The following is a 57340-nucleotide window of genomic DNA, read 5'->3' as shown; positions in this document are numbered from 1 at the left end:
ACCTTAAAAGTCTCGCGTCCATCTTGGGTGTTGCCTTCGTCTTACGCCCATTGGTTAGAGCGTTACTCCACCGTTAAAGCCGAATAATCCTTAACGGTTGATGCGAGTTTAGCGCCAACAAAAAGCCCCACGATGAAGTGGGGCTTTTGTTTATCACGCTTTTAAAAGAGAACTTTTACGGGCGGACTTTAGGAGCCTTGAACAAGAGATCCTCTTGATTAGTGATTATAGAGGCGACGGCCTTCTCGCATCACTTGGATAAGCTCCGGTGCACTCATCTTCTTGTGCAGCCTATGTTCAAAGTTTTCATCGTAAATGCGATATTTACCATGGCGGTCGATGACGGTGATTTCCGACTGTTGGTAAATGGCAAAAATGCGACTGTCACCGATGTAAATCCAGGTCTCTTGGCTCGGTTGCAACAGGCTACGGCCCGCGCTGTAGTCCGTGGTGTTATTGGTGCAACCTAAGATATGGGTCATCAAGGTAGGCACTACACCATAGTGGCTGGTGCGGTATTTAACCTTACTGCCGCCGACATTCGGCCAATGAATGACCATAGGCACTCTAACACTCTCGGGTGACAAATTGCGTTGGGCTTCATCGCTGTTGCTGGTAAATATCTTGCCGTTAACGCCGGTGATCACCACTAAGGTATCGCTGGGCAACTCACTCACTATCGTTTGGATTTGTTTATCAATAAAATTCAACGATTGGCGATATTGGTTAAATAACACCTTTTGTGCCGGTTTCAAATTCGCATCGGCCTTGACGGTTTCGATGCCGAGGAAGCCCACAGGGGTATCAAAATTCTCGGGTGCCTTCAGGTTGACGAGGGCAAACCATGGGCTCTGTTGCTCACTTTGCCATTGCTTAAAGTGGCCAACGCTGCGTAAATCTGCATCGGCACTGCCATTGGTTTCTCTGGCGATGACAGGGGGAAAGTCATTAAACATGGCCTGCGCTGAACGCAAATTCAGATTAGTTTCGGGGATAAACAAACCAAGTTGATAACCCGCCTGCTTAAAGCTTTGGGTCATCACTGGGCTAGTGCTATTGAAGATACGCGCATCGCCATAGCTACCTTGCAAGCCATAGAGCAGGGAAAACATGCCTGTTCTAAATTGATTGCCGCCGCTGTAGTGCTGAGTAAAGCTCTGATTCTGCTCGGTATACTGATGCAAGAACGGCATTGTCTTGGCGTCCACCATGTCGGCACGTAAGCTGTCGATGGTCAGTATTAACACATTAGGCTTGCTGTCTGCTTGGCACTGTAGTGGCTGTGTGGGGTAGCTGAGTGTGCTAGTCGCATGATTGGCTTCATCATCCGATTGCGAAGTCCCGTCAATGCCATGGCTTTCCATAAAAGAGCGAGCCGTCGCAGGGTATGATAGCGGGTAAGTATCATCGAAACGGGTAATTTCGGTGATATCGGCCGCATCTGCCCAAATGTGGATCAAATGGCTGCTAACAAAACACACCCCAATAAAGGTGATGACTTTATTGCCAAGATTCAGCTTTTGGATTTTCTCAATCCGTTTCCATAGGAAGTTGGCCGCCGTTAGCTCTATCACCAAAATGGCAATGGGCGTGACAATATAGGAGGTGCCGTGGAGCAGGGCACTTAAATCGGCCCAGGCCAAATCAAAGGCAAAGGGGCTTAAGTGCATACCATAATCGGCATACACTATGGTGTCATACAATAAGATACATAGGCTTAAGGTGGCGATAACCGCCGCTAAGCCCCTTAAGATCTTGGAGTAAGGCAAAATTAAGGTCAGCGGGAATAGGCAGATCAAGTAGGCGATAAAAGCAAGAAAACTGAACTGGCCAATGGTGCTGACGGCGAGGTAGCCCCAGCCAAACCAAGTTTCGGGATAACCCACACTGCTCAAATAGCGTGTGCCGACAATCATGGCCAATAGGCCATTAAAGAAGGCGAACCAATGTCCCCAGTTGATGAGTCGTGATACGCGATCGCGGCTCATTTGCTTTTTTCGCTCGACCATAGTGATCCGCTTATTCCTAAAAGACGTTGTATCTTATGTTGTTTTAACGATTGTTACTCGACTAACTTAATTGGATTTCACCGATTGTGCGAGTGCTTTCGCAAATTGTTCTGCCACCGCTTGGCGAGATTCGCTTGGCACTTTGCGCTCGAGCAGGTGAGTGACACAGTTGCCTAGCGCCATCAGGCTTAAGTCAGTGGGGGCTTTGTGCTTTTCGAGTACCGCTAAAATTTCGGCGATTAATGATTCAACTTGTGTGTTTGAGTATTTCGATTGGATTGCCATAATCAAAAAATGTTTCACTTTGGAATGGATTAGCGGCATATAATAGCGGATTTATTCCAGCATCACTATCAGGGCTTATGAGTATTAACATCGAACAAGCAATTATTCACGAGATTTCCCAGGACAGTCAGGGGCAATTACGCTGCCGTTTACGTCCTCAACCTCTGCTGAACAGTCAGGCTGTCGAGATGATGCTGGAAGAATTGCATCAGACCTATACCAGCAAATCCGGCAAAGGATTTGGCTATTTTGGTATCCATGGTGATGACGGTGAAGCCAATCCGGCATTTTCGAACGCATTGCAGGAATACCGTGCTGGGGATTTAGGTTTCGTAGAATTTACTGGCCAAGCCAGTAAGTTGTTGCAGGAAGAGTTGGCTAAATATGATTTTAGCCAAGGCGGATTCCTGCTGATGTCCTGCTATACCAGTATGGCGAGTGACTTTTTGTTTGTGGCGCTGCTGAGTGCAAAATCGTCGATGACAGTGCTCGATGATATGGAGCTGTCGCAGAACAACCACTTGGATTTAAACAATATTCAATTGGCGGCACGTATCGACCTCACCGAATGGCAGGCCGATAAAGATTCCCGCAAGTACATCTCCTTTATCCGTGGACGTGCTGGCCGTAAGGTGGCGGACTTTTTCCTCGACTTTATGGGCTGTGTCGAAGGTGTGAATACCAAGGCGCAAAATAAGACTCTAATGAATGTGGTGGAGGACTTTGTTGCCAGCAGCGATCTGACCAAAGAAGAGCGTCAGCAATGCCGTAATAAAGTATTTGAGTATTGCTCAGAGCGTTTCGATGAAGGCGCTGACATTGAGATCAAAGATTTAGCCGACGAACTCGCCGACCAAGGTATGGAGTCTTTCTATGACTTTGCCCGTGGTGGTAGCTATGAGCTGGATGAAGAATTCCCTGCCGACAAATCGACCTTAAGACAATTGAAGAAGTTTTCTGGCACAGGTGGTGGTGTCACCATTAGCTTCGATGGCGGACATTTAGGTCAACGGGTGATTTACGATCCAATTTCTGACACTCTCTTGATTAAAGGTGTGCCCGCTAACTTGAAAGATCAGTTAGATAGACGTCTTAAGGGCGAATAAGCCGCTAAGGATATTATCGCTTAAGCTTTAAGCGTCCGCTTTTTAAGCATCTAGCATTAAACAAAAAGACCGAGGATTAATCCTCGGCCTTTATCTTTTGCGCGAAAGCGACTTCTCTGAAGTGCCGTTTAGCTCGACCTACTTGGTAGCTGTCGCAAAAGGTACTGGGCGCGGCGTCTCTTTATTTGATGGCGGTAGGATAGGCAGCGTAATTTGTGGCTGTTCACCCGTTAGCGAATTCAGGAAAGCCACCATCTCTTGGGTTTCCTTATCAGTGAGTTTTTGTCCTAATTGGATATCCGCCATGGTATTTACCGCTTCTTCAAGCGTCCATACGCTGCCGTCGTGGAAGTAGGGATAGGTCAGCTCGATATTACGCAGTGTCGGTACTTTAAACACATATTTATCGGCTTCTTTGCCCGTCACGCCTTTACGCCCTTCGGCAGGATTATTGGTGTGGAACGGTTTGATTAAGCCCATCTTCATAAACATAGTGCCACCGACCGCTGGGCCATTATGGCAGCTGACGCAGCCTTTGTCCTTAAACAGTTGATAACCGGCTTTGGCTTCGCTGCTAATAGTATCCTGTTTACCCAATAGATATTGATCGAAAGGGCCATTAGGCGTGACTAAGGTTTTTTCGAAGGCGGCAATGGCATCGGTTAAACGGTCAATATCGACTTTCTCATCACCATAGACCTTGGCGAAACGAGCACGGTATGCGGGCATTGAGGCAATGGTCTCGGTGGCAAGTTCATGGGTAAAGCCCATTTCCTTCGGGTTGGCAATCGGGCCTGCAGCTTGTTCTTTTAAATCGCTGGCGCGGCCATCCCAAAATTGCGCCAGCATAAAGTCGGCGTTCAGCACGGTTGGGGAGTTAATTGGACCCTCTTGCCAATGGTGGCCAATCGATGTGGGTAGTGCATCCACGCCACCGGTGGAAAGATTGTGGCAAGAGTTACAAGAGATAAAGCCTGATTTCGACAGTCTTGGTTCGAAAAAGAGCATCTTACCCAGCTCGACTTTTTCTGGCTCAGTGATTTTAACTGGGGTAATGACTTCTATCGGTTCGGCGGCAACGGCGTAGTTTCCACCTAACATAGCCATGATACTAATCGTGATAGCGGTGAGTTTTATCATCTGGTCTCTCCCTTATTAACCTTGCTTTATGTATGGTTTATAGGGCGATAGTAACGGCTTAATCACCTTAGGGATAACGCCTTGTTTCGATTGGGTCTATCGCAGTTGTGGATTAGGTTTTTGTGAGCTAGTTCGCTGTATTTGTTTGATTATTTAGATAGGCTGGACAATGTTTCGTTTAGTCCTTTGTATGCTAATCGTTGCCATCAATCAGCCAGTGAGACCTTTACCTCGCTCAGTGATATTCTCCATCAATCTTTTGGTTGATGTCCTTTTATTGTGTATTCATTTCAAACTACTGTTCCCAGAGGCACCTAATTGGTTAACTCATGTCCGTTTATCGCGTCATCAAGATAAAAAGCGTTTAAGAGCGGATTCATTTGTCGCGGGGTGAGGCAGAATTGATTAGAATCCTTATTCAATATTTGGGTAAGCTTGGTGTATGTCCAAGTAAGCGTGCTAGGCCATCGCTAAGTGGCGCAATCCCTATTAAGGCGGACTGTTTTTCTGCCGAGGAGAGTCAATGCAACTGTTTGTAAAAGATTTAACCGTGATCGATTTTTCCTACCTTTGCCCAAAGCGTGGCATGGTGGGGGAAAGCTGGATTGTTGATGTGGTACTAGAAGGCGGCCTAGACGAGCAAAATATGGTGCTCGATTTCGCTAAAGTGAAACGAACCATTAAGCAGACAATTGATGCGGTGGCCGATCATCGTTTATTGGTGCCGACCGCCTACAGTGGCGTGCGTTGGCAGCAGCAAGGCGATCGGGTATGGATGGATTTCGATAGCGCGCTCGGTGAGATCCACTTAGCTTGTCCTTCCCAAGCCTTTGCACTCGTTCCATCGGAACAGATTGATATTCCAAGCGTTAACGCCTTTTTACAAAAAGCACTGCGGGAAACTCTGCCCGATAATGTTGAAGGTATTAGCCTCACCTTAAGACATGAGATCCTCAATTCGCCTTACTATCATTACAGCCATGGTTTACGTAAACACGATGGCAATTGCCAGCGGATTGCCCATGGTCATCGCAGCCCGGTACAAGTGTTTGAAAATGGCATTCCGGCACCGAAATGGGATGAATATTGGGCCAAGCGTTGGCACGATATCTACCTCGGTAGCGAGGAAGATTTAGTGTCAGTGAAGACCTTAAACCTATCGCCACAAACGCGGATCAGTGATGACAGCCATTATGGCTTTCACTATCAAGCGCCGCAGGGGGATTTCCAACTGGCCATGCCCAAGGAATGCTGTGATTTGATCCCGCACGATACCACGGTCGAATTGCTGGCCGACTATATGGCGACCACCTTAGTGGCAAAAGTGCCTTCAAGCCAATTTACTGTGATAGCCTTCGAAGGCGTGGGTAAAGGCGCCATCGTAAGCAAAGGCAATTAACCCCGTCGATTTTTTATAACGCCCTAATTTTGAGGGCGTTATCGTTTGAATAAGGATTTTGGAAAATATGCTAAACGCTTTACCTAATGTCCTACCTGAGTTGTTAAAAACCTTGCCGAACACACCATCGCGCAAATTTAAGGTGGGGCTTTTTTCACTCATAACCCTATTTAGCGTATCGATTCAGGCACAAGTAAGCTTTGAAGGACAATTTGAGCAAGGCGCATTAATTCGTGGTAAAGCGCCAGCTGGGACGCAGATAAGCCTGAATGGCGAGGCATTAAAAGTGACGCCAGACGGCCATTTTGCCTTTGGTTTTGATAGGGATGCGCAGCTGAGTCAAGAACTACGTTTGGTGTATCCCGATGGCTTAACCGAAGTCAAACCGCTCAGTGTCACTAAGCGCGAATACAATATTCAGAGCGTTAAGGGCATCAGCAATAAAATCATGAAGCCCGATCCCGTGGCGCAGGAGCGAGCGGCCAAAGATACGGCGCAGGTGAAAGCGGCCCGTGGCACTTTTAGCGAGCAAACGGCATTTCTACAGTCGTTTATTTGGCCATTAACCGGCAGGATCTCGGGCGTCTATGGCAGTCAGCGTATTTATAACGATGTGCCTGGCAACCCACATTTTGGTGTGGATGTCGCTGCGAAAACCGGTACTGTGGTAGTCGCGCCTGCCGATGGTGTGATTAGTCTGTCGGTTCCCGATATGTTTTATTCGGGCGGTACTATGATCATCGACCATGGTTATGGCGTGAGTTCAAGCTTTTTGCACTTAAGCAAACTCTATGTCAATGTTGGCGAAACCGTTAAGCAAGGGCAAGCCGTGGCGGAAGTCGGCGCGACAGGCCGAGCGAATGGCCCGCATTTAGATTGGCGATTGAATTGGTTTCAAATGCGCCTCGACCCTACGACTATCGTGCCCCCTATGGCCACTGCGGTGGCCGCGGAAAAAGCCCAAAAAGTCGCGAAGTAAATCTAGGTCAACATCTGGTTTCTACCAACAGGGCGCCTTTAAATAGGCGCCCTGTTTTATGCTTGAGCGCTTATTGCAATAACGGGTGATCAGTCGGCAGATGGCGGATGATCCACAGTACCAGCTTGTGCTTCATATTCGGGCCATCTTCTTTGTCTTTGGCTAAGGGTTGGATCAAATTATCGGTCACTAAAAGCCGATAAATACATTCCACTTTATCCTTGGGCGACACACCTTTGTCAAAGTCATCAAAACCGCGTTTTTTGGCGTAGCCGATACCAATCTCCAAGGCGAGTTTGAGTAGCTGTGCTTCATGCTTGTGGGGTTTCATGCGCTGCGTCCTTATAGATATCACGGGAAGTCTGCTGGCATTCTCGTGGTCGATAACACAAAACTCGATAAAACCTAATGGCGAATCAAAGCGTTAATAGTCACACACTAGACTATTTCCACCTTTATTGTTGCTGACTTTTTCTCAAACTGCCTGTTTTGTGCAAGCGATTGTCAGTAATTGGTATGGGGCTCACACTCTTCTCGAGAAGGAGCGCAAATGGATTGATGTTTCCTTTAGTCCTGTTCACTGGCGATAACCGCTTTTATGCTGTGCGGGTGAATTTTGATACAGACATCCGCTTGTTTAAAGGCGATGGTGGGGTTGGCTAAGCGTTCCTTGTCACCCTTGGGCGAGCTGAATTTCACTTTTATCGGCGCTTCGGTTAAGGATGCCGCTTGCCCTTGGAGTAATGGCACAAGTGATGGGCTCAACTGGGCTAGTTCTCGGCTTAGGTCATCGCAGTCATGGGCATTGGATGGCAGAACCAGTTCGATATGTTCCCAACCTTCTTGGGGATAAAGGGTATCGCCAGGATAGGGGAGTTCGACACAGTCGATGCTAAAATGCCCCAAGCTTAAGGGCTTATCCAGTTCGATGATCAGGATAGTACGGCCATTAATTTGATTATCCGAGATGATCCGCCCGCGTGCGCTAAAGGCCTGTTTGAGTGCATCGGCAGCTGCGATGCTGCTCACTCTCAGGGCGACATGATCGCAATGCAGCGCCTTATCCGCTAAGCCTAATCTGCCAAGGAACGTGAGGATCTTCGCCTCAAACTCTGGCCATGTCTGTTCTAATGTGGCGTAGCTGAATACTTCAGCCTCTGTTGTGATTGTTGACATAAAACATCCTTAAAGCGGGTAATACAAATAAAAACGCCCATTTGACTGGGCGTTGAGTCGCATAGGCTAATCAAGCTTAGCGCTTAGGGCCAAATCTCGATGGGCGTGCCTTCATCGACGGCTTTCCACACTTCATCCATCTCGGCGTTGGTAATGGCGATACAACCATCTGTCCAGTTGTATTGCTGTGCCTGCTCAGGGGGCAGAGGTGAACGTGGGTTCTGGCCGTGGATCATGATCATGCCACCCGGGCGGATCCCCAGCGCCTTGGCTCTTAACTTATCTTCTTCATTGGGATAAGAAATGTGGATCGACTTGTAATAGGCGCTATCGGATTTTTTATAGTCCAGAATATAACGGCCCTGCGGCGTACGTTGGTCGCCTTCAGTCAACTTGTGACCCGTCGGCAAGTCACCCATGGCAATACGGTATTGCTTGAGGATTTTGCCGTCCCTTAACAGCGCCATATTGGACTCAGACTTAGTGATCACCACTAAATCGACTTTACCTATACCCGATGAGGCGAGCACTTGGGGTGAAATCAGTGCGGCGAGAGTCATGGCCACAGTAATTGTTTTAGTGAGTAGGGGTACGCGCATGTCTTCCTCTAAAAATGACGCAGATATAGGTTTTTCGCGCATCATACCGCAATTTTATGTCTATGTGAGTAGATAATTTTGAGCTAGTGGCAATTGCATGGCAGACTTTGGGGATTTGGAAAAGATAACGCTTTTTATCGCAAGGAAGTTTTCCCCTATGTCAGATCTGTCGCCTGAAAAACCAGACACCGAAAGCCCATTAAAACATCAGCTACGCACTATTATTTTTGGCACTGATACGCCCGCAGGACGCTACTTCGATATCGGCTTAATGGTCTGTATTGTGCTCAGTGTTGCGTTGGTGTTCCTCGATACAGTCGAAGCGGTTCATCAAGATTATGGGCACATCATTCGCGTTTTAGAGTGGGTGTTTACGCTGATTTTTACCATCGAATACGGCTTAAGGCTGTATTGTGCAACCCATCCTGTGTTGTATGCCCGCAGCTTTTACGGTTTAGTGGATTTATTGTCGGTATTGCCGAGTTATCTGGCGCTGTTTATTCCAGGGGCGAATTTCACCTTAGTGATCAGGGTGCTGCGCCTCTTTAGGATCTTTCGGGTACTGAAATTACTGCGCTATTTAAGCGAAGGTAATCTACTGCTCAAGGCCATGTTGCAGTCGAGCCGCAAGGTGTTTTTGTTTTTCTTCTCGGTGAGTTTGATCATCATGGTGTTAAGTGCCGTGATGTATGTGGTCGAAGGCCCTGAGAATGGTTTTAGCTCTATCCCCAAATCCGTCTACTGGACCATTGTGACAATCACGACTGTGGGTTACGGCGATATCACGCCAAAAACCGAATTAGGCCAAGCGATTGCGGCTTTTACTATGTTGCTGGGTTATTCGATTATTGCGATCCCAACGGGGATTTTAACCGCGGAAATATCCCAAGAAGTGGGCCGTCACAGGGATCTGCGTTCCTGCAACCAATGCCATAAGATGGGCCACGATCTCGATGCTACCTACTGTAATCGTTGTGGTTGTGAGCTGGATAAGCTCGAAGCGCCCCAAGGGAAAGGGGATAAGTAGCATCAAATGTAGGTTTCTTCATCCCTTAGTACGTTAACGGCACTAAGGGATGAAGGGTTAAAAGGGATAAGAAAGGACGAAGAGATTAGCTCGCGACGGCGTTCAGCGTGTCGTCTTTTACCTTGAGATTTTTATCCTGATCCAGCCCAAGGCTAGAGACTAAACGCAGCTGCATTCCTAAAGCCGCCATCTGTTTCTGTTCACGCTGCAAATCCTTCATAAACAAGCTTATTTTACGTTTATGGCTGGGCAGCACTAGCATGAGTCCATCAGGAACCACTTGGATTTTCTCAAGCACTAGGGCTTTGGCGATACGGCCTAAATGCACTAACACCGCCAAGCGTAGCAGACAGGCGAGACGAATAAGGGTGAGCTTGTGGCTTGGCTCTAATTCGGCGAGTAGCAATTCATTGGGTTTCTTACGATGGTTGGCAATCAGTCTGGCTAAATCCTGTTGCAGCGCCTCGCTAAAACCCGGTAAGTCACTGTTACTGATGATATAAGCGCCGTGTTTATGCAATGCCTTTGAGTTGATGTGCAGTCCAATCTCATGCAAGGTGGCGGCGTAGGACAGCAAACGTGCATAGGGCCTTAATCCCCATTCATCGGCGACTTGCTCAAACAGCGCCATGGCGGTGTCCCGCACTTTGGCCGCATGGGGCATATCCACATGGTAAAGCTGGGCAATACTGTCGACCGTGCGGTGACGAATATCTTGATATTGGCCGATTTTCGCTAATTCATAGAGTACGCCTTCGCGCAGGGCGCCAGGACTAAATTCCAATTGCTCAATGGGTAAGCGTCTAAAAAAGCTGATTAAAATTGCAAGGCCTGCGGGCACGAGTGGCGTGCGTTTATCATCGACATTAGCAAAGTGCACTTGGCTGATGTGTCCGCACTTAATCAGTTTCAGCTTTAATTGTTTGAGACGGGCGAGGGTGACGATTTCATCGCCATGGTCTTCCTGAATCGCTTCGCAAATGGCTTTGACTGTGCCTGAGCTGCCAAGCACTAAGTCCCAATCGCCACTGAAATATTCTTTTGAGAGCGAGGCAAATTGTTTATCGGCGGCGCTTTGCGCTCCGCGAAATGAGGCCGGCGTGATTTGCCCATCGATAAAAAAGCGTTCGTTAAAACTCACACAGCCACAACGCAGGCTCGATAAATGGGTGGGGGTATTTTTTTGCCCGAGTACCACTTCGGTCGAGCCGCCACCAATGTCGATAACGATATTCCTTTTGCCAAGCACTTGGCTTTGGGCAATGCCGTTATAGATAAGGCGCGCTTCCTCGTGGCCAGAAATCACCTCCACCGGATAGGGCATAATGCTGAGCGCCGCTTCAATAAACTGCTCACGGTTTTTGGCCACCCTTAGGGTGTGGGTGGCGACTAAACGCACTTGGGCTTGGTCGAGGTTGGAAAAACGCTGATTAAAGTCCCGCAGGCAATTGAGGCCGCGCTCGATAGCATCCATGCTGAGGATGTTTTGCGCATTGAGGCCTGTCGCTAACTGAACTTGTTGTTTTTCCTTGTGCAATATTTGCAAGCTGCCGTCTTGCTCACGGGCGATAACCAGATGAAAACTGTTTGAACCCATGTCGATAGCGACAAAGTGTCGCGGTTGTGAATGTGTGGCAACCAATCGGATTATCCTTAGGCAATCAAGACGATGATAAAGCCAGCGTTAGCTGGCTTTGGCCTGTAATTCGAGATTGTGGGCAAGTTCCGCCGCGTGCTCCGCTTCAAGCTTTGCGGCTTCGCGCTGGGCGCTAAATTCTTGCTGCAATCGCTTCTCATAATTAATCAGATATTGATAAATGGCAATTTGAGAACGCACTTTACGTTTATTACCGCGGTTACGATAAGGATTACTCTGTTCCTTATTGATGATGCGCGCCTTAGTGTTGTCATTGAACTGTAACGATAAAATATCCATCACCATTTGTTTTAGACGCGGATCATAAATAGGCACACTCACTTCGACGCGGTTATCTATGTTGCGACTCATCCAATCGGCGGAGCTGATAAATAATTTATTTTCACCACCGGCGTGGAACAGCATCACTCGCGAATGTTCTAAAAATCTGTCGACAATACTGTAGATCTCGATGTTGTCGCTGATCCCCGGAATTTGTGGAATCAGCGAGCACATACCGCGGATCAACAGTTTGATTTTGACCCCCGCAGCCGAGGCCTCGTAAAGTTTTTGGACTAAGGACTCATCCAGCAAGTTATTCAATTTTAAGGTAATCGCTGCCTTAATATGGCTCTGGGCGTTGACGATTTCCTTATCAATCAAATGGGTCAGTTTTTGTCTCGCATCATAGGGCGACACAATCAAATGCTGGAAGTTATCACGGCGGTAAGGATGTTCAATAAGGTCGAACACTTGCTCCACTTCGCGGGCGATTTCCTGATTGGCGGTAAACAGCGATAAGTCGGTATAGACCCGCGCCGTGCCTTCGTTAAAGTTGCCAGAACCCACGTGGCAATAGAGTTTTATCTCGCCTTGCTCTTCGCGGCCAATCAAACACAACTTGGAGTGTACTTTTAAGCTGGTGATCCCATGGTGGACTTTCACACCCGCCTCGGCGAGCACCCGTGTCCATTCAATATTGGATTGCTCGTCAAAGCGTGCCCGCAACTCAATCACGGCGGTGACTTGTTTACCATTTTTCACCGCATCGATAAGCGATTGCATCACATGAGATTTTTTCGCAACACGGTAAAGGTTGATGCGAATAAAACGCACCGCAGGATCGTAGGCGGCCTGACGCACCATTTCGGTAAAGTGGGAGAATTTATGGTACGGGTAGTTGACCATAATATCGCCCATCTTGATCGCATCGAAACTGTTGGCGCTGCGGCCAAAGCCCGAACTATTGAGCGCGGGCAATTTCTCATTTTCGAGGTAATCACGGCTGGGGTTAGGGAAGCCGATAAAGTCCTTAAAGCTGTGGTAACGCCCACCGGGGATCAAACACTCAGTCGAGCTGATGTTTAAATTTTCTTTTAGCATTTCGAGCATGTGCTCGGGCATTTCTTTGTCATACACCAAACGCACGGGTTCGGCGGTCAGGCGTTTTTTCAAACCCTTGGTCATTTTTTCGAGCTGGGTTTGTTCAAGTTCGTCGGTAATATCGAACTCGGCGTCGCGGGTCAGCTTCATCGAATAGACTTCAATCGCATCGTATTCGAAGAAGGGACCAAAAAGGTCGTCCACACAGTGGCGAATAATGTTATCCAGCAGGATCAAGTATTTTTTCGCCTTCGATTTTTCGGCGGGTAACTCAATGAAACGCGGCACATTTTTGGTGGGCACTTCCACTAGGGCATATTGTCTGCGGGATTTAGTGAATAAACACACACACAGATAGGTGGCGTCGTCGTTGATATGCTTCACTAGGTCGCGATTGTTGTTGACGATAAGCGGCGCGATATGGCGTTTAAAGTGATCGCGAAAATGTTTTTTAAGCCAGTTACTGTGGAACTCGCTTAATTGTTTTTCGTTGATTAACAAAATATTGCGGCGGACTAGCTCACGCATCAGCTCGACGTAAATGCTGTCGAAACGTTCCTGCAATGCCATCACTTTGGTCTGAATTTTGGCCATTAGATGGCGGCTATTGCTGCGACCTTCCTGCAACGCGGAGAGTAGAATTGAGCGTCTGACCGCGGCCACCCGCACCCGGAAGAACTCATCCATGTTATTGGAGAATATGCCTAAAAAGCGCACCCGCTCCACGATAGGCACATTGGGATCACAGGCCTCCTGCAGCACCCGCTCGTTGAATGACAACCAAGAGATTTCTTTATCGATCGACAGTTTATCGGTATTCGGGGACACTGCACAGCTCCTTTAAGCAAGCGTCATGGCGCAATATACAATAGCATTCATCCATCGGAGTGCAATCAGATTTGCTACTGAAAAATGAAGGGATTTACTGATCATTTCCCCTTCAGGCGAAAGTGATATGCGCTCAAAGATACGAGCTGAATATGTCAGATTGATGACAAGTGTGACAGAAATGTGACTTTAAAATGAACTTGCATTTAGCCGCAAATTGACAAGGTAAAGCAGGGGAACTGTGCGGGGCTTCCTTTGGGATTGGGGCAAACTGTGTTACCTTGCTCGGCTTTTTGATTGTGGTTTGACTGTAGGGGTAAGCGGATGTTTGTCGGATTTGATTATGGCAGTGCCAACTGTGCCGTTGGGATCATGCAGGGAGATGAAGTTTCACTGTTACCCTTATCGAGCGATTCAGCTTATTTACCTTCCACTGTGTATGCAATGGATAGAGAGCTTATTGCCGAGGCCGTTTACCGTGGCTTGCCACAGGCATTGAAAGCGGATTATGCCAAGAAGCGTGCCGCGCAATTGAGCCGCGCCCGTATGGTGCGCCATGAATTAGATCTCGATGCCGAAACCCAAGCGGTGTTTGTGGGTGAGCAGGCCGTGGCCGCTTATCTTGAAATGCCGGAAGAAGGTTTTTATGTCCGTTCGCCAAAATCCTTTTTAGGGGCGACCGGTCTTAGGCCTGAGCAAGTCGCCCTGTTTGAAGACATAGTCACCTTAATGATGCAGCACATTAAAGTGCGCGCCGAAGCCGTACTTGCCGAAAAGGGCGTCGCATCTGAGGGACAGACTAGCATTACCCATGCGGTGATTGGCCGCCCAGTGAACTTTCAAGGCATTGGTGGTGAAGAGAGCAACCGTCAAGCCGAGGCCATTTTAACCTTAGCCGCGAAACGGGCGGGGTTTGTCGATGTGGCATTCCTATTCGAACCACTGGCAGCTGGGATGGATTATGAGGCGAGTCTCAGTGCCGACCAAACTGTGCTGGTGGTCGACGTGGGTGGCGGTACGACCGACTGCTCCGTGGTCAAAATGGGGCCTAAGCACCAGGCGAGTTTCGATCGCAGTGCCGATTGCCTTGGCCACAGCGGCCAGCGGATTGGCGGGAACGATTTGGATATCGCGCTGGCGATGAATGCCTTTATGCCGCACTTTGGCTTAGGCTCGCTGATGAGTAATGGTAAGCCTATGCCGAGCAATCCTTTTTGGAATGCGGTCGCCGTCAACGATATTAGCGCGCAGCGTGAGTTTGCCACCTTAAGCACTCGCAAGCTGATTGATGAACTCATTAAAGAGGCCGAGCAGCCGCAGCTGTTAAAAAGATTGCTCAAAGTGCAGCAACAACAGTTAAGCTATCAAATTGTACGTTTAGCCGAGCGCGCCAAAATTGCCCTGTCTGAGGCACAAACGACGGAGAGTGCGCTGGACTTTATTGAAGCATCACTTCAGGCAGAAGTGAGCTGCACGGGGTTTGAAATGGCGATTGAGCCTTCGCTCTCCAAGGTTGAGGCGCTGATGCACCAAGCGCTGACTCAGGCGGCAAAGAGTCTTGCGGGCAATGGCTTAGCGCCAGAGGAGCTGTCCGTGGATGCCGATAGCCTAGAATGTAAACCCGATGTGATTTATGTGACGGGCGGCACCGCGCGTAGCCCGGCGATTTACGCTAAAATCACTAGCCTTTATCCCGATACCCCAGTGGTCGTAGGGGACCACTTTGGCTCGGTGACTGCGGGGTTAACGCGCTGGGCACAAAAGTGTTTTGCTCAATAGGATGATGAATAAGGATAAACAGATGAAAAGAGTCAATAAGGCTGTAATGTCTTTGCTTGCCGTGACGCTGGCGGGGGCGGTACTCACTGGCTGTGGCGATGATGTCGGTAAAGTGAGCCTTGGGTTATTTACCACTAAGGATGTGATTATTGATGCCAAGCAGGATCCTAAAATCCCTGGGGTGACCTGCCATATTAGCCGTATCGAAGCGAACCTCGATTTTGCCGATCCTTCGGATATGGGCATAAGTTGTCGTCAAACGGGGCCGATTTCAGCCGCCGATATCGCTAACATCGATAAGAGCAAACACGGCGAAGTGGTATTTAGCGAATCCTTAAGCATCTTATTTAAGACCTTAAAAGTACGCCGGATTTACGATGCGCCTAATCAAACGCTATTGTATTTGTCCTATTCAACCAAAGAGACCAATGGCAGCCATAAACATGCCTTATCGACCGTGCCTTTGTACGGTTCACAGGCGTGGATTGACCCAGCAATAAGTGCGGCGCAGCCCAAATAGCAAAGGTGAATTGAAGGTTCACTAGCGACGAATGTAGAACAAATAGAAGGTGGGACAAAATGAAGGCGGGTGAGTTCCCGCCTTGGTTGTTTTACATAAATGGCTTACGCTTTATTTGGCCTTGGCGGTGAGTACGGCATTAAAGCGATCGAAGCCCGCACTGAGATCGGCAATTAAATCATCGGCATCTTCAAGGCCAATATGTAAACGGATCAACGGTTTGCTTGCATCCCACTGAGTAGCGCTGCGAATTTTTTCAATCCCGAAAATCCCTAGGATCAGACTCTCATAACCGCCCCAAGAAAACCCCATTTTAAAATGCTGCATATTTTCAACGAGAGCGGTGACCGCCTCCTGATCCCCTTGTTTTAACACAAAGGAGAACAGACCATTGGCGGCACTAAAGTCGCGTTTAAAGAACTCATGCCCAGGGCAGGTATCAAAGGCGGGGTGACGTAAATGGTCAACCTCGGGGCGAGTTTTCAACCAGTTAGCTACTTTAAGGGCATTTTTCTCATGCTGCGCCATGCGCACGCCTAGGGTGCGTAATCCGCGCGTGGCGAGATACACATCGTCGGGGGAGGTAGTTTGCCCCAATAAATAACTGCGTTCACGCAGTTGCGGCCAGTGCTTTTCGTTGGCGGTCGCGGTGCCTATCATCACATCAGAGTGACCGACGATATATTTAGTCGCGGCTTGAATCGACACATCGACACCCATCTCGAAGGGCTTGCTATTGATTGGCGAGGCCCAAGTGTTGTCGAGAATGGTCACTAATCCATGTTCATGGGCGATACGACATAGGGTCGGGACGTCCTGCACTTCCATGGTGATGGAGCCGGGAGACTCTAAAAACAGCACCTTAGTATTGGGGCGGATAAGCTCGCGTATGCCAGCACCAATCAGAGGATCGTAATAAGTGGTCTCAATATTAAAGCCCGCCAGAATATGGCTGCAAAGATCGCGCGTTGGCTCGTAAACACTATCGACCATCAGCAGGTGATCGCCCGCCTGTAAAAACGATAGCAAAGCTGCGCTAATCGCTGCCGCACCCGAGGGATACAGCGCCGTACCTGCGCCACCTTCGAGCTCACTGATCGCCGCCTGAAACGCAAAATGGGTTGGGGTGCCGCGGCGGCCATAAAACATTTCGCCATTGGTCTTGTTTTTGGCGGCGTGACGCATGTCTTCCATTGTGTCGAAGACGATAGTCGATGCGCGAAATACGGGCGGGTTAATCACGCCCTTGGTCCATTTTTTATCTCGACCGACGCTGACGATTTGGGTGGCTAGCTGATGTTTATCTGTCATAGGGCTTACCTTGGCGAGTCAGTTTTTATGTTGTTTTCCATTGTGATGGCCGTCATCTTAGCATCTGTCCGTGAAAATGGCAGGAGGCAAACAGATGAGTTTGCCTCAAGTTGCAAAGCTTTGTATTAGCTCAGTGGCAAGGTGACCAGAATATCGACCCCATCGTTTTCACTGCGGTTGCGGGCCAAAATTTTCCCCTGGTGGAACTCGGTCACAAGCCGCGCAATGTATAAACCTAACCCGAGGTGAGGTTTGTCTTGGGCTTGATTGATCCGCACCGAAACCATGGAATCGAAGATCTGCTCCGACATATCGACAGGCAATTGTGGCCCTAAGTTACTGATAAGCAAAGTGGCTTGTTTGCCAACTTGGGTGAGGGTGACCTCAATCGCACTGCCTTGATGGCAAAACTCGATGGCGTTGGCGATAAGCTTGTCCATCAATTGGGCAATGTATTCGGGCACGCCCTGCATCATCAGAGGTTGCTCGGGCACTTTGACGCTAAATTGCTGTTCTGGGTAGGTCATTTGATAGCCTTGCATACAGCCGCTCACCACTTGGGACAGTGGAAATTTAGCTACATCGGCCTGAGTTAGACTCTGCTCGAGGCGCGTGGCCTCACTCATATTGTTCAAAATCATGCTTAACCGACTCACTCCTTCTTGGGCGCGATCGACGTACTTTTGCGTGTCTTTATCTAAGGTTTGCAGATTTAAGTGTTCCAAGGATGAACGTACCACAGCCACTGGCGTGCGCAGCTCATGGGATAAGCGCGACGACATATTCTCTAAATAATGGGTGTATTGTCCCAAACGGCCGACAATACTGGCAAAACTGCGGGATAAGTCGCCAATCTCGTCACGCGCCTTGGAGGGTTTTAAATGGTTACGCACACGACCTTGGCTGTCGATGGCATTTTCGGCTTCATCGCGCAGTTTGCGGATACGATTAGAAATGCTCGAGGCGAAGAAAAACAGCGCTAAGGTCCCCATGCTCATAATGGTCAGGATCACGTTAAACAGTTTTTCTAGCGCACGGTTACGCAGGGTGCGAATACCGTGGGTGGTTTCTTCGGCCACCACGGCGCCCATCACATTGTTATCAATCCAAATGGGGCTGGCTGCAGCGAGGACTACGGCCTTATTGTCCGGAGTCAGTCGCCAGGTCGAGCTTTGTTGTCCTGCGAGCGCTTTTTGAATATGGCTGCCGTCGAGTTCTGTCGAGTCCTGCAGGGAATCGATAAAATCCTTAGGTGGTTTAGTAAGGATTTTATAGTAGAGCGGGTGCAGGTAGTCGCGCTGAAAACGTTGCCACATAGAGTTACTGCTTTCATCATCAAGGGTGCGTGCCCACACACTGTTGCTGTCACGGATATCACCAGACTTAGCGAGCACGCGCCCGTGTTTATCGACCACCCAAATCCGTGAGCTATAGTGACTCATCCCTTTGATAATATTCTCAATTTCTGGTGATGGCACTAAGACGGTGCCCAGTTTGTCGACGGTATCTAGGGCGGAGGTGCCAACAACAGCTGTCACATCGCGGTACTTGCTGTCGTTGACATCGGAAATTGCAAATCCCAGTTTGCTGCCCACCATGTCTAAGGGGATACGCAGTTCGATATTGTAGCCCACATCCGTAGTGGCCCATTGTCCTTGAATACGGACTTCGGGCGTCACTGGCACGGTTTGCTTAGGGTTGGCGGGCAGCTCGAAGGCACTGATCCAGCCGGGCTGGGTCGTGGCCACGATATAGCGTTTAAATTTATTGTCGGGGGCAAGGGTCGCAATCGACAGGTGATCGTTTCTATCGACGCTTAAGGCATTCTTGCCCCGAAACACCACACTGGGATCGACCACCTGAAAAAAGGCATACAGATAACCATCGTACTGACCCACCATATGGGTAAAACTCAAGGTGAGCGGCGTGCTGGGATCGGCGCGCATGATGAGATTCGCCTCGCCGTACTGGATAAATCTGTGCTGATATTCCTGCCATTCATTGAGTTTGCCATCAAGTAGAATCGCGCCCGCTAAGGGGTAAGCATAGAGATCGCGACTCTTTTCAACCTGCTTTAAAAAGCTCGCCTGACCATCAAAGAGTTTTGGCCGCTCGTGTAAGGCGGTCGCTAAGGCTTGGGTGGTACCCTCTAAGGTGCGTTCCTGACCGTGGCGCAGGTATTTTTCCATCTCCCACACATATTGGTACCCCAGCCAAGGTAGGCAGAGTAAAAACAGGCTGAGGCCAATAACTTTAGTGCGAAGACCGAAGGGAAAACGTGTCATAGAATGCTGGCTAATCTGCTACTTGGCATGGTTTAGGCTAGGCTGTCCCAGCGATAGCCCATGCCATAAACGGTATCAATACAATCAAATTCGGGCGCTGCGGCCATAAACTTCTTACGGATGCGCTTCACATGGGAAGTAATAGTGCTGTCATCGACAAAAATCTTTGCCTCTTGCATCAGCTCATGGCGACTACGGACATGCCCCGGGTGCTTGGCTAGGGCGTGCACCATCCAAAATTCGGTAACGGTTAACTCAATTGGGATCTGGTTCCAAGAAACCAGCATACGATTGGCGTCGATAGTAAGCGGTCCACGCTCCAGTAAATTTTCCTGCGGTGTTTGGCTGGTGGCCAGCTCCGAGCGGCGAAACAGCGCCGCTAAGCGTGCGGTCAAGTGGGGGAAACTCACTTCTTTACTCAGGTAATCATCTGCACCTAAACGAAGGCCACACACAGTATCAAAGTCGCTATCTCGCGCGGTTAAGAAGATAATCGGTAAGGTATTCGACATGGCGCGCAGGGACTGACACAGCATAAAACCGCCGTCAATTTCATTGCCAAGGCCGATATCGATAATAGCTAAATCCGGCAGACGGGTATTAAACGCCAACATGGCCGATGGCCTGTCGGCATAGGTTTGCACACTGTAACCGTGTTGCTGCAACACATCCTTGTAATTTTCGCGAATGGCCGCTTCATCTTCCACAATGGCGATACGTTTCATTAGCCATCTTCCTATTGACTGCTGGGACTAAGTGTCTGGGGATAAGTTTTCGTGACTATACAGGAATTTATTTCTGAGAAAAGCTCCCAAATGCAATTGCCATTTTGTTGCCACAATTGATAGTCGCATTGCCATTTTCCATCCCCGCTTATGCCATGGCGCTTGTGTTTAATAAGCTCATTCCGTTTTACCCGCCGCGCTAATGACTTAGGTGGGTAAACGCAGCACAAATCAAAAGGAATGAGATGATGAAAAAGACGCTGATTAATATCTTGGTACTGAGTGTATTCGCCGCGCCCATCGCTAGCGTATCGGCAAGGGTTTCCCTACAAAATCAACCTCTGCTTTCAGAGCCACAGACAGAGATGCTTGAGCAAGAGGAGGATAACGGTGAAGCTCTGGTAGGTCTTGGCGGCGGAGCGCTACTTGGCGCCCTAGTGGGCGGTCCCGTTGGCGCCATTATCGGCGGATTTACCGGCACCTTAATTGGCCAATCGGTATCCGATACCGACACGGTTAAAACCCAGCAACAGCATATTGCCCTGCAGCGCCAACAACTGGCGAGCTTATCGGCCAAACAACAAGCCAGCGAGCAACGCGCCGCCGAATACGCCTCAACCCAAAAGCAACTCGATGAACTGCTCGCCGAGCAACAACAACTGTTAAGTGAGTTGGCACTTGGGATGAATGTGCAGTTCCGCACTGGTTCATCGGAGCTTGAAAGCCATTTTTTGCCCCAATTAGACAATGTCGCCAAGGTGATGAAGCGCTCGAGCGAGTCCAATCTCGAGCTGAAAGGTTATGCCGATCGTCGCGGTGATCTGGCCTACAACCAAGCGCTCTCGGAGCAACGTTTGTTAGAAGTGCGGGGATACTTGATTAAGCAAGGCGTAGCCCCCGAGCGGATCACCACCCAAGCCTTCGGCGCCAGAATGCCCCTCAATGATCAGCAAGATAGTGAATCCGATGTATTTGATCGCCGAGTCACTCTGACCATGCAGCCTAACCAAGGGCTGATGGCGAGCCGCGTGACCGAATAGTTCAACAATATCAATCGTATTCAATCAAGAGCAGGAGCCTTTGTGATGATCACAGGGAAAAGGGTAAAAGAAGTTTGTCAAACACTGGCGATGCTAGTGATCGGCGCCTCCATTTGTTGGGGGCTACCATTTGCGGTGTTAGCCTCACCGAACAGTGTGGGCACCTTATCGGCGCCGCAAAATATTGCCGCGACCTTCGATGAACACACGGCGAGCGCATTGCCACCCTTCAGTTTCGACGATATCACCCAAGGGATGTTGGTGTATCAAACTGCCAGCGGCCGTTTAATGCCGTCCTTACCCGTGGACACGCAAGTGTCGATGCAGGTATCTGGGTTAACCAATAGGGTGAGCGTAAAGCAGGTTTTCAGTAATCAAACGGGATATGTCCTCAATGGCCGCTATTTGTTCCCTTTGCCCAATGAGGCTGCGGTGGACTTACTGCGTTTGCACATTGGTGAGCGGATCATCGAAGGTCAAATTCACCAAAAACAGCAAGCAAAACAGATCTTTGAGCAGGCAAAAGCCGAAGGGAAACGCGCCAGTTTAGTCAGTCAAGAACGGCCCAATATGTTCACGACCGAAGTCGCCAACCTCGCTCCCGATGAGCAGTTGGTGGTCGAAATCAGTTATCAAGAAACTGTTCATTATGAAGACGGTCTCTTTAGCCTACGTTTTCCGCTAGTGGTGGCTCCGCGCTATATCCCTGGCTTAACACTCGGTGGGAACAATAGCGAGCGCGTGACCAGCAGCCAAGTCTTCGATGCCGACCGGATTATCGCCCCGATCCGTGAAGCCAATAGTGAAGCGGACCCTGTGCTTAAGGCCGATATTAACGTCAAGCTCGGTGAAGGCGTAGATAAGTCAGCCGTCGTGAGTCCGTATCATCCCATTACGTTAGAAGAGAAGCAGGGGGAGCTGACGGCAGCCCTGGCGAACCGCGTGCCCGCCAATCGTGACTTTGTGCTGCAATGGCGTCTTAAGCAGGGCAATAGTCCCGTGGCTTGGGTATTCAACCAAGCGGGCAAAACCCATGTGTCACAGGACGATAATGCGAGTGCAGATAGTAATTCAACTGCCAGTGTCTATGGGAATAGCAATAGCAACAACACAGATAACTACAGCTTAGTGATGGTTCTGCCGCCCAAAGTCGAGGCGAGTGAACAACTGAACTTGCCCCGTGAGCTTATTTTAGTGATTGATACTTCGGGGTCGATGGCGGGGGATTCCATCATTCAGGCGAAAAATGCCCTGCGTTATGCGCTGCGCGGTTTAAGGCCACAGGACAGTTTTAACCTTATCGAATTTAACTCCGATGTGTCCTTATTATCGTCAACACCACTGCCCGCAACTGCGACTAATCTGGACAAGGCTCGTCAGTTTGTGAATCGTTTGCAGGCCGATGGCGGCACCGAAATGGCGCAGGCTTTAAATGCCGCACTGCCAAGGCAGGCGTTTAACACGGCTTCGAGTGAGGATAAGTCGCTAAGACAAGTGATCTTTATGACCGATGGTTCCGTCGGCAATGAGGCGGCGCTATTTGAGTTAATCCGCAATCAAATCGGCGACAACCGTCTTTTCACCGTTGGCATTGGCTCGGCGCCAAACTCACATTTTATGCAGCGTGCGGCTGAACTTGGGCGTGGCACTTTTACTTACATTGGTGATGTGGATGAGGTGGAGCAAAAGATCAGCCAGTTGTTAGCCAAAATCCAGTATCCAGTACTCACCGATTTGCAGGTGCGCTTTGACGATGGCTCTGTGCCTGACTACTGGCCATCGCCGATCCCCGATCTTTATCGTGGTGAGCCCGTATTGATTAGCTTAAAGCGTCACCCACGCGAGCCTCAGGATTTAGTCATCTCAGGTCGTCAGGGTCATAAAAACTGGCAACAGTCGTTATCTTTGCAAGCCAATGTTTCAAGCACTGCTGCAACAGATACTGTAAAGCCCGCTGCGGGACTCGATTTACTCTGGGCGCGAAAACAGATTGCCGCCTTAGAGCTGAGTAAAAATGGCGCCAACGATGACAAGGTCAAACAGCAGGTGACGGCACTGTCGCTGAATTATCACTTGGTCAGCCCCTACACCAGTTTAGTTGCCGTGGATTTAACCCCCATCACCAGCAATGCGATGAGCCGCGATGCTGTGGTGCGCCAACATTTACCTTTGGGTTGGCAGCCAATGGGAGTTTTGCCACAAACATCGACCTCTAGCCGTTTCGACATGCTCTTAGGAGGCAGCGTGTTACTGCTTGCCTTGATGTTAGCTCTGTCGATTCGTCGCCAGCAGCGGCAGCAACGCGCGCTGTCATTAGTGCTGAATACTTGAGTATGTTCATGAGTATGCGCATGACTCAACAGATACGAATAGGGTTGCTGGTGGGATTGGTATTACTCGGCATCACATTGTTTGGAAAAGGATTCTATATGCAAGCGAAAGCACACTTTGCCCAATATTTGATTGAACAAGCCTGGGCCAAAACCTTAATCGATGGTCAGTCCCATAAACCTTGGTCCTGGGCCGATACTTATCCTGTGGCTAAGCTGTCCATTGAACAGGCCAGCAGGCCAAGCCATTTCGATGGCCCTGCGTCCAACGACAGTTTGTATGTGCTGGCGGGTGCATCTGGCCGTAACTTAGCTTTTGGGCCTGCCTTAGTGCTGGCGAGTGCGCCCGCTGGCTCTCAGGGCAATACTGTGATCGCAGGACATAGGGATACGCATTTTGCGATGTTAAATGGCGTCAGCGTAGGGCGCCGGATTGCACTGCAAACCGCTGCTGGCAAAGAGATTGTTTACCAAGTGGTGGCGACCGAGGTGGTACACGAATCGCAAACCGAGCTGATGGCACCGAGTGAGGATAATCGTTTAACCCTGATCACTTGTTATCCCTTCGATGCCTTGCAAGGCGGCGCCGAACTACGCTTTGTGGTGCAAGCCATACCTATTGTTACTGAAGGTGAGACGGCTCCTCATGTGACTTCGATTCAAAAGGTGGCTTAGCAGTTAAGATTTGGTATTAGGAGTGGTTTGATGACATTAGGGTGAATAATAAGGCAGAGCCAATGGCTCTGCCTTCATTGTTGGGGCTAGTTGTTTATCGGCATCACCCGATTTCGACCTAAACGTTTTGCCTCGTAAAGTAACATATCGGCTTTTTCAATTAGTTGTATCGCCACTTGTTTTTCTTGCCATTGGGCGACGCCAAAGGAGGCGGTAATATTATCGATACGCTGATCTTTACGCCTATCCTTGAGGCTGAGTTTTTCAAGGCCGCGGCGCATGGCTTCGGCCAGTTGCCGTGCAATACGCAGTTGGCTCTTTGGCACGATAATAGCGAACTCTTCTCCACCGAATCGGTATAACTTACAACCGTCTCGACAGGCTTCCTGTAAGCGCTTCGCCACGGCTTTCAAAACTTGGTCACCCAGCTGGTGGCCATAGTTGTCATTGAAGGCCTTAAAGTGATCGATATCGACTAAAATCAAGCAAGTCCCTTCTGGCGCTTGCGCCAACATGCCGGCGAGATCTGAGTCGAAGGCGCGGCGGTTTAAGCAACCGGTCAGCGAGTCGTACAGTACATCTTTTTCTGTTTTTTCTAGCTTTTGCTTCAGCGCATCAATCTCTGTCTGCGCTTTTTGTAATTGGGCAGTAAAAAACTCGGTGCTCGAGCGAATGTTATCGGATTCTTTTACTAAATTACGAACTAAATCTAGCACTTGCTCAACACTGAGAGCGCCTTCTTCGATGCCATTGAGTTTAGCAAAGTTAGTGTTGATACAGGTTTGGAATTCAGTCGCATCGAGATTCGTATCCCGAATCGATTGCGATAATTCTGTAGCCATCGCCTCAAGATTAAGCCGCATATCACGTACATCCAGTTCAACTGGATCGGCAACATACTGACGGAACAACAGTTCACTAGTCACAGGCGGGCAGGTGTTGTAGTGGGCAATAACAGTATCAAGCTGGGCATTTAATGCAGGGTTCTGCTCGCCGACATAGGTGTACCAAAGGGCATAATTGACCGGCGTGGTGGGGATTTGGTGCTTGAGCATTAAGGGAACCGCTTTTTTAAGATTCAAGGCTGCGGTTTGTAATAAATCTCGTGACATGGATACATCCCAATAAAAATAACTCAATAAACACTGTATACCACATGTGGGTAAACAGTTTTGCTCGTCAAATCCCGTTACAACAAATGCCCTGATGCAGGTTTAATTACCTGCCAAAAGCGTAGGGGGATATGTTAGAGTTTATCGCTAAAATTAAATAATGATAATAACTTGGGAGAAAGTCTTGAAAAATTTCATCCTTGCCGGTGCCCTAGGTTCCTTACTGTCACTGCCTGCTATGGCCGCATCTTCCTTCAGTGACAGCCTTGATCTCGGCCAGTATCGCACCGACGTCAAAACCTTAGCCAGTGATGCCTTCGGCGGTCGCGCGCCATTATCCGAAGGTGAGCAGCTGACGATTGATTACCTTGAGAAAGCCTTTAAAGAGATGGGGCTTAAGCCGGGGTTTGGCGACAGCTATTTGCAGGCGGTACCGCTAGCGAAAATCACCGCCGATCAAAACATGCAACTCGATATCGGCGGACTCAAGTTTGCCAATGGCAGTGAATTTACCGCCAGAACCCAGAGAATTAGCGATAAAGTCAACCTCAATAATAGCGATGTGGTGTTTGTCGGTTATGGCATTAATGCGCCTGAATATGGTTGGAATGACTATCAGGGCCTCGATGTCAAAGGCAAAACCGTGATTGTACTAGTTAATGACCCAGGTTTTGCGACTCAAGATCCCAAGGTCTTTAAAGGTAATGCGATGACCTACTATGGTCGCTGGACCTACAAATACGAAGAAGCCGCGCGTCAAGGCGCCGAAGCCGTATTTATCGTCCATGAAACGGCGCCTGCTGCCTATGGCTGGGGAGTCGTGCAAAACTCCAATACTGGTACTAAATTCACCTTGATCGATGCCAATAATAACCAAGGGCAGGTTGGTGTGATGGGCTGGGTGCAACATGATGCCGCCAATAAGATTTTTGCCAAGGCCGGCATGGATTTTGACACCTTAAAGCAACAAGCGGCTAAGCCACACTTTAAGGCCATTCCCTTAAAGTTAAAGGCGAATGTCAGCTTAAATAATCAAATTGAACGCGCCGAATCCCACAATGTGGTGGCACTGTTGCCCGGTAAGAGTCGCCCCGATGAAGTGGTGATGATGCATGCCCATTGGGATCATCTAGGTACAGTGATTGAAGATGGCAAGCCAGAGATCATTAATGGTGCCGTGGATAACGCCAGTGGTGTGGCAGGTGTGTTAGCCCTCGCGCGTTATTTTGCCAAGCAAGCGCAAACTGCGCCGCTTGAGCGTTCGATCTTGTTTAGCGCTTTCACCGCAGAAGAAACAGGGCTTATCGGTGCCCAGCACTTTGCCCAGCATCCGAGTGTGCCAACGAAAAACATCGTGTCCTTTTTAAATATCGATGGCATGAATATGAACCAAGGTGTGGATTATATTCTGCGCTATGGCGAGGGTGTGTCTGAGTTAGAAGCTTACTTAGATGAGGCTGCCAAGGCGCAGGGACGCGTGGTGAAGGGCGATCCAAGACCGCAAAATGGTTTGATGTTTAGATCGGATCACTTTGCCTTAGCCCAGCAAGGCGTGCCCGGCTTGTTATTTATGAGTCTTGGGGATACGGATCCTGACTACATTGCCCACAAATACCACAAAGGCGCCGATGATTATGATCCTAACTGGACACTCGAAGGGGTGAAGCAGGATTTAGATCTGATGGCCAGCTTGTTAACCACCTTAGCCAATGGTACCGATTGGCCCCATTGGTTAGAGGCATCGGACTTTAAAACCAAGCGTGAACAGGACGGGCGTAAGAAGTAATCATATTAAAAGCAAAAAGGACGCCTAGGCGTCCTTTTTTATGCTTATCAATATCTTAGAAAGTGTAACTCACCGAAAGCATCGGGCCGATAAAACTGTAGTAAATATTGTAGTCGGCGATTTGGGTATCTTTATTCGGTGATTTTTGGGCGATATCCACATCGACTTTGTAATAGTTATAGGCCACGCTCATGCGCCAATTGTCGGTAATATTCGCATCTATGCCGAGTTTGACATCGACAAGCTCACCTTTTACATCATTGAGTTTGATGTAGAAATACTGGGCGTGAGTCGCCAGTTTCCAGCCTGGGATAAACTCATAGTTGGCATATATGCCAAAATCCGGTAAAGGTGCGGTGACATTTTCATCGACGATACGGGGGATGGCTTGGCTGCCGCAGACATTGTTGAGCAGTTCAGAGGCATGACAGACGCCGATAACGCCTTCAAACCCCGTTTTGATAAACATAGTGTGCAAACCAAGGGCAAAGCCGACATCGTAATTGCTACCTTGGAAGGCATCGTAACCGTAACCAGCACGCAGTATATCAATATTTAAGGTGGAGCTGAGTTTACCGCCCGCCTTGATATCGTAAATGGTATCGTTGATTTCGATTTGAAAGGGTTTACTTAAGGCTTGCGTTTCTGCACTACGGTGCAGTTGTTTCCAGTCGAGATAAATATTATGCCGTTCATTGAAGTGATAATTTAACTCAACAAAGGGTAAAAACTCGTTCTCGGCAAGTTGCAGATCCGATTCATAGTCTAAGGTGAAGTTATTCCCTGAGATAGGGTTAGTCACTTCCATATTGGTATCAGACTGTGAATAAAATCCCCCTAGTTCAAGGCTTAACTCACCCGCCAGCACTGGGCTGCTGCCAAGTAGGGCGATGACTAGGGGCGTTAGACGAGTGGAAATCAACGTTACTCCAGTATTCTTCTTATTATATCCAGCGATAACATCAGACTTAAGTGCCATAAGCTATGGACATTTGGAGTGTAACAGCAAATTTCAAAATGTGAATAAATTGTTTTTGAAATTGCTGCTTTCTGTGATTTAAGACAAAAGTAGTACGGCTATTTCGCTTGGTATGATGAGCTTGTGGGACGGATCACGGTAATTTGCATCTTGGTGATTTGTGAAGGGAACGCATCCTAGAGCTAAAAAAATGCGGCTCAGTGGAGACTGAGCCGCAGATAAGGTGTTAACGATCAAGCGTCAGCTGCAGCATTAGCTAGCGGCCGGTTTGACCTCAGGTGTGTTGATATTTGCTGTTGTGTTTACGTTGACGTCGGCAGCTAGCGTTTGCTGTGGCTCGCTGCTCTTTTCATCCTTGTTAAACATGCCTAAACGAATGCGGATAAAATGTAAAATCTGCGCAGCAATATCCACGTTTAAGCAAGACTCTAAGCCTTCGAAACCGGGGGATGAGTTGGCTTCACAGATCTTGTAGTGGCCGTTATCGAATAATAAATCGATACCAGCCACATCTAAATCGAGAATATTGGCGGTTTGTGTCGCCAGCCATTCGATTTCAGGAGTGATTTCAAAGGGGCGCGCCGAACCACCCGCGCTAACGTTGGCTTTAAAGCTGTCTTCTTGCCCACGACGCTCGTAGCAGCCCGCTACGCGCCCTCCAATGGTAAATACCCGTAAGTCTCTGCCATGACTGTTAGCGATAAATTCCTGCAAAATAATGTTCGCGTTTTTATTCGTCGCTTCGATTAATTGCATTAAGTCATCAAATTCACGGGCCTTGTGGGATAAAAATACGCCGCTACCCTGTGAACCCGAGAGGGTTTTAATCACCACCGGAAATCCTAAATGGCGTTCAACCAGTTCGATATCGACGGGGAATTTCACCAGCATCGTTTTAGGTGTGGGTAAGTTCTTCTCCGCCAGCAATTGCTGGGAAAAGAGTTTATCTTTAACAATTTCAATGGCTTTAGAGGGATTGAGGCAGTACACCCCTAAACGCTCTAAATGGCGAATAATAGCCAACGCAAAGTAGGTGGTGCCAGATCCCATTCTAGGAATGATAAAGTCTGGTAGTTCAACGGGTTGACCGTTTAACAAAATACTCTTGTTATCTTCTCTGGTCACGGTGAGATCAAACTCATCCGGAGCATATACTTCTAACTCAATATTGTCGGCCTTGGCTGCCGCCAATAGACGTTCAATTTCATACAATTCAGGTTTTAGCTGAGTCGCGGTCTCTTTATATAAAATCCACCCACGCATTTAATCGCAAACCTTCATTTTCATTCTTTATCCTCGGGTTCAGCTTCATCCTGAACATCATCTTCAATTTCGACATCCACATCAAATGCCGCTTCTGGCTCAACCTCAGGTTTAGTGGCAGGCAAATGTACTGTGCCAACCACGGCATAAAAGGGTTTACCCCGGGCGAGTTTGCGGTACTTTAACCAGATATGCTCTAACAAGCTACTGGGAGCGATGTTTCCTTTGATGACTTCGACAAATTGCGCCTCGTCTGCGGTGACAGGGAGTGCCTTACCTTCGTCTAGGTTTTTCATGGCATGGCCATGTAATTCAAGCAGTTCGGCTTCCTTACTGGTGAAGTCGCCACTGCGCTTAAATCCTTTAGGGAAATTGGTATCGTCATAAAAACGTTTATGGGACACAAAGCTGGCAGCTGAGCCGTTCACCGTCTCAGAACCCTTGTTAGCGTTTGAAAAAGACTGTTCAGACATGGCTGTTACCTTCTAGTTTTTGATATACAAAGATTTGCAACTGGAGTATTGGCTAGTATTATTGATTTATAAATCAAAAAAATTTGCCAATGTTGGTCAAGAATTTTTATGGATACCGATTTACTTAAGACCTTTTTGGAAGTCTCCCGCACCCGTCATTTTGGCAAGGCGGCGGAAAATCTTTACCTTACCCGCAGCGCAGTGAGCTTTAGGGTCAAACAACTCGAAAGCATTCTTGGTGTCGCCTTGTTTGAGCGCCAACGTAACAATATTCAGCCAACACCTGCGGGCGAACGTATGCTGGGGCATGCGGAAGCGGTGTTAACCGCGTGGGAGCGTGCCAAGCAGGATGTTTCCCTCAGTCAGTTACAATCTACTCAACTCGCCATTGGCGCAGGCCCCAATATTTGGGATGCCTATTTGCAGGGGCATTTACAGCATTTGCATGTGGGATTACCCGGCGTTGCCCTGCGGACCGAAGTGTTGCCATTAACTGTGATGACACGGCAATTAATGGACCGCACCCTCGATCTGGCGATTTCCTTCGACCCACCCAAACTGGACCAATTCGAACTGGTGCAATTAGGCCAAATCAATTTATTGCTGGTGTCCAAAACCATGGATGTGGCAGTGAACGCGGTGCAGGCCGGCCAATATGTCAAAGTGGATTGGGGCACGGCCTTTAATATCCTGCATGCCCAGGAATATGCTGCTTTACCCGTGCCGACCTTACACACCAGTTCGGCCCGTATCGCCTTGGACTTTATCTTGAATAACGGTGGCTGCGCGTTTTTACCCGAGCATTTGGTTCAGCCGTTGCTGAACCGTAAAGAGCTGCATTTAGTTGCGGGAGCGAGCGCCATTTCGCGCAGTGTGTATGTTGCCTATTGGGCCGAGAATGACCGTTTAGAGCAAATCAAACAGGCAATTGGCTTTTTAGCCGATAAGTCAGCTGACATACGCTAATCTGTAACAGCTGCATATAAAAAAACGCCTTTGGGAGATATCTCAAAGGCGTTTTTTAGAGCAGAACAATCAGTTAAGAAGTAACACTTCGCTTTGTTAGATAAAAGCGCTCGTTAAAGATTGCGCTAAATCACGGCATTTAATCGAGAGCGTATTAAATAAACAGCGGTAGCAGCACCACAAGCCAAGTGATACCGCAGAGCGCTAAACTCATGAACACTGCGGCAGAGGCTATATCTTTTGCTTGACCACTCAGGTGGTGGATTTCGCTGCCAACACGGTCAACCACGGCTTCAATCGCCGAGTTTAATAGTTCAACAATTAACACGATAAACAGAGTTAAGATCAGCATCAGGCGTTCCAAGATGCTGATATCGACTATCAGGGCGATAGGCAGCATCACCACGGCCAGCATCAATTCCTGTCTAAAAGCGGCTTCGTGGACCCAAGCGGCTTTTAAGCCCTTCATCGAAAATCCCGTAGCTCTAAAGATGCGTTTAATACCGTGGTTGTTGGCTGGTTTCATAATAATTCCATCGACTTGGGCGATTGTTCGCGAAGCATTTACCCGTTCAAACTGCGTATGACTAGACTGTTAACATTTGAATGAGCTTAAAAAAGAGGCCGCAGTATAGCCCGAGAACCTTTGCGTATAAATAGCTAAACCGACAAATTCGTAGCTCTGCTAGGGTGTTACCGGGCAGTGGCCTGATTAGCGGACGGCAAATCTTAAGACTAAGCTTGAAGCTTAAAAAGGTTATATTGGAGAGACAAAGGAATGGCTCTTACAACTCGCTCACAGTTTTTAACATCCGCACTTGGGCAGTGTTTAGTGTTCTTCGGTATTTACGGTTTATTGATGGCCGTCAGTTACGCCAATCCCCAAGCGCCTAAGATCCAATTAGCAACCGAATATTCAAGGGAAAATAGTGACCGCATCGCTGAGTTTTTCATTAGTGAGAAACTCGATGGTGTGCGCGGTTATTGGGATGGCAAACGTTTAGTAACTCGTCAAGGCAATCCAATCTTAGCGCCCATTTGGTTTACTGCGGACTTTCCAAAGAGTCCCATGGACGGTGAGTTATGGCTCGGGCGAGGGCAGTTTGAGGCGATATCGGGGCTTATCCGCCAAACGTCGCCTAATGAGAGTGACTGGCAGAACGTGCGCTTTATGGTGTTCGATTTACCCGAGGCGCGAGGCAGCTTTGAAGCGCGATACCAGAAGATGCAGCGTTTGCTTGTCGGTAAATCGATTTATCTTCAAGTGATTGAGCAAGTAAGCGTGGAGAATATCGACGCACTGTACCAGATGTTAGATACCTTAGTTGCCCAGGGCGCCGAAGGTTTAATTCTGCATCGGCGTTCTGCCTTATATACACCGAGGCGAAATCCGAATCTGATGAAGTTAAAGCCTTATTTCGATGCCGAAGCCAAAGTGATTGGCCATATCGCTGGTAAAGGGCAGTTTGCCGGGCAGATGGGGGCATTAAGAGTGCAAACGCCCGATGGCCGAATCTTTAGTATTGGCACTGGCTTTACCCTTGCTGAGCGTCAGCATCCGCCCGCCATTGGCACACTTATCACCTATAAGTATCTTGGATTAACCGTCAATGGCCTCCCGCGCTTTGCCAGTTATTTGCGGATAAGAGCAGATATGACACCTGAATACAAAGATAAAGAATAAGTTGCGAAATTGTTTAACTTTGATAAAAATCGAGCTCTTTAGTACAAGCGTTGCCATATATCGTATTGATTATTAATAGGCAACTCTATCAAGGAGTGAGTTTTGATCGAGAGTCAACATGAAGTAACGCCTTGGCAACAACGTCTTGCACAAGCGCTTGTTGTCCCTAAATGGATTAAGCACCCCATAGCCGCGACTCAGCAATTTTTGCAGAGTTTAAGTCTGGCTCAGCGCTGTTATTTATTAGCATTACTGGCTCTAATGGTATTTCAACCTGAAATTTGGGTTGCCGCCATTATCACCGCTATCGCTTTAATCATTGAATTTTGGCCAAAGTTCGCTATGGCCTGGCATACTCTGGCTGGCAAAGCCATTTTCCTATTGTTTTATGCGGTTATCGCTAACCTTGCCCTCGCTGCCAGCGGGAGCGTGGTGAACGAAATCACCGGCGTATCAGCCTCGCATCTATCCTACACCCATAACTTTGCTATTCTGCTGTACCTGCCCATTTGGTTTGTTTGTATCTCTATCCTTGCCTTACTTCTGCTGCAATTGGTGATCCCTTGTTATTTATTCTTCCATATCGGATTACGGATCTTGGGACTCGAAGCCAAGCCGCAAGGCAGTAAAAAACGATTTGTGGTGACAACCGCGTTGGTGCGTATGATTCTGTCTGTGGTGTTGTTATTAAACTTGGTTGCGATTACCGACGGTGAAAACTGGGTAGGGGATTTAGCCAAGAAAACCCAAGCGTTAAAACATGATTCGCTCGATAAACGGGTGGTTAATGAAGGTGAAACCATTATCAAAGCAGAGGATAGTATTGAACAAGCGGGAACTGAACTCACGCAGCAACCTAATCAAACCGACACCACCGAGACACTTAAGGCCTTTGGTCATAGCTATTACAAAGGGATCCGCGATTTAATTGCCTTATTCGCCTATAAATTTGAAGCCGATGGTCGCAGTCGTTGTGATAAATTGGCCGACTCAGTGGTGATTGAGCTAAATGACTATGAAATATTGGAAATTACCGAGTCTGCCCATGAACAGTATGGTTACCATTTTGAAGTCAAAAAATGTACTTCTCCCGCCTTTGGGCAGATGGCGTCAACACCTAAATAGCAATACGAGAGGATGCTAAATTGTTAGAGGATAAAGCGTTAGCAAAAGCACAGCATGTACGACGTATTTTAATGGTCTGTATGGGCAATATTTGTCGCTCGCCCACCGCCGAGGCCGTTTGCCGCGCTAAAATTCGCGAGCGTCTTCTCAATATTGAAGTCGACTCGGCGGGCACTATTGGCTATCACCAAGGCGATAAACCCGATAGTCGTGCCATGGCTGCGGGTAAAAGACGAGGCTTGAGTTTCGACGGCATGCGAGCAAGGCAAGTTATTGATGCCGATTTTGAATATTTTGATCTTATTTTAGCGGCTGATAATAGCAACCTTGCGGATTTACGCCGCCGTTGCCCACCCGAATATCAGTACAAATTAAAATTAATGTTGTCCTACGGTGACTGCGACACTGATGAAGTCCCCGATCCCTATTACGGTGGTGAGCAAGAATTTGAATTTGTAATCGATTTGCTAGAGGAAAGCATGGAAGCGCTGTTAGAACAATTATCTGGACAAGTGAATAAATAATCTCGATATTGTTTACAGTGTAATCGATTTTTATCGCTCATTCTGGCCAGATTCAATCAATATCGCGAGTCAGTCGACTCGATAATTATCTATCAAGCCTAAACCTCATTTAAGCGGGATAAATCGCCTTGTTGTGTAACTATGCTTTTTGGCGATTCAGTATCTTGGATTATATAGATGATGTTTTTGAAAGAAAAATGGCCCTAAAAGGGCCATTTTTTGCAGCTATTTACTTATAGCGTTAAATCATTGCTAGTAAATTAATAGTGATCGTTTAAGTGTGCACAGCGACCAAACTCGGCACCGGCTTCCACTGCGGCGACAACCTGTTTCGGGAAGGACAGTTCTTGGTCTACGCCATTATTACAAACAAAGGCTTTGTTGGCGTTGATGTCGATAGTCAGCGGCGTTGGAAGACCAACAATGCCTGCCATCATTTCAGAACCGTTACCACTGACACCCATGATACCATTGGTCATTGCACTCTTAGCTTCAACTACACCTTGTTTAGCAAAGAAGGTTTCACCCGTCATCCAGCCAAGGCCTTTAAGATAAATGCTTGAGCCTGCTGGTGAACCATTGATCAGAATGCGACCTGTGATCAATGACAGATCATCATTTGCATCCAATACCATGTTTAATGGCAGACCAGAGGTTTCGGCAATTTCTTCGTGGGTCAAGTAATAAGGTGAATAACAGTAAGTGTTAGGTACATCATCGCACCAGCGCAGTCCCCCAAGTTTGGTGATCTCATTGGTGTCAGCGTTCCACATTTTAACACCTTCACCAAAGGCGCGGCGACCAAAGCCCTGCTGTGCACCAAAGGCGACATATTTACCATCACTTGAAATCACTGAGGAGTTTAGCGCGCCAAACTCCGCGAACAAGTCATGCAATTTACCATCGACCCAAGCTAGCTGAGAAAGGTTGTTGTTACCCGATCCTGTAACTGTTTTGCCGTTACCCGAAATTTTGTCAGCGCGAACCCAAGCTTCTTTGCGATTACCTTGAATGAGCACTTCTACAACGTTGCTACCGGTCCGTGGAATAAATTCTAGGCCGTCAGTTAACAGAGTTGCCTTACCCGTTTTAGTGTTCCAGATTGTCGGCGCACCATAGGAGGCACCCGCAGCACCAGACGCACACTCATCACCGCCGGCATTAGGCTTACGGGAATTGCCAACAATGGTTTGACCTAAATCGTCAATATCCCAAATAGAGTGTGAACTTACACCCGATTGACCCGCTAGAGCACAGGTATTGTTGCTTGGATCTTTAAGCACAGTCAGCTTGTTAGAACGGATATCCCACACTGCACCTTGACCAATACCATCGCGATCAAGATCGGCAATGACCGCGGCTTTGGTCGCATTTTTATTCATCGCCGCAGTGGTAGATTTCAGCACGGCGTAGCCATTAAACGTCAAGGTTTCAAAGGTGTTGTGCATGCTGCTATACAGGAATGGCGTGCCGCTTTGGGTCGTACCAAATGCGGTTTGGCCGTTCTTCGCAAAATCAGTTACCCAAGCACCAATCAACGGCGTATATTGAATACCGTTAGTGTAACCGTTGAAATACATTGACACTTCTTTGGTTTCACCACCAGAGACCACGATTGGCGTTATGTCACAGCGGTTGTCGGTTGCTGGTGATGCACTTTCACCTTCGTTCCAGTATTCGTTTTCAGACAGAATACCGGTCGGAGTTGTTGGATAACCACCAGCAATAATCGGATCCATGTACAGGGCATAACGGCCACCGGGTGTTAAGCCATTGATAGTGAATGAACCATCTAAACCAATTCTTCCTTGGGTCATGTTACCACTTTGCTGAGTGATCACATCGTACAGTGGATTGTCGAGGTTACGGGCAACCATGTTCATACCCGCATATTCAACCCCATTTTTGGTGAAAAGTTTGCCCTTAATCGTCCCATAGTTGGTTTTATATTCAGCGGTTGGGTAAAGGTCTGAAATGTTGACGATATCATCACGGACGTTAACTGTACCCTGCTGGCGACCTTCGTTGCCACGTACGTTGATAAATGGATACATGGTTTCGATACTATCAGCTGGTACACTGTTACGGCCGGTATAACCGGTTGTGCCTGGGCAACCAGGTACGCCGTCGTACAGGCGATAGGTGTTGTTTGCGGCATAAGTAAAGTGACCGTTTGCCTGGGAGTGGGACATGTTCATCGCATGGCCAAACTCATGGGTAAATACCCCTTGCACCATCTCACCATTGGTGTCGTTAATATCGACATACCAGCCGTTCATTAATGCGGTCGCTTCGAGGATTTCGCCAGTTTCTTCGTTAGCCCATTCAGGGAAGGCGATACCCAGAACTTGACTGCGTGAAATACCAAAGTAGTTTTCTAGAATGGAGCCATCGGTATCGTAGTTAACCCAAAAACCATAGCCGTTTTCAGCACCATAGATTTGGTCAACGTTCGATGCGTTGATATCGGCCATACCCGTTTGGCTGGCGATAGTGCCAGCTAGCACCATATCCAAAGTTGATGTCTCAACGTTTGACCATTCCGCCACGGCTTTGGCGGTAATAGCGTTGGCTTGTTCAATGGTTAAGAAGGTGTAGTCGCGATCCAGAACGGTATTTTTAGGGAGCACAGTGCCATCGGGTAAAGTGATGTCCAAGTTATACTTGGTCCCTTTTTCTAAGACGGTAAAGGATTGAACCTCGTTGCCGTCTTTATCTTGAATAAGTTTGCCGCCGTCGGTCCAAACTGGAATGGCACCTTTGCTGGTGTCCCATTTGTATGGCTGCATGGTTTTGTCAAGGATGTACAGTGGGCCGCCTGCTATAGCACTCGCCGAAAGGGTTGCCAGTGCGATACCGGCTGCAAGTTTAGTTAGTCTCATTATTGTTGGCCTCCAGCCATCTTGTTGACCAGATTCATAAAGATATTCACGTCAACTGCCCCAGGGTTGGTCAGCATATTGCGTTCTTCATCGCTGATCGTGGAGGTATCGATATTTTCAAACAGTCCTGTGTTGGCAAATTCGTTCATCACTTTGCCATCGCGGACTACAAATTTACCCTGTGCCATGCCAGCCGTGGTTTGGAAGCCTGTAATGGATGCAGGTTTGTACATAAAGGCAACGACGTTTTCCCCCACATGCCATTTCGCAAAACCATCGGGAGTCACGCCCAAATACACTTTGCCATTGCCCATAGAGCGCGGCTTGATTAAACCAAATTGGCGGAAGGTATAGGTTGATTCATCTTTTAATTTGCCCTTGGCATCATGACCTACGGCAATGGTGACTTCGGTGTAGGGGCGGTTGTTATCAAAACCATCGGTCACCTTAACCACTTCACCCGCAATAATGCTTTGTGATTCAGCAGTCAATTCTTGCAGATTTAACGATTTAAGTTTCATTGCGCTCGCTGGCAATGCCAGTGCAACACTTGCTGCAACGACTAAGGCAATTGATGCCTGTTTGAGGAATGGCTTCCTTCTCATTGGTGTTCTCCGTTCGTGATTTGTTGTTTTGGTCAGAGTTCTAATCTTGAACCTGTTAATAAAATGTTTCATATAATCTGGCTAAGGAAGTGTTGCGTTGTAGCATTTTGTATCATCAATGCACCGAGATAAATTTATGGCGCTTGTCAAATTAATGACTTTTAAGTTTTTAAAAAACAATATGTTATATTTGAGTTGTTTATTGGGTTTTTGAGTTTGCAGTTGAGATGAGGGAGTAAAATTTGATTAAATTCAACTTTTTGCGTTGCAATAATGTAAATTTATGGTGGGTGTTCTGAACTTAATTGGCAAAGCTTTGATATGTGTCAATGCTAATGGCTCTTTTCTGTTCAATTCTTTACCTGTTTTCTTGTTATTTCATTGTAATATAACAAGGTCTTTAGTCATTTCAGGCAAGTGAGTTGTCAAACAAACTCGCGAATTAAGTGTAGGAGAGTATGGCAACACATCAGGTATTTAGAACGAGCGTTCTTAATCTAACAAACGCCCTTATGTACATGCCTATTCCGATTGGAGTAATCAATTCAGCAGGCCATATTCTCCTTCTCAATGAAGCGTTTACAATTGCCTTTGGCTATCGAGTGGAAGATCTAAAGAGCGTCGATAGTTGGATGGAATTAGCCTACCCAGATGCGCTCTATCGAGCTGAGGTGATTGATGTCTGGGGGCGTGATATCGCAGAGTCACTTGAGACAGGGAATCCTACCCCTCGGCGTGAATACCGCATAACCACTCGTGCTGGTGAGGTAAAGCGGGTTATGGTGATGGTGCGCAAAGTAGATGATTTGTTGTTTACCACCTTGGAGGATGTGACTCAGAACCGGCTTGATGAAGAAGCTCTTGCTCAATATCGCTGTCAGTTAGAAGATCTGGCTTATAACGACCAAATGCTGCATTTGCCCAATAGGCACAGATTTACAGAGTTAGTGGCGCAGGAAATTAATCGTTTTTCTGATAGCACGCTTGCATTGCTGGATATTGATGATTTTTCTAGTATCAACAATGCATTGGGTCATCAGTTCGGTGATGATGTTTTATTAGCAGTTGTACAGCGGCTGTTAGAACGTTTTACCGAGGGAATTTTATTGGCTCGAGTCGCTGGAGACACCTTTGGGATCATGGGGCCTAAGGAGCATGTGAATCCGGATGTGCTGGGTGAACTATTTGTTTCACCTCTTCAAATTGGTGAGGAAACTTTTCGCATTTCGGCCACCTCGGGGTTAGTCAAGCTTGTTCTTCCAACGGCTAAAAGTGCCGAGCTAATTAAGGATGCTGAATTGGCGCTAAGGCATGCAAAATCCCATTATCGCGGCAAAGCACAATATTTTAATAGTGAGATGATTACACAAACGCAGGAGCGCATGCGTCTCCTTGTGGGGCTGCGCGATGCCTTTGAGGACAGTCAGTTTTTTGTTGCCTACCAGCCCCAAGTGAGGTTGTCTGACGGCCATGTGACTGGGATGGAGGCATTAGTACGTTGGCGAACGAAAAGCGGCGAGTTTATTAGTCCCGATCGCTTTATCCCCATTGCGGAACACTCGGGCTTAATTGTGCCCCTCGGTGAGTTCGTTTTGCGAGCATCCCTATATCAATTGCGCCAGTTACATAAGTCGGGATTCGATAAACTTTGCATGTCAGTCAATGTTTCAATCATTCAGTTGCGCGAACCTGATTTTCCCGAAACACTCAATAAGTTGATGATTGAGTTTCAAGTTGCTCCTGAATTTGTTGAACTTGAAGTAACAGAGTCAACGGCCATGAGTGATGTTGAATTTATGAAACGGGTTTTGTTGCAGTTAAGGAACATTGGCGTCGCCATTGCCATCGACGATTTTGGTACAGGTTATTCCTCCCTTGGCGCATTACGTCAGCTCCCTATTAATCGATTAAAAATTGATAAAGCTTTCGTCGACCAGATTGAGACCAATAGTGACGATCGCGCGATTGTGCAGTTGATTATCGAGTTAACTAAACAGCTTAAACTTGATGTAATTGCAGAGGGCGTGGAGAACGAACAGCAGAAGACTCAGCTAGCCAATATGGGCTGCCAGCAAGGGCAGGGCTACTTGTTCGCCAGACCCATGGCTGAAAACCAGCTTAGAGAATGGCTAAAAGGAAGGGGAAATAGCCCAATTAATGGCGTATAGCTCAAAAATCCCTATAAGCCATTGAAATTAATGAATATAATAGTCATTAACAATAAAGGCCAGCATCTAAGCTGGCTTTTATTATGCGTTCCTAAAGGATATTAAATGTTGTGGCGTTTACCCGAGCGTTTGAGTTTTTCTGCTTCTAACTTAGCGGCCTTTTCGGCAGCCTTTTCAGCCAGAATGCGTTCCACTTCGGCTTTTTCGATTTCGGCCATTGCTGGGGTTTCGAGGGATAACAGGCCAATCCTGCCTGAGCGGTAATCGTGTAACACCACTTCCGAGGCTTTATGTAAATCGATGCGACCGCCGGGACGCAGGGCTCCGCGTTTACGGCCGATTTCTTCGAGTAACGCCATATCATCCTTAGGTAATTCACTGATGTTATAACGCTCGCAAATTTCCTTCGGGTACGCCTTTAAGAAATAACCTGCGGCAAACAGTGCTACATCTTCGTATTCCATGGCGGTATCTTTAATGGCACCCGTGACGGCGAGGCGATAGCTACTGGCTTCGTTATCGACCTTAGGCCATAAAATCCCAGGCGTGTCCGAGAGCACAATGCCGTTGCGTAGGTTAATACGCTGCTGGCTTTTGGTGACGGCGGGTTCGTTACCGGTTTTAGCGATGACGCGGCCGGCTAAGGTATTGATAATGGTGGACTTACCTACGTTAGGGATCCCCATGATCATAGTGCGAATGTCCTTTTCGGTCTTATCTCGACTCGGCACTAACTTACGGCAAAGATCCGGCAACATTTTCAACATCCCCGGTTGCAGCGTGGTAATTGCAGTCGCTTTTACCCCTTGTTCACGCTCAAGGTATTCAATCCATTGGGCGGTGATGTCAGGATCGGCTAAGTCGGATTTATTCAGTAGCTTAATACAAGGTTTGTCGCCGCGAAGCTTTGACACCATGGGGTTTTCACTACTGTAGGGAATACGGGCGTCCAGCACTTCAATTACTAGATCGACCTGAGGCATAGCCTCTTCGATCTCTTTGCGTGCCTTGTGCATGTGCCCCGGATACCATTGAATTGCCATGATAGCGCCTTGTTCTAAATGACCTAAAGACGCTTATTCTACCTTGAAGGCGACGAATGTCATAAACAAAGCGCCCGAAGGCGCTTAATTGCTTAATCTTGATGCGAATTTGAGCATGTATTGCTTAAAGTACGCCCAGCTCGCGCAATCTTTCCATTAAGTAGCTGTCGGCGGTATAACGCTCAGACAGCACAACCGAAGGATTCGGGTGTAAGAATAAGGGCAGAGAAATACGCGACTTAGTCTTATCCGTGCCTTCTGGGTTAATCACGCGGTGTGAGGTTGATGGGAAGTAACCGCTCGAGGCTTCCTGCAACATATCACCAATGTTGATGATAATGTTGCCAAAATCGCTTGGCACATCTAACCAAGAACCGTCTTTGGCTTTGACTTGCAGCCCTGGCTCGTTGGCAGCAGGTAGCACAGTGATAAGGTTTATATCTTCGTGGGCCGCAGCGCGGATAGCGCCCATTTCTTCATCGCCCGTCATCGGTGGGTAATGCAGAATGCGCAGTAGGGTTTTGTGGCTGTCGGCAATCATTGCTGGCAGCGGGATAGAGAATTTGGCTTTAACCTCGTCTGGTGAGTAGGTTTCAATCCACTCTAACAGTTCAGCGGCCAGCGCATTGGCTTTTTCATAGTAAGCCAGAATATTGGTACGCAAAGAATCTGGAATACGACCCCAAGGGTACACGTGGTAATACTCTTTGATGTCTTTAACCGTGTGGCCTTTTGCGGTTTCTGAAATCGACGCGGGGAAGAAGCCATCGTGGGTTTCACGATTGAAGATGAACTCGTTCTTAGCGTCAGAATTGAAAAAGGCTTGCCACTCAGTATAAATGTTTTCGACCAGTTCCTTATCGATAGGGTGGTTAGAGAGTACGCCAAAGCCCGTTTCACGTAGGGATTCCACAAAGTGTTTGGCGCTATCGGCTGCGCGATAATCAATGGTTTCTAATTTCATATTGTTTCTACTTGTTATATATGGTTGTTAACCAAACACTTTCTAAGGATAAAGGTAAGGAGTCGTTGCCACTTATCTCATTATCGGTATGGTGCGCTAAGCCCTAGTGCAAAGCGGCCCAAATAGAAAGGATTTGGGTAGAGAATTGACCCGCAGCAAGTGTAGCTTTGCACTGTGCGCGGTGCAAACACTCAAGACAATGGACTGAGATTACTGCTGAATTTTCCTCCAGTTATTTAAGCATTGGCTCAATCAACAGGATTTTATCGACTAAAGCGGCTACTATGCCAAAAAGCCAATTCAAGCCGAGGCGTAATAAACCAGAGGAACAAACGGTCTTATGCAGGCGAATACCTTAGGAGCTAAAGGAGACTTTTATGAACAAACTGACTGATTTTGAACGCTATGTCATAGAAGAAAAGGGCACAGAACGTCCCTTTAGCGGCGAGTATTATCAACATGACGCCAAAGGCGTGTATTTGTGCAAAAAATGCCATGCACCTTTGTATCGCTCAGAAGATAAGTTTAATGCCCACTGTGGTTGGCCAGCCTTCGATGATGAAATTCCGGGCGCTGTGAGTCGTCATGTTGACGCCGATGGTCGCCGTACCGAGATCGTCTGTAGTCAGTGTGGCGGTCATTTAGGCCATGTGTTTGAAGGGGAATATTTAACGCCAAAGAATATTCGTCATTGCGTTAATTCTGTCTCCATGGTGTTTCAAGCGGCCGATGAGGTGACAACATCGAAGCATAACACGGCCTTTGCGACCTTTGGTGCGGGCTGTTTTTGGTGTGTTGAAGCAATTTTTAAGAGCCTTAAGGGTGTGCTGAATGTCAGTTCAGGTTACTCGGGCGGCGAGGCGAGCGATGCAGATTATAAGTCGGTGTGTTCGGGATTAACTGGGCATGCCGAAGTGGTGCACATCGAATTTGACCCCGCGCAAATCAGCTTCTCGACGCTGCTGCAGGTGTTATTTGAGAGTCACGATCCCACCACGCTCAACCGCCAAGGCAATGATAAAGGGCCGCAGTATCGCTCCGTTGTCTTTGCCCATGATGCGGCGCAGATTAAAGAGACCAACGCCATGATTGCCAAATTAACCGAGGCAAGGGTATTTGATGCGCCGATCATCACTCAAGTGGTGGCCTTTGAGTCTTTTTATCCCGCTGAGGATTACCACAATGATTACTTCGCCCTGCATGGCGAGCAGCCCTATTGCCAAATTGTGGTGCGGCCTAAGGTTGAAAAGATCAGAGCCCTCTTTGCCGAGCTACAAGCATAAGCTTAATGTGCGAGCAAATTGACGGATAAAAAACGCCACCGATAGGGTGGCGTTTTCGTTAATTGCTTGGCTGATAGGCAGAATACTCAGCGCATTAGCGGGATTGCGTTAACCACTCGGCATATTGTTTCGCGTAATAACTGACAATTAAATCGGCGCCCGCACGCTTTAATCCGATAAAGGTCTCGGTGACGACGGCGCGCTCATCGAGGGCGCCCGCCAGGGCGGCAAACTTAATGCCGGCATATTCGCCGCCGACTTGATAAGCCGCTAAGGGAAGGTGGGTTTCCTGTCTTAGGCGACTTAACACATCCAAATACGGCGTGCCGGGTTTCACCATCAAAATATCCGCGCCTTCCTCTTCATCGAGCAGCGCTTCGAGCAAGGCTTGGCGACCATTAGCGTAATCGAGCTGGTAGCCTTTACGGTTTCCGCTAAGTTCACAATCTACCGCGGCCCGAAAAGGCCCGTAGAAGGAGGAGGCGAACTTGGCAGCATGGGCCAAAATGGCAATGTGCTCAAAGCCTGCCTCATCTAACCCTTGGCGGATGGCTTTAATCTGGCCGTCCATCATCGCCGATGGCGCCAGCATATCGGCTCCCGCTTTGGCGGCGGTGATGGATTGTTTAACTAAGTTAGCCACGGTTTGATCGTTACAGACTTCATCATGGTGCAATACGCCGCAGTGTCCGTGGTCGGTATATTCACAGAAACAAATATCGGGGATCACCATCATCTCTGGCGCGGCGGTTTTGATGGTGCGGATCATCCGCGCGAGTAAGCCATTGTCATCCCAAGTGTCGCTGCCCTGTGCATCTTTGGTGTGGGAAATTCCAAAGGGCATCACATAGCGGATCCCTAATGCGTAAAGCCTTTGGATCTCATCGGCAAGTGCACTCTCGGGCAGGCGGCTGATCCCGGGCAAGGTTGAAATGGGCACGGCTTGGGTGATGTGCTCTTCAATAAAGAGTGGATGAACTAAGTCACTTAGGGAAATCTGGGTTTCACGAACTAGGTCACGCATCGCCTCGGTGCGGCGCAGACGTCTTAAGCGGCGAAGGGGTTTGAGGGTATTTTCTCTGGTACTGCTCATTGAATTTCCTTATTAACAGTGTCCAAAGCATCACGCTAATTGTCGCGTAAAAGGGAGAGAGTAAAATCGATGCTTTGGTGAGTGTCGGCATAATACTCTGCACTGTTTGCTCAGACCTAAAATGAGCGAAAAGTTTCCCAATATTTGGCCAAAGGCTGAAGAGGTTGTTGAGTTAGTGATGGCGATCACAAACTCAACGCTAAGCCAATCGAGTCATTAGCCGCTGTTTTAAGCCTTTGCTTTCGATTATTTGATGTTATCATTTGCGCCAATTTACACTTGGTATAGTGCAGGACGTCAATAAGTCATTTTTTTCAGTCCAACTATACCCACAGCGCGGTTTTTATATGACAACACCCCAAGACTCTGTTTGTATTCTCGCCCTCGACACTTGTACCGAAGCTTGTTCGGCTGCCCTGTATTATCAAGGACAGGTTTTTGCTGAGTTAGCCGATGCGCCACGGGAGCATAGTCAGCGTTTATTGCCTATGGTGGAAGCCGTATTAAAACAAGCCAATGTCGGCTTAGATAAACTGGATGCGATTGCTTACGGTCGTGGACCAGGCAGTTTTACCGGTATTCGCATTTGTACCAGCATGACCCAAGGTTTAGCCCTAGGGTTAGATTTACCTGTGATCGGCATTTCAACCTTAGCGGCCATGGCACAAATGGCGATTGCTGAACACGCTGCCGAGCAAGTACTCTGTTGTATCGATGCGCGTATGGGTGAAGTGTACTGGGGTCAATTTGTTGCCGTCGATGGCATTGCGACTCTTGTCGGTCAAGAAGTTGTGAGTGCGCCAGAGCAGGTTGAACTGACGTTAGACCTCAACAAACCCATCCTGAGCTGCGGCACAGGTTTTGATGCTTATCCCGAGTTGTTATCCCTAGGAAGCGGTATTACCTCATTAGCAGCGGTGAAGTATCCCGATGCCCGCGCGATGTTAGCGCTGGCCGAAGCAGGTATCAAAGCGGGATTAACAACTAGCGTCGATGAACTTGAGCCTGTGTATTTACGTGATACTGTGACATGGAAAAAGTTACCTGGGCGTGAATAAACTGTTCATTTTCCCCAATCATACAGTTAGAATCTAAACTGTCTGTATCGGCCGCATACTGATGCAGACGCTAGCGCTAAGCACTTACAATACAGGCTTTTAACTTTAAACAGGGCATTTTAAGCTGGGCATCTCGATGCAGGTAAATTCGCTTCAAACGAGTTTGACACAAGCGGTAGCGAGTAATCGACCCGCAATAATACAGGGAATGTCGCCCACGGAAGCGTCGCGCCCTGTAATTGAGCTCGATGCGATTTCGGCCTTAGCCCTTGATGATTCCTCTGAAGGGTCTGCGCAAAACCTACAATCCAGACTCGGTGCCCAGCTTGAATACGAGCAAAGTACCCGAGGTCATCAAGGGGCGATAGCTCAATACCTACAAACGCAACATGCCGCCAAACGTGAAGAAATTCAGCAGATGGTCGGCGTGGATATTTATGCCTGATAGCGCGCCCGTGTCATCCCCATCCCGCTTGGCCCCACGTTTAACTGGCGGTCTTCCAAGCCGTGGTTTGTTTATCATCGAACTGATGCTTGCACTCATATTGACGCGCATTCCTTATCTGAGCGTGCCTTTTAAGTGGTTAGAGAGCTATTTTCATGAGCTATCCCATGGGATAGCAACTGTGCTCAGTGGCGGCATTGTGAGTCATATTCAGCTTTTCCCCAATGGCGCAGGTTTTTGCTTTAGCCAAGGTGGCTCGCCACTCGTGATTGGATTTGCAGGCTATTTTGGCGCAGCCTGTTGGGGATACCTTATCTATCTGCTGGCAACTTGGCCTAAGGGCATCCGCCTAAGCTTTGCCTTTCTTGGGGGCTTAGTGGTGCTTAGTGGCCTGCTGTGGGGGCGAGATTTACTGACCTTAGCCATTTTAGCTGTACTGACGATTGTGTTGTTACTGCCCTTAAAACTCAGCAAAAATAAAATCCTCACGCAATTTTTACGCATTATTGGCTTGATGATCATGCTCAATGCGCTGGCAAGCCCAACGGTATTACTCGGACTCGAAGGGCAGGGCGATGCGGTGCTGCTGGCCGAGCTTTCGTGGATCCCTGCGTGGATTTGGGTCGCCATTTGGCTGTTTTGCAGTATCTGCGCCTTATATCTGGCTTGGCGCCGGGTTGATTCTGCAACATCACGCTAAAACATTTCTGCGTTAACGTCTCCTTCATCACAAATATTTACAGCCTAACTGGCCAACTTATGTGGCTATTTCTTGGATTTTTTTACATTGACTGCTAGCTTAAGTCTTCGGTATCCAAGGAGAATTATTATGAAAAAAGTCACACTCGTCGCCAGTATGCTGATTGCTGGTTTATGTTCAGGCATGGCCTATGCCGATGAAGGTTTGGATAAGGCCATTAAGAGTGAGTTTCGCCAAGCGAAAAACGCCAGCCGAGATATTTATCGTCATCCCGCAGAAACCCTCACATTCTTTGGTATTTCCCCAACACAAACCGTGATTGAATTGTGGCCGGGAAATGGCTGGTATACAGAAATTCTCGCCCCTTATCTCGCGCCTAAGGGACAGTATATTGCTGCCAGCTTTGAAACCAAGCCAAGCACAGACACCCCAGGGAATCGCTACCGCGCCAATGCGGGCGTGAAATTCGATACTTGGATGACGGCCAATAAAGCATTATTTGGTAATGCGAAAATGGTGATCCTCGACCCGCCTGCCAAAATGAATTTGGGTGCGGATGGCAGTGCGGACTTGGTATTAACTTTCCGTAACTTGCATAACTGGGCCTCAAGCGACCAGCTCGAAAACGTATTTGCAGCTTCCTATAAAGTGCTTAAAGATGGCGGTGTGTTTGGCGTGGTCGAACATAGAGCCAATAAAGGCATGAATATGAGCACGGGTTACATGGATCAAGACGAGATGATCGCGCTGGCCAAAAAGGTTGGTTTTACCTTAGCCGAAAGCTCCGAAATCAACGCCAATCCGAAAGACACTAAGGACTACGCCAAGGGGGTATGGACACTTCCACCTTCCTATGCTTTAGGCGATACCGATAAGGAAAAATACCAAGCAATTGGTGAGAGCGATCGCATGACGCTCAAATTTATCAAAAAATAGCGCTAATCACCTGACATTAGAGGCAATATGTGGCAATCTTTCGCCCCCAAAAATCAAGTCGAGTTTGTTTTACCCCATATCAAGCTGAGTGGTCGATTATGGGGGACGAAAGATAAGCCGTTATTGCTCGCGTTGCATGGCTGGTTAGACAATGCGAACAGTTTTGAGCCTCTCGCTGAGTATTTGCCTCATTATCAAATACTTGCCATAGATTGGCCTGGTCATGGCTTTTCAGCGCATCGGCCGGGACATTACCCTTTGCATTGGATTGACTATTTATACGATCTCGATGCGTTACTGGCGATCTTGCCGCAAAAACCGTTGGCTATTATTGGGCATTCGTTAGGAGGGATTATTGCCTCCGCGTATACCGCAACCTTTCCTGAAAAGGTTAACAAACTGATTTTGATCGAGGCGTTAAGCCCACTATTTGAGTCGGCGACTCAAGCTAAAACGCGGCTACGAAAGAGTTTTTATCAGCACGAGAAGTTTTTAGCGCAAAAGCATAAACAGCTAAAAGTCTACGACAACATGGATAGCGCAGTAAAAGCCAGAGTTCATTTAACGGGGCTGGCGGAGCCCTGGTGCCGCTTGTTACTCGAGCGCAATATGCAACCTACCACTGATGGTGTTGCGTGGCGCAGTGATCCAAGATTAAGGCTTGACTCGCCAATGCGGCTGACCTTTGAACAAGTAGATGCATTGATGCAACATATTTCGGTCTCGACCTTATTGATCTGCGGCAAACAGGGCTTTAGCCAGCTGCAGGCGGCGCTGCCTAAGGCGCGGAAATGGTTTGCCCATTTGTCTGAACATATGCTCGAGGGTGACCACCATGTGCATATGGATAACGCCAAAGGGGTCGCACACTTGATCCAGCAGTTTGTCGAATAATCGCTTTTACTTACATAAAAAAGACGCTAGGTTTTTTGTTTTTTTTATGTGATGATGATCAAAATTAAAACGCTCGTATGATTTATGCGGGTTAATCAATAACAATAAAATGTAAGTCGGTATTTTAACTCGGTATTTGTCGAGTATTGACGGTAGTAGGGATACCGTGTCCGCAGTTGTGGGGATTTAGGAGAAAGTAGTGGATCAGCCTTGGATTAATCATTTGCCAAAAGATGTACCTGCCGAGATTAATGCGGATCAGTATTCATCGCTTGTCGATATGTTCGAGACGGCGGTGGCCAAATATGCGGATCAACCGGCATTTATCAACATGGGTGCCACGCTAACTTACCGTAAACTTGAAGAACGCAGCCGTGCGTTTGCCGCTTATCTGCAAAACGAATTGAAGCTACAAAAGGGTGACCGTGTTGCCCTGATGATGCCGAATCTGCTGCAATATCCCATTGCACTCTTCGGCATTTTACGTGCGGGCATGGTGGTGGTTAACGTTAACCCGCTTTATACTCCCCGCGAATTAAAGCACCAATTAATCGACTCGGGCGCTAAGGCTATCGTTGTCGTATCGAACTTTGCCCGTACTTTGGAAGAAGTGGTCGACCAAACCCCAGTTGAGAGCGTCATTATCACAAGTTTAGGTGACCAACTCAGTGCGCCAAAACGTACCTTAGTGAACTTTGTGGTCAAATACATCAAAAAACTGGTGCCTAAGTACGATTTGCCCCATGCACTTTCGATGCGCGAAACCCTTTCAAGAGGGCGCAGGATGCAGTATGTCAAACCCGTTATCACGGGTGATGACTTAGCCTTTTTGCAATACACAGGTGGAACGACTGGGGTGTCAAAGGGCGCTATGTTGACCCACACTAACGTAATGGCGAACGTATTACAGGCCAATGGCGCCTATTCACCTGCACTGCGTGATGGCAGTGAATTTGTGGTCACAGCCTTACCGCTTTACCATATTTTTGCCTTAACAGTGAACTGCTTACTCTTCTTACACAAGGGCAGTCAGAACCTCTTAATCACTAACCCTCGGGATATTCCAGGGTTTGTGGCTGAGCTGAAGAAATATCCTTTTACCGCACTAACTGGCGTCAACACTCTGTTTAATGCATTAGTGAACAGTAGCGATTTTGCGGAGCTGGACTTTTCTCGCCTTAAATTATCCATTGGTGGCGGGATGGCGGTGCAAAAAGCTGTGGCCGATAAATGGCAGAGCATCACTAAAACCCGCTTACTCGAAGGTTATGGTTTAACCGAAGCCTCGCCGCTACTCACTTGCTGCCCCTATAACTTAGACGGTTACAACGGTTCTATCGGTTTCCCTGCGCCATCGACCTTAATTCAAGTGCGTGATGATGCGGGTAATGTGTTGCCGCAGGGCGAGACGGGTGAACTGTTTGGTAAAGGTCCACAGATCATGAAAGGCTACTGGCAGCGTCCAGAGGAAACGGCCAAAGTGATCGATAAAGACGGCTGGCTTGCCACCGGTGATATCGGTTATATGGATGAACAAGGCTTCTTCTATATTGTCGACCGTAAGAAAGACATGATTTTAGTGTCGGGCTTCAACGTCTTCCCCAATGAAGTCGAAGAAGTGGTCGCGTTACATCCTAAAGTAATTGAAGTGGCTGCCGTTGGTGTGCCTAATGACGCCAGTGGTGAGTTAGTGAAGGTGTTTGTGGTGGCAAAAGATAAATCTTTAACCGCTGACGACATCATTAAGCATTGCCGTGCGCATTTAACGGGATATAAAGTACCGAAGCTGGTAGAATTTAGGGATGAGTTACCTAAAACCAACGTGGGTAAGATCTTGCGACGAGAACTTCGAGACGAAGTGAAGCGCGCGTAAGATTGAAGCCGGCAATGAGCCGGCTTTTGTTTTTATGGAATGTGATTCACCCACAGGAACTGGAGAAGAATTTGTCAGTGTTTCAGTATGTGAGCGACGAAGCGAGCCTCAATGCCCTCGTCGCTCAATATCAACAGAGTCCGCTGCTCGTGTTAGATACCGAGTTTGTGCGCACTCGTACTTATTACGCCAAGCTTGGCCTTATTCAAGCCTATGACGGTAAGACCTTAGCCTTGATTGACCCTGTCGCGTTACCAGACCTCAGTGCATTCTGGTCTTTGCTTGATAATCCTAATATTATCAAACTGGTGCATTCGTGCAGCGAGGACTTAGAAGTCTTTGCCCATTATGGTCAGCGTCAGCCTACGCCTTTGTTCGATAGCCAAATTGCGGCATCGTTATGTGGCATGGGCCATGGCCTAGGTTATGCCAAGTTAGTTGAAACCTGTTTAGGTGAAGTGATTGATAAGGGGGAGTCGCGCACTGACTGGATGCGCCGTCCCTTGACCGAGGCGCAGCTGAACTACGCGGCGAATGATGTGTTGTATCTGTATCAACTCTATCCGCAACTCGCCGACAAGCTTAACGCTCAAAACCGTTTAGACTGGCTTTATGAAGAAGGCGAGCGGATGACGGAAGGGCGCTTAGCCACGCCCGATATGGATACTGCGTACCTCAGAGTGAAAAATGCCTTTCAACTCACCGAGCATCAACTAGCTTACCTCAAAGTGCTGGCAAAGTGGCGTTTAGAAAAGGCTTTAGCGCGGGATTTAGCCTTGGGCTTTGTGATAAAAGATCATGGTTTGATTGCGCTGGCGAAGAAGCAGCCTAAGAGCATGGGCGATTTGCTCAAACTGAACGATTTGACCGAGCAGGAGAAACGCATTCACGGTAAAGATATTTTACGGGTGATGCAGACTGCCGATGTAAGCAATCCTCCCGAGCTTGTGGATGTCTTAGCGCTCAAACCAGGTTACAAATCGGCCTTTAAGAACATTAAAACCTGCTTAACTGAACTGTGCGAGCAGCATGCCATCCCGATGGAGATGCTGGGCTCGAAACGTCATATTCATGAGTATTTACAATGGCGTTGGGATAAACAGCAGGGTGAGTTACCGACGGTCTTAAGTGGCTGGCGTGGACAAATCGCCGCCGAGTCGTTGGCAAAGCTTGAAGTTTAATATTGAAGCGGTTTAAGGCTGATTTTAAAAGCTGAAGTAAAATCGAGGTCTTGGCGATAGTTGAGGCCCTTATCTTTTATATCAAGCACTTATATCAAGGTTTAGCCCAATTTATTTCGCATGATATTCTACAAAAAGCGCAACAGAAAGCGTCATCCCCGCGATGAGGATGACGCCAACGCTCGACTTATCTGTCAGGTAATGTGACGTTAAGTTCGAGTACCGACAGGTTATCGTCGTTCTGATCTAACTGCACAGACACTTGATCATCAGAAATATGCACATATTTGCGAATAACGGCGATAATTTCTTGTTTCATCTGTGGAAAATAATCGGGCGTATCCCGTTGTCCACGTTGATGAGCCACAATAATTTGTAGTCGCTCTTTTGCCATTACCGCAGTGCTAGGCTTTTTCTTGCTTTTGAAATAGTCGAGTAAAGACATAATTAGCTACCAAATATCCGTTGTAAGAAACCTTTTTTCTCTTCCGTAATGAAGCGTACTGGCACATCTTCACCCAGTAAACGCGCGACCGTATCACTGTAAGCCGCACCTGCATCACTCTCTTGATCGATAATCACAGGCACACCCGAGTTAGAGGCCTTGAGTACAGATTGTGATTCAGGGATAACACCAAGTAATTCAATGGCAAGGATTTCTTTTACATCGTCAACACTTAACATTTCGCCCGATTTTACCCGACTCGGCGAATAACGAGTCAGCAGTAAGTACTCTTTTATCGGCTCTAAATTCAGTTCGGCGCGGCGTGATTTACTCTGCAGCATACCCAGAATACGGTCAGAGTCGCGAACCGAGCTCACTTCTGGGTTGGTGGTCACAATAGCAATATCGGCAAAGTACAGTGCCATCATCGCCCCTTGCTCAATCCCTGCGGGTGAGTCACAAATAATAAAATCAAATTCTTTCGCTAAATCATCGAGCACACGACCCACGCCTTCTTTGGTCAGTGCATCTTTATCGCGGGTTTGCGATGCAGGCAGTACAAACAGTTTCTCACAGCGTTTGTCTTTAATCAGTGCCTGATTTAAATTGGCTTCGCCGTTGATCACATTGACAAAGTCATAGACGACGCGGCGCTCGCAGCCCATGATCAAATCTAAGTTACGTAAGCCTATATCGAAATCGATAACAACAGTTTTATGCCCTTGTATTGCAAGTCCAGTTGCAATCGCCGCACTGGATGTGGTCTTACCAACACCACCTTTACCTGAAGTGACAACAATAATTTGTGCCATGTTTCTCTCTATCCTTTTTTATGCCATTTAGAGGGGCAATGATTCAACGATAAGCGACTCGCCATTTAAGCGAATGCAGCCGCCTTTATCTGAGCTATGTTGTTGTAGATTTTCAGCGAGCCAATATTGCCCTGCTATTGAAACTAATTCGGCCTCGAGGGAATGGGCGATGATTACCGCGCTGCTGTCGCCGGCCGCGCCCGCCATGGCTTTTCCTCGTAATGCGCCATAAATATGAATGCTACCATCGGCAATGACTTCAGCGCCATTACCTACGGCACCAAATATGATTAAATCACCATTTTTTGCATAGACCTGCTGGCCTGAGCGGATATTTTGCTTCAAAACCTTAGTTTGACGCGGCGCAGGTGGGGGCGTCACGCTCTGTTTACCCGCTTTGACGATGGCAAGACCCAGAGCTTTAGCTTGGTTGCTGAGGACGGTCGTTGCTCCGGTGATCCCCACGATCACTAACTGGCGGGAAAGTAATAACTCTTTTAAGCCATGTAAATTGAAATCGTTCTCTTGGATGGCACTGAGATTGACGACTAAGGGGGCACCCAGGAAAAATTGAGGGGCTTGTGCCAATTTGCTATCTAATTCAGCCATGACAGCATTTAAGTCGCTGCTATTGATATGAAGTACTGAAAGAGTAAAAGAAGCGCCTTTTAACTCTAAGCTAGGTTTTGACATCCCGGCACTATTCTCCAGAAATCATCAGTCGGTTCGCTGATTTTACAATTAAATTACTAGGCGACCATGTTATAGTGTGCCCCATTGACTGGCAAGTTTGAACTATTGGATATTTATACTGTTATGCTATGTGCGGTTTATAAAAGTAGTCGAAAGGCTGACACTTATTTATTTGTGAACAAAAGGGATTGCTTCGATGACGTCCCCCAAGCGCTGTTGGATATGTTTGGCGTGCCTCAGTTAGTGATGGTGTTTCCCATCGCTAGACGCGAATCACTCGGTATTGCCGATATTCAAAAGGTCAGAGCAGCGCTCGAGGAAATGGGTTTTTATTTACAAATTCCGCCACCGCAGGTTAATTTATTGGCCGAACACAGAGAAAGTCTTGGGATTAAAGACTAGCCCATAAACTGCGGACAATGGTATATGCCAAAGACTCTCCTTCAACGCGTTGCAGCATGTACATTGATTTTCTTGCCCTTGATGAGCAATAGCGCTATAGGGCAAGATGCCTCCTTCAATGATTATCTTCTTAAGCTAAAACAAGAGGCGAGTGCTCAAGGCATTAGCCAAGCGACGATCAACACCGCTTTCCCGCAGATAAAACGCTTTAAAAAGGCCAATGTGGCCGCCGTGCCTAGCCAATCTCAAACCCTCGACACCTACCTGCCTGAGGTCGTGCCTGAATGGAAGGTGGATACGGCGCGCGTGCTCTTTAACGAGCATGAAGTGGCGTTGACGCACATTGCCGATAAATACCAAGTGCAGCCGCGTTTTTTGGTGGCGCTGTGGGGACTAGTGTCTAACTTTGGTGATGCGTCGGGGGATTATCCTGTGCTCTCTGTGATGGCGTCGCTGGCCTTTAATGGTGAAAATACGGCGCGTTACCAGCGGGAGTTTATCGCTGCGCTGTCGATAATGGATAAAGAGCACTTTAAGTTCGATGACCTTAGAAGTAATGACAAAGGCTTTATGGGGCAAACCCAATTGCTTCCGAGTGAATATTTAGCCTACGGCCAAGATGGGGACGGTGATGGTAAAAAAGACATTTGGCACAATGTGGCCGATGCCTTTGCCTCTGCCGCGAATCTGCTTAAGCAGCAGGGCTGGAATGGGGAGGATACTTGGGGACGTCAGGTTCAAGCTCCGGCGGATCTTAAGGCCGAGTTTATCGGACTCAATCAATCTCAAACCTTAGCCAAGTGGCAACAGCTTGGTGTCAGGCGTTTCGATAATACGGATTTACCAAATCGTGAGGATATTCATGCTTCGCTTATTATGCCCGATGGTGTAAAGGGCCGAAAATATCTGGTCTATGGCAATTACCGCGCTTTAATGCACTGGCAAGCAGTGAATTATTTAGGCGAGGGCGATTATTTTGGCATCTCTGTGGTGCATTTATCGGAGAGAATTAAAACTCCCCAGTAAATTGGTGTAAAATAGCCCGCATTAAGCGGGTTTTTATATGAAGATAAGCGTAAACATGGCATTTTGGCAGAATAAAGCGTTAACCGAGTTGACGTCGCAGGAGTGGGAGTCCCTCTGCGATGGTTGTGGTAAGTGTTGTTTAAACAAGTTGATCGATGATGAAACCGAAGAGTTGTATTACACCAATGCAGCTTGTCTACTGCTCGATCATCAAACTGCCAGCTGCAAGCATTATAGTGACCGTTTTAGCCATGTTCCCCAATGCACTGTGATCACACCGCAAAACGTGCATGAACTGACTTGGTTACCCGATAGCTGCGCCTATCGTCGTTTAGCATCCGGTCGAGACTTGCCGAGCTGGCATCCATTACTCACGGGCTCTAAAGAGGCCATGCATCTTGTGGGCATGTCGATTCAAGGTAAAGTGGTGGATGAGCGGCGGGTGAAGGATATTGAAGATCATATCGTGCTGTGGCCGCTGAAAGATCTAGATTAACGCCATTGCAGCAGCGTTTGTCTCTATTAACAGACGTTAATAAACAAAAAGGAGCAACTAACCATTTCGGTTGATTGCTCCTTTTTCTATTTAGGGTTTAAAACCAAAGAATTATCTATCAAGGAATGGAGGCGTGATAGTTGTACCACTGCAAAGTAGCGCCAAACTATTCCTCGATTAGATAAAGTAACTTATTCAACCAGAATGACTATTTTTCAACGATAATCACTATTTTTCAACGATAGTTACTTTTTCGATAATAATTGGCTCACGGGGCACGTCCTCATGGCCTGCAACACGGGTGGTTTTTACGCCTTCAATTTGCAGCACCACCTCGAGTCCCGCCGTCACTTTACCAAATACCGCATAACCCCAACCGTTGTTAGTGGTTGCCGTGTGATCGAGGAACTCATTGTTAGCTGTATTGATAAAAAATTGTGCAGTCGCTGAGTGCGGTGCGTCGGTGCGGGCCATAGCGATAGTGCCAAACACATTCGATAGGCCTTTGTTGGCTTCGTTGACAATCGGCTCGTGGGTGGGCTTTTCCTTCATTTTGGCGGTAAAACCACCGCCTTGGATCATAAAGCCTTTGATCACTCGATGGAAAATCGTGTGCTCATAAAAACCTTCCTGGCAGTAGCGGATAAAGTTTTTGGCGGTAACGGGCGCGCGCTCCATATCGAGTTCGATACTGATATCACCGAGGTTGGTTGTAAAAATAATCGTCATATTTGCTTCTGCTATTTTGAGTTAATTCGTTGATAAGCCGTTAATTCACTTAGTGCTTTTGTACCAAGGATTTGCCTGGGGTTCGCTATCGCCCTGCGACTTGATGCTGTTTTGCCATGGATTACCTTGCAATGGGTTAGCAGGGCGGCTATTTGAGCGAGCACCTGAGTGAGTATCTGTGCGACTATCCGTCCCTGCCTTTTGGGCTTTAGGCGCAGGAGTCGCCTTGGCACTGCGATGCTTCTTGGCTTGTGTCGCCTCAAAGGTGCGCGGCTTGCCACTCGAATAGGGGCGGGGTTGAGCACTTGTCTCGGCGAGTTTGTTGGGTTTACGCTCTGTTGTAGATGCCGATTTAGGCACAAAATCGAGTATGGAAATCGGCACGACTTTTTTCGGCTCAAAGCCAGCAATCTCCCTGCGCACGATAACATGACCTAAGCGACGTTCAATGGCGCAAAGGTTTCTGAAATCATCCTTAGAGACAAAGGAAATCGCTTCCCCTTGGTTACCCGCACGTCCCGTACGGCCAATGCGGTGGATATAGTCGTCGGCTTCATCGGGTAAGTCGTAGTTAATCACCCGCGCTAAGGCATCGATATCAATACCGCGGGAGGCCACGCCCGTGGCGACTAAAAAGGAAATTTTACCCGCTTTAAAATCGATAAGCAGTTGCTCGCGCACCGCTTGGCTACGCCCACTGTGAAAAGCTTCTGCAACAATGCCACGCTTTTCTAACTGGCTAACCAATTTGGCGGCGCCGTGTTTGGTTTGGATAAAAATTAATGCCTGTGACCAGTTATGTTCTTGGATCAAATGGCTCAACAGCGCCGACTTTTTATCTTTATCGACCGTGGTCAACCATTGGTCAATATGAGTCGACGCCGCGCTCTTACGGCTGATTTCAATTTCGATGGCGTCCGGAATAGCGGATTTCGCCAGCGCTTTCACCTGTTTCGATAAGGTGGCTGAAAATAAGAGGTTTTGTCGCTGCTCGGGCAGCTTTTCGATGATGCTATTAATATCTTCGATAAAGCCCATATCGAGCATGCGGTCGGCTTCGTCGAGCACCAATACTGAGACTTCATCGAAACGAATAGCCCTTTGGGTATACATGTCGAGCAAACGCCCAGGCGTGGCCACCAGTAAATCGACGCCTTCAATCAGCCGTTTCTTTTGCGGCGCGGCGTCGACACCACCGTACATCGCCATGGCTGTTAAGGGTAAATACTTAGCGTATTGGTTGATATTTTCTTCGACCTGACGCGCTAACTCACGTGTGGGGGTGAGTATGATGGCCCGCACTCGCTTAGGGCGGATCTTGGGGGCGTCAGCGAATCTGTGGAGCAGCGGCAGCACAAAACTGGCGGTTTTACCTGTGCCCGTGTGCGCCGCGGCAAGCACATTCTTGCCCGCTAAAATGCTGGGAATGGCCTTTGTCTGTATCGGCGTGGGGGTCGTGTAACCCAGT

General features: G+C 47.9%; 53 protein-coding genes (1 of these 53 cut by a window edge). 27 read left to right on the top strand and 26 right to left on the bottom strand.

The features are described from left to right. Positions 1-87, top strand: partial view of an NADH:flavin oxidoreductase/NADH oxidase gene (locus ACK5NH_RS02950; protein ID WP_416917727.1) — the end only. Its footprint begins 1014 nt before the window's first position; the window shows 87 of its 1101 coding nt (coding positions 1015-1101); its start codon lies off the left edge, out of view; it ends in the stop codon at positions 85-87. 131 nt (positions 88-218) lie between these two features. Here the strand turns inward: ACK5NH_RS02950 and ACK5NH_RS02945 are convergent, their stop codons facing one another. Both ACK5NH_RS02945 and ACK5NH_RS02940 read right to left on the bottom strand, forming a co-directional pair. Beyond that, positions 219-2009, bottom strand: a complete 1791-nt coding sequence (locus tag ACK5NH_RS02945) for a DUF3413 domain-containing protein (RefSeq protein ID WP_416917726.1) — start codon at positions 2007-2009, stop codon at positions 219-221. A 66-nt stretch (positions 2010-2075) separates the two neighbouring features. Beyond that, positions 2076-2294, bottom strand: a complete 219-nt coding sequence (locus ACK5NH_RS02940; RefSeq protein ID WP_109285825.1) for a YejL family protein — start codon at positions 2292-2294, stop codon at positions 2076-2078. 77 nt (positions 2295-2371) lie between these two features. On the opposite strand from ACK5NH_RS02940, the gene yejK reads away from it, so the two are divergent. After that, entirely contained in the window at positions 2372-3400 is a 1029-nt protein-coding gene (gene yejK / locus ACK5NH_RS02935; RefSeq protein ID WP_416917725.1) for a nucleoid-associated protein YejK, read from the top strand. A gap of 138 nt (positions 3401-3538) precedes the next feature. On the opposite strand, the gene ACK5NH_RS02930 is transcribed toward yejK, so the two are convergent. After that, entirely contained in the window at positions 3539-4540 is a 1002-nt protein-coding gene (locus ACK5NH_RS02930; protein ID WP_416917724.1) for a cytochrome-c peroxidase, read from the bottom strand. A gap of 523 nt (positions 4541-5063) precedes the next feature. Here ACK5NH_RS02930 and ACK5NH_RS02925 point away from each other — a divergent pair. Further along, positions 5064-5939, top strand: coding sequence for a 6-pyruvoyl trahydropterin synthase family protein (locus ACK5NH_RS02925; RefSeq protein WP_416917723.1), 876 nt, complete (start codon positions 5064-5066; stop codon positions 5937-5939). 67 nt (positions 5940-6006) lie between these two features. Continuing rightward, complete coding sequence (locus ACK5NH_RS02920) at positions 6007-6918, top strand: M23 family metallopeptidase (protein WP_416917722.1); 912 nt, start codon at positions 6007-6009, stop codon at positions 6916-6918. 70 nt (positions 6919-6988) lie between these two features. Here ACK5NH_RS02920 and ACK5NH_RS02915 read toward each other — a convergent pair whose 3' ends face one another. The 3 genes from ACK5NH_RS02915 to ACK5NH_RS02905 form a co-directional block, all read right to left on the bottom strand. Continuing rightward, positions 6989-7249, bottom strand: coding sequence for a DUF5062 family protein (locus tag ACK5NH_RS02915; protein ID WP_011626406.1), 261 nt, complete (start codon positions 7247-7249; stop codon positions 6989-6991). Positions 7250-7485: 236 nt separating this feature from the next. After that, on the bottom strand, positions 7486-8094 hold the full coding sequence (locus ACK5NH_RS02910; RefSeq protein WP_416917721.1) for a VOC family protein: 609 nt from the start codon (positions 8092-8094) through the stop codon (positions 7486-7488). An 83-nt stretch (positions 8095-8177) separates the two neighbouring features. Continuing rightward, a complete protein-coding gene (locus tag ACK5NH_RS02905; protein WP_416917720.1) occupies positions 8178-8693 on the bottom strand; it encodes a L,D-transpeptidase family protein in 516 nt (171 codons plus the stop codon). A gap of 157 nt (positions 8694-8850) precedes the next feature. Here ACK5NH_RS02905 and ACK5NH_RS02900 point away from each other — a divergent pair, with 157 nt between their 5' ends. Next, complete coding sequence (locus ACK5NH_RS02900; RefSeq protein ID WP_220055315.1) at positions 8851-9720, top strand: ion transporter; 870 nt, start codon at positions 8851-8853, stop codon at positions 9718-9720. A gap of 85 nt (positions 9721-9805) precedes the next feature. On the opposite strand, the gene ppx is transcribed toward ACK5NH_RS02900, so the two are convergent. After that, the gene (ppx, locus tag ACK5NH_RS02895) at positions 9806-11362 is read right to left on the bottom strand and encodes an exopolyphosphatase (RefSeq protein WP_416917719.1); all 1557 of its coding nucleotides are present in this window, start codon (positions 11360-11362) and stop codon (positions 9806-9808) included. Positions 11363-11404: 42 nt separating this feature from the next. Continuing rightward, positions 11405-13567, bottom strand: a complete 2163-nt coding sequence (gene ppk1, locus ACK5NH_RS02890; RefSeq protein WP_416917718.1) for a polyphosphate kinase 1 — start codon at positions 13565-13567, stop codon at positions 11405-11407. 324 nt (positions 13568-13891) lie between these two features. Here ppk1 and yegD point away from each other — a divergent pair, with 324 nt between their 5' ends. Both yegD and ACK5NH_RS02880 read left to right on the top strand, forming a co-directional pair. After that, positions 13892-15346 (top strand): molecular chaperone, encoded by a 1455-nt coding sequence (gene yegD, locus ACK5NH_RS02885; RefSeq protein ID WP_416917717.1) that lies wholly within the window; start codon positions 13892-13894, stop codon positions 15344-15346. Between the two features lie 46 nt (positions 15347-15392). Next, the gene (locus tag ACK5NH_RS02880) at positions 15393-15866 is read left to right on the top strand and encodes a CreA family protein (RefSeq protein ID WP_416917896.1); all 474 of its coding nucleotides are present in this window, start codon (positions 15393-15395) and stop codon (positions 15864-15866) included. Between the two features lie 111 nt (positions 15867-15977). On the opposite strand, the gene ACK5NH_RS02875 is transcribed toward ACK5NH_RS02880, so the two are convergent. From ACK5NH_RS02875 to pdsR, 3 genes are all read right to left on the bottom strand, one after another. Beyond that, entirely contained in the window at positions 15978-17177 is a 1200-nt protein-coding gene (locus ACK5NH_RS02875) for a cystathionine beta-lyase (protein ID WP_416917716.1), read from the bottom strand. A 125-nt stretch (positions 17178-17302) separates the two neighbouring features. Further along, positions 17303-19462 (bottom strand): proteobacterial dedicated sortase system histidine kinase, encoded by a 2160-nt coding sequence (pdsS, locus tag ACK5NH_RS02870; RefSeq protein WP_416917715.1) that lies wholly within the window; start codon positions 19460-19462, stop codon positions 17303-17305. A gap of 32 nt (positions 19463-19494) precedes the next feature. Continuing rightward, positions 19495-20187: a proteobacterial dedicated sortase system response regulator gene (gene pdsR, locus ACK5NH_RS02865; protein ID WP_023268247.1), complete on the bottom strand. Its 693-nt coding sequence runs from the start codon at positions 20185-20187 to the stop codon at positions 19495-19497. A gap of 245 nt (positions 20188-20432) precedes the next feature. Here pdsR and pdsO point away from each other — a divergent pair, with 245 nt between their 5' ends. The 3 genes from pdsO to ACK5NH_RS02850 are packed head-to-tail and all read left to right on the top strand — an operon-like array spanning position 20433 to position 24232. Then, positions 20433-21227 (top strand): sortase-associated OmpA-like protein PdsO, encoded by a 795-nt coding sequence (gene pdsO, locus ACK5NH_RS02860; RefSeq protein WP_416917714.1) that lies wholly within the window; start codon positions 20433-20435, stop codon positions 21225-21227. A 45-nt stretch (positions 21228-21272) separates the two neighbouring features. Then, complete coding sequence (locus ACK5NH_RS02855) at positions 21273-23558, top strand: marine proteobacterial sortase target protein (protein WP_416917713.1); 2286 nt, start codon at positions 21273-21275, stop codon at positions 23556-23558. Between the two features lie 8 nt (positions 23559-23566). Next, positions 23567-24232 (top strand): class GN sortase, encoded by a 666-nt coding sequence (locus ACK5NH_RS02850; protein WP_416917712.1) that lies wholly within the window; start codon positions 23567-23569, stop codon positions 24230-24232. 86 nt (positions 24233-24318) lie between these two features. Here ACK5NH_RS02850 and ACK5NH_RS02845 read toward each other — a convergent pair whose 3' ends face one another. Continuing rightward, positions 24319-25344, bottom strand: a complete 1026-nt coding sequence (locus ACK5NH_RS02845) for a GGDEF domain-containing protein (RefSeq protein WP_416917711.1) — start codon at positions 25342-25344, stop codon at positions 24319-24321. Between the two features lie 160 nt (positions 25345-25504). Between ACK5NH_RS02845 and ACK5NH_RS02840 the strand changes: the two genes are divergently transcribed. Then, on the top strand, positions 25505-27130 hold the full coding sequence (locus tag ACK5NH_RS02840) for a M28 family metallopeptidase (RefSeq protein ID WP_416917710.1): 1626 nt from the start codon (positions 25505-25507) through the stop codon (positions 27128-27130). 55 nt (positions 27131-27185) lie between these two features. Here ACK5NH_RS02840 and ACK5NH_RS02835 read toward each other — a convergent pair whose 3' ends face one another. The 3 genes from ACK5NH_RS02835 to ACK5NH_RS02825 all read right to left on the bottom strand — a co-directional run bounded on the left by ACK5NH_RS02835 (position 27186) and on the right by ACK5NH_RS02825 (position 29845). Beyond that, positions 27186-28049, bottom strand: a complete 864-nt coding sequence (locus ACK5NH_RS02835) for a hypothetical protein (protein WP_416917895.1) — start codon at positions 28047-28049, stop codon at positions 27186-27188. Between the two features lie 312 nt (positions 28050-28361). Beyond that, the gene (locus tag ACK5NH_RS02830; RefSeq protein ID WP_416917709.1) at positions 28362-29372 is read right to left on the bottom strand and encodes an ATP-grasp domain-containing protein; all 1011 of its coding nucleotides are present in this window, start codon (positions 29370-29372) and stop codon (positions 28362-28364) included. Between the two features lie 20 nt (positions 29373-29392). Further along, entirely contained in the window at positions 29393-29845 is a 453-nt protein-coding gene (locus tag ACK5NH_RS02825) for a DUF413 domain-containing protein (protein WP_416917708.1), read from the bottom strand. A gap of 108 nt (positions 29846-29953) precedes the next feature. Between ACK5NH_RS02825 and hdfR the strand changes: the two genes are divergently transcribed. Then, complete coding sequence (gene hdfR, locus ACK5NH_RS02820) at positions 29954-30811, top strand: HTH-type transcriptional regulator HdfR (RefSeq protein WP_416917707.1); 858 nt, start codon at positions 29954-29956, stop codon at positions 30809-30811. A gap of 154 nt (positions 30812-30965) precedes the next feature. Here hdfR and ACK5NH_RS02815 read toward each other — a convergent pair whose 3' ends face one another. Continuing rightward, the gene (locus ACK5NH_RS02815) at positions 30966-31337 is read right to left on the bottom strand and encodes a diacylglycerol kinase (RefSeq protein ID WP_416917706.1); all 372 of its coding nucleotides are present in this window, start codon (positions 31335-31337) and stop codon (positions 30966-30968) included. A gap of 252 nt (positions 31338-31589) precedes the next feature. Here ACK5NH_RS02815 and ACK5NH_RS02810 point away from each other — a divergent pair, with 252 nt between their 5' ends. The 3 genes from ACK5NH_RS02810 to ACK5NH_RS02800 all read left to right on the top strand — a co-directional run bounded on the left by ACK5NH_RS02810 (position 31590) and on the right by ACK5NH_RS02800 (position 34144). After that, entirely contained in the window at positions 31590-32495 is a 906-nt protein-coding gene (locus ACK5NH_RS02810; protein ID WP_416917705.1) for a DNA ligase, read from the top strand. Positions 32496-32597: 102 nt separating this feature from the next. Then, positions 32598-33620: a hypothetical protein gene (locus ACK5NH_RS02805; protein WP_416917704.1), complete on the top strand. Its 1023-nt coding sequence runs from the start codon at positions 32598-32600 to the stop codon at positions 33618-33620. A 71-nt stretch (positions 33621-33691) separates the two neighbouring features. Further along, a complete protein-coding gene (locus ACK5NH_RS02800) occupies positions 33692-34144 on the top strand; it encodes a low molecular weight protein-tyrosine-phosphatase (RefSeq protein WP_416917894.1) in 453 nt (150 codons plus the stop codon). A gap of 260 nt (positions 34145-34404) precedes the next feature. On the opposite strand, the gene ACK5NH_RS02795 is transcribed toward ACK5NH_RS02800, so the two are convergent. Together ACK5NH_RS02795 and ACK5NH_RS02790 are read right to left on the bottom strand one after the other, a co-directional pair. After that, positions 34405-37026 (bottom strand): hypothetical protein, encoded by a 2622-nt coding sequence (locus ACK5NH_RS02795; protein ID WP_416917703.1) that lies wholly within the window; start codon positions 37024-37026, stop codon positions 34405-34407. Next, entirely contained in the window at positions 37026-37631 is a 606-nt protein-coding gene (locus ACK5NH_RS02790; RefSeq protein ID WP_416917702.1) for a hypothetical protein, read from the bottom strand. Before ACK5NH_RS02790 ends, ACK5NH_RS02795 begins: the two co-directional genes overlap by 1 nt. Positions 37632-38089: 458 nt before the next feature. On the opposite strand from ACK5NH_RS02790, the gene ACK5NH_RS02785 reads away from it, so the two are divergent. Continuing rightward, positions 38090-39799: a putative bifunctional diguanylate cyclase/phosphodiesterase gene (locus tag ACK5NH_RS02785; RefSeq protein ID WP_416917701.1), complete on the top strand. Its 1710-nt coding sequence runs from the start codon at positions 38090-38092 to the stop codon at positions 39797-39799. A gap of 101 nt (positions 39800-39900) precedes the next feature. Here the strand turns inward: ACK5NH_RS02785 and ylqF are convergent, their stop codons facing one another. Together ylqF and ACK5NH_RS02775 are read right to left on the bottom strand one after the other, a co-directional pair. Beyond that, positions 39901-40842: a ribosome biogenesis GTPase YlqF gene (gene ylqF, locus ACK5NH_RS02780; RefSeq protein ID WP_416917700.1), complete on the bottom strand. Its 942-nt coding sequence runs from the start codon at positions 40840-40842 to the stop codon at positions 39901-39903. Between the two features lie 124 nt (positions 40843-40966). Beyond that, positions 40967-41806 carry an isopenicillin N synthase family dioxygenase gene (locus ACK5NH_RS02775; protein WP_416917699.1) on the bottom strand — a complete coding sequence of 280 codons (840 nt, stop codon included), beginning with the start codon at positions 41804-41806 and terminating at the stop codon, positions 40967-40969. 377 nt (positions 41807-42183) lie between these two features. On the opposite strand from ACK5NH_RS02775, the gene ACK5NH_RS02770 reads away from it, so the two are divergent. Then, positions 42184-43089 carry a bifunctional methionine sulfoxide reductase B/A protein gene (locus tag ACK5NH_RS02770; protein ID WP_416917698.1) on the top strand — a complete coding sequence of 302 codons (906 nt, stop codon included), beginning with the start codon at positions 42184-42186 and terminating at the stop codon, positions 43087-43089. Positions 43090-43183: 94 nt separating this feature from the next. Here ACK5NH_RS02770 and hemB read toward each other — a convergent pair whose 3' ends face one another. Next, the gene (gene hemB, locus ACK5NH_RS02765; RefSeq protein WP_416917697.1) at positions 43184-44182 is read right to left on the bottom strand and encodes a porphobilinogen synthase; all 999 of its coding nucleotides are present in this window, start codon (positions 44180-44182) and stop codon (positions 43184-43186) included. Positions 44183-44529: 347 nt separating this feature from the next. Here hemB and tsaB point away from each other — a divergent pair, with 347 nt between their 5' ends. From tsaB to rnd, 7 genes are all read left to right on the top strand, one after another. Next, positions 44530-45240, top strand: coding sequence for a tRNA (adenosine(37)-N6)-threonylcarbamoyltransferase complex dimerization subunit type 1 TsaB (gene tsaB, locus ACK5NH_RS02760; RefSeq protein ID WP_416917696.1), 711 nt, complete (start codon positions 44530-44532; stop codon positions 45238-45240). Positions 45241-45376: 136 nt separating this feature from the next. Further along, complete coding sequence (locus tag ACK5NH_RS02755; protein ID WP_416917695.1) at positions 45377-45685, top strand: hypothetical protein; 309 nt, start codon at positions 45377-45379, stop codon at positions 45683-45685. Continuing rightward, a complete protein-coding gene (locus ACK5NH_RS02750; protein WP_416917694.1) occupies positions 45678-46385 on the top strand; it encodes a M50 family metallopeptidase in 708 nt (235 codons plus the stop codon). The genes ACK5NH_RS02755 and ACK5NH_RS02750 overlap by 8 nt, the downstream gene beginning before the upstream one ends. A 129-nt stretch (positions 46386-46514) precedes the next feature. After that, positions 46515-47321, top strand: a complete 807-nt coding sequence (locus ACK5NH_RS02745; RefSeq protein WP_416917693.1) for a class I SAM-dependent methyltransferase — start codon at positions 46515-46517, stop codon at positions 47319-47321. A 27-nt stretch (positions 47322-47348) separates the two neighbouring features. Next, the gene (locus tag ACK5NH_RS02740; protein WP_416917692.1) at positions 47349-48215 is read left to right on the top strand and encodes an alpha/beta hydrolase; all 867 of its coding nucleotides are present in this window, start codon (positions 47349-47351) and stop codon (positions 48213-48215) included. A gap of 199 nt (positions 48216-48414) precedes the next feature. After that, positions 48415-50088 carry a long-chain-fatty-acid--CoA ligase FadD gene (gene fadD, locus ACK5NH_RS02735; RefSeq protein ID WP_416917691.1) on the top strand — a complete coding sequence of 558 codons (1674 nt, stop codon included), beginning with the start codon at positions 48415-48417 and terminating at the stop codon, positions 50086-50088. Between the two features lie 71 nt (positions 50089-50159). Beyond that, positions 50160-51269, top strand: coding sequence for a ribonuclease D (gene rnd, locus ACK5NH_RS02730; RefSeq protein ID WP_416917893.1), 1110 nt, complete (start codon positions 50160-50162; stop codon positions 51267-51269). Between the two features lie 187 nt (positions 51270-51456). Here the strand turns inward: rnd and minE are convergent, their stop codons facing one another. From minE to minC, 3 genes are read right to left on the bottom strand one after another with little or no spacing between them, the layout of a single operon-like run. Then, positions 51457-51714, bottom strand: coding sequence for a cell division topological specificity factor MinE (minE, locus tag ACK5NH_RS02725; protein WP_011622938.1), 258 nt, complete (start codon positions 51712-51714; stop codon positions 51457-51459). Positions 51715-51716: 2 nt separating this feature from the next. After that, positions 51717-52526, bottom strand: coding sequence for a septum site-determining protein MinD (gene minD / locus ACK5NH_RS02720; RefSeq protein WP_011717313.1), 810 nt, complete (start codon positions 52524-52526; stop codon positions 51717-51719). A gap of 27 nt (positions 52527-52553) precedes the next feature. Next, the gene (gene minC, locus ACK5NH_RS02715; RefSeq protein ID WP_416917690.1) at positions 52554-53219 is read right to left on the bottom strand and encodes a septum site-determining protein MinC; all 666 of its coding nucleotides are present in this window, start codon (positions 53217-53219) and stop codon (positions 52554-52556) included. Positions 53220-53342: 123 nt separating this feature from the next. Here minC and ACK5NH_RS02710 point away from each other — a divergent pair, with 123 nt between their 5' ends. The 3 genes from ACK5NH_RS02710 to ACK5NH_RS02700 are packed head-to-tail and all read left to right on the top strand — an operon-like array spanning position 53343 to position 55143. Next, entirely contained in the window at positions 53343-53621 is a 279-nt protein-coding gene (locus tag ACK5NH_RS02710) for a YcgL domain-containing protein (protein WP_416917892.1), read from the top strand. A gap of 24 nt (positions 53622-53645) precedes the next feature. Further along, positions 53646-54647 (top strand): lytic murein transglycosylase, encoded by a 1002-nt coding sequence (locus ACK5NH_RS02705; RefSeq protein WP_416917689.1) that lies wholly within the window; start codon positions 53646-53648, stop codon positions 54645-54647. Positions 54648-54702: 55 nt separating this feature from the next. After that, a complete protein-coding gene (locus tag ACK5NH_RS02700) occupies positions 54703-55143 on the top strand; it encodes a YcgN family cysteine cluster protein (protein WP_416917891.1) in 441 nt (146 codons plus the stop codon). A 228-nt stretch (positions 55144-55371) separates the two neighbouring features. On the opposite strand, the gene ACK5NH_RS02695 is transcribed toward ACK5NH_RS02700, so the two are convergent. Further along, entirely contained in the window at positions 55372-55872 is a 501-nt protein-coding gene (locus tag ACK5NH_RS02695; RefSeq protein WP_086904117.1) for a peptidylprolyl isomerase, read from the bottom strand. A gap of 45 nt (positions 55873-55917) precedes the next feature. Beyond that, entirely contained in the window at positions 55918-57339 is a 1422-nt protein-coding gene (locus ACK5NH_RS02690; protein WP_416917688.1) for a DEAD/DEAH box helicase, read from the bottom strand. Between the last annotated feature and the right edge of the window lies 1 nt (position 57340).

This window comes from Shewanella sp., assembly GCF_047975355.1.
GTDB lineage: Bacteria > Pseudomonadota > Gammaproteobacteria > Enterobacterales > Shewanellaceae > Shewanella.
Note: the sequence above shows the minus strand (reverse complement) of the source record. Positions and strands in the feature narration are given on the sequence as shown.

Excerpts from the sequence above, each read along its gene's own strand:
- ACK5NH_RS02750 (WP_416917694.1), top strand. The coding sequence starts at position 45,678 with ATGCCTGATAGCGCGCCCGTGTCATCCCCATCCCGCTTGGCCCCACGT.
- ACK5NH_RS02910 (WP_416917721.1), bottom strand. The coding sequence starts at position 8,094 with ATGTCAACAATCACAACAGAGGCTGAAGTATTCAGCTACGCCACATTA.
- ACK5NH_RS02800 (WP_416917894.1), top strand. The coding sequence starts at position 33,692 with ATGGTCTGTATGGGCAATATTTGTCGCTCGCCCACCGCCGAGGCCGTT.
- minD (WP_011717313.1), bottom strand. The coding sequence starts at position 52,526 with ATGGCACAAATTATTGTTGTCACTTCAGGTAAAGGTGGTGTTGGTAAG.
- ACK5NH_RS02745 (WP_416917693.1), top strand. The coding sequence starts at position 46,515 with ATGAAAAAAGTCACACTCGTCGCCAGTATGCTGATTGCTGGTTTATGT.
- ACK5NH_RS02825 (WP_416917708.1), bottom strand. The coding sequence starts at position 29,845 with ATGTCTGAACAGTCTTTTTCAAACGCTAACAAGGGTTCTGAGACGGTG.
- ACK5NH_RS02775 (WP_416917699.1), bottom strand. The coding sequence starts at position 41,806 with ATGAAATTAGAAACCATTGATTATCGCGCAGCCGATAGCGCCAAACAC.
- ACK5NH_RS02930 (WP_416917724.1), bottom strand. The coding sequence starts at position 4,540 with ATGATAAAACTCACCGCTATCACGATTAGTATCATGGCTATGTTAGGT.
- minC (WP_416917690.1), bottom strand. The coding sequence starts at position 53,219 with ATGTCAAAACCTAGCTTAGAGTTAAAAGGCGCTTCTTTTACTCTTTCA.
- ACK5NH_RS02855 (WP_416917713.1), top strand. The coding sequence starts at position 21,273 with ATGATCACAGGGAAAAGGGTAAAAGAAGTTTGTCAAACACTGGCGATG.
- ACK5NH_RS02695 (WP_086904117.1), bottom strand. The coding sequence starts at position 55,872 with ATGACGATTATTTTTACAACCAACCTCGGTGATATCAGTATCGAACTC.
- ACK5NH_RS02830 (WP_416917709.1), bottom strand. The coding sequence starts at position 29,372 with ATGCGTGGGTGGATTTTATATAAAGAGACCGCGACTCAGCTAAAACCT.
- ACK5NH_RS02710 (WP_416917892.1), top strand. The coding sequence starts at position 53,343 with ATGCTATGTGCGGTTTATAAAAGTAGTCGAAAGGCTGACACTTATTTA.
- ACK5NH_RS02940 (WP_109285825.1), bottom strand. The coding sequence starts at position 2,294 with ATGGCAATCCAATCGAAATACTCAAACACACAAGTTGAATCATTAATC.
- minE (WP_011622938.1), bottom strand. The coding sequence starts at position 51,714 with ATGTCTTTACTCGACTATTTCAAAAGCAAGAAAAAGCCTAGCACTGCG.
- hemB (WP_416917697.1), bottom strand. The coding sequence starts at position 44,182 with ATGAGCAGTACCAGAGAAAATACCCTCAAACCCCTTCGCCGCTTAAGA.
- ACK5NH_RS02880 (WP_416917896.1), top strand. The coding sequence starts at position 15,393 with ATGTCTTTGCTTGCCGTGACGCTGGCGGGGGCGGTACTCACTGGCTGT.
- hdfR (WP_416917707.1), top strand. The coding sequence starts at position 29,954 with ATGGATACCGATTTACTTAAGACCTTTTTGGAAGTCTCCCGCACCCGT.
- ACK5NH_RS02920 (WP_416917722.1), top strand. The coding sequence starts at position 6,007 with ATGCTAAACGCTTTACCTAATGTCCTACCTGAGTTGTTAAAAACCTTG.
- ACK5NH_RS02770 (WP_416917698.1), top strand. The coding sequence starts at position 42,184 with ATGAACAAACTGACTGATTTTGAACGCTATGTCATAGAAGAAAAGGGC.
- ACK5NH_RS02705 (WP_416917689.1), top strand. The coding sequence starts at position 53,646 with ATGCCAAAGACTCTCCTTCAACGCGTTGCAGCATGTACATTGATTTTC.
- ACK5NH_RS02850 (WP_416917712.1), top strand. The coding sequence starts at position 23,567 with ATGAGTATGCGCATGACTCAACAGATACGAATAGGGTTGCTGGTGGGA.
- pdsO (WP_416917714.1), top strand. The coding sequence starts at position 20,433 with ATGATGAAAAAGACGCTGATTAATATCTTGGTACTGAGTGTATTCGCC.
- yejK (WP_416917725.1), top strand. The coding sequence starts at position 2,372 with ATGAGTATTAACATCGAACAAGCAATTATTCACGAGATTTCCCAGGAC.
- ACK5NH_RS02700 (WP_416917891.1), top strand. The coding sequence starts at position 54,703 with ATGGCATTTTGGCAGAATAAAGCGTTAACCGAGTTGACGTCGCAGGAG.
- ACK5NH_RS02845 (WP_416917711.1), bottom strand. The coding sequence starts at position 25,344 with ATGTCACGAGATTTATTACAAACCGCAGCCTTGAATCTTAAAAAAGCG.
- ACK5NH_RS02905 (WP_416917720.1), bottom strand. The coding sequence starts at position 8,693 with ATGCGCGTACCCCTACTCACTAAAACAATTACTGTGGCCATGACTCTC.
- ACK5NH_RS02740 (WP_416917692.1), top strand. The coding sequence starts at position 47,349 with ATGTGGCAATCTTTCGCCCCCAAAAATCAAGTCGAGTTTGTTTTACCC.
- ACK5NH_RS02925 (WP_416917723.1), top strand. The coding sequence starts at position 5,064 with ATGCAACTGTTTGTAAAAGATTTAACCGTGATCGATTTTTCCTACCTT.
- ACK5NH_RS02785 (WP_416917701.1), top strand. The coding sequence starts at position 38,090 with ATGGCAACACATCAGGTATTTAGAACGAGCGTTCTTAATCTAACAAAC.
- yegD (WP_416917717.1), top strand. The coding sequence starts at position 13,892 with ATGTTTGTCGGATTTGATTATGGCAGTGCCAACTGTGCCGTTGGGATC.
- pdsR (WP_023268247.1), bottom strand. The coding sequence starts at position 20,187 with ATGAAACGTATCGCCATTGTGGAAGATGAAGCGGCCATTCGCGAAAAT.
- ACK5NH_RS02915 (WP_011626406.1), bottom strand. The coding sequence starts at position 7,249 with ATGAAACCCCACAAGCATGAAGCACAGCTACTCAAACTCGCCTTGGAG.
- ACK5NH_RS02945 (WP_416917726.1), bottom strand. The coding sequence starts at position 2,009 with ATGGTCGAGCGAAAAAAGCAAATGAGCCGCGATCGCGTATCACGACTC.
- ACK5NH_RS02900 (WP_220055315.1), top strand. The coding sequence starts at position 8,851 with ATGTCAGATCTGTCGCCTGAAAAACCAGACACCGAAAGCCCATTAAAA.
- ACK5NH_RS02795 (WP_416917703.1), bottom strand. The coding sequence starts at position 37,026 with ATGAGACTAACTAAACTTGCAGCCGGTATCGCACTGGCAACCCTTTCG.
- ACK5NH_RS02755 (WP_416917695.1), top strand. The coding sequence starts at position 45,377 with ATGCAGGTAAATTCGCTTCAAACGAGTTTGACACAAGCGGTAGCGAGT.
- ylqF (WP_416917700.1), bottom strand. The coding sequence starts at position 40,842 with ATGGCAATTCAATGGTATCCGGGGCACATGCACAAGGCACGCAAAGAG.
- pdsS (WP_416917715.1), bottom strand. The coding sequence starts at position 19,462 with ATGACACGTTTTCCCTTCGGTCTTCGCACTAAAGTTATTGGCCTCAGC.
- ACK5NH_RS02790 (WP_416917702.1), bottom strand. The coding sequence starts at position 37,631 with ATGAGAAGGAAGCCATTCCTCAAACAGGCATCAATTGCCTTAGTCGTT.
- ACK5NH_RS02840 (WP_416917710.1), top strand. The coding sequence starts at position 25,505 with ATGATAATAACTTGGGAGAAAGTCTTGAAAAATTTCATCCTTGCCGGT.
- ACK5NH_RS02875 (WP_416917716.1), bottom strand. The coding sequence starts at position 17,177 with ATGACAGATAAACATCAGCTAGCCACCCAAATCGTCAGCGTCGGTCGA.
- ACK5NH_RS02810 (WP_416917705.1), top strand. The coding sequence starts at position 31,590 with ATGGCTCTTACAACTCGCTCACAGTTTTTAACATCCGCACTTGGGCAG.
- tsaB (WP_416917696.1), top strand. The coding sequence starts at position 44,530 with ATGACAACACCCCAAGACTCTGTTTGTATTCTCGCCCTCGACACTTGT.
- ACK5NH_RS02815 (WP_416917706.1), bottom strand. The coding sequence starts at position 31,337 with ATGAAACCAGCCAACAACCACGGTATTAAACGCATCTTTAGAGCTACG.